Below are 57,671 nucleotides of genomic sequence, written 5' to 3'. Positions count from 1 at the left end.
CTTCCACCTCCTACGACGGAACACCAAAGGATAAGAAATCTAAAAACCAAGGACCCTAAATTTAAAGGGGATATGGTGATGGGAGTTCGTGCTCTTTCTAAAAAGTTAGGCATAGATGATCCTAAAGGTTCCCAAACCTTAGAATATCATTTTGAAGCCAGAACGACTAACGTCAGATATTACGTTCTAGATGATTTTTTAAAGAAGAAGGAAGAGATACCCACCGACCTGGCAGCATTCACCAAAAATAGGGTTTCGGTAAAGGAGAAGGCAGGGAATTTTTTCTTAGATAAAATTTTCGACGCCAGATTATTCCGCTCCGATTGGGACAGTCTGAAAAAGTCTCTACTGGATTCAGGTCTGCCTGTTCGTCCTGTGAGAAGTTTGGTGTTTTCCGGAAATTCAAATCCTTCTTTCAAAGATACCTTGGATATTTATATTCCAAGTTTTGGCTGGGTACCTCTGGCGAGTGTAAAACCGGAGAAGATAGAATCTTCTCGTGCTTACCAAAAGGGAGAAGATATGGTGGATCTGTTTCGCAGCGAAGCTTGGGCGGCTTTACCTTCTCCTATTTTATTTAAGGCAAAGGATTCCGAAATCTGGAAACCGCTTCCTGCAGAGATAGAAGTTACTCTTCTTCCTAAAGGTACGGATCTTTCTTCTAACTGAAGGATCCTTGTCGGCTTACAAAATATCTTTTATAAGCGACTATCCCGAGTGTGATCGCTCTTCCTAACATATAGGAAGAGAGTGAAAGCCAAAGTATATGATTATTATTTTGGATCTTTCCCCAATAAGCGATGGGAAAGAAAAACAGTATGGAACTTACGATCATTGAATTTCGCAGGATTTTACCTTCTGAAATTCCTAAGAAAAAACCATCGAATATGAATGCAAAAGATCCGAAGAGTAGGACCGGTGCGATCCAATAACCGTATTCTTTCGCAATAGTTACGACCGGTTTGGATTTGCTGAATAATTCGAATAAGGATCCGGCAGGAAGAAGGATCAAGATACAAAAAAGTAAGGAAATCCCGAAGCCGGAAACAATCGCCATTTTTAGGATCTTTCTAAGGCCTTCCGAGTTATTATTTCCTTTTAGATTTCCTGCAACTGTTTCCATTGCGATTGCTGCACCATCTATCCAAAAAGCTCCGATCAATATCAATTGATGAAGGATCGCGTTTGCAGCCAAGGTTTCCGATCCTAAACCGGAGCTGTAATTCCTAAACAAACTGAATGTTGTGATGAGTAACAGAGTCCGGATCATTATATCCGAATTTAAAGAAAGTAAGAAGGTATATCCTTTCAGAGAAAAGATCCTGATTTCATGATAAACTTGTAAGAAACGGTCCTTCTCCTTGAATAATAAAACCAGGAAGAATGCGCACATCAAATATTGGCTGATAGAAGTTGCGATCCCTGCTCCGTAAGCTTTCCAATCTAAAAATAGAATGAACCAAATATTCAATCCTATATTGACGACGTTCGCAATGACGGTTGCCACTAAGACAGTTGCACTTTTGGACCTTCCTAAAAACCAACCGGTGAGCACAAAATTACAAAGTGTTGCAGGCGCGCTGATGATCCTGGATTTGAAATATTCTCCTCCGGCGGATTTTACTTCCTTCTCCCCTTCTAATATTGAAAATCCGAATTCTTCCAAATAAGAATTTGAGAGTAAGATAAGAACTCCGATCACGAGACCGAGCAGTAAAGATCTTAATAATATCTGAAAGGATCCTTTATTGTCTTCATTTCCTTCTGCCTGCGCAGTAAGACCTGTTGTGCTCATTCTTAAAAATGAAAATCCCCAAAACAAATAATCGAACAGGACATTGGATAGAGCGACTCCCGCAACGTACGTATGGGATTCCAACTGACCAAGGACAGCAACATCTGCAAAGCTTGTAAGTGGAACAGTTAAGTTCGCGATTATATTGAAGAATGTAAGAGTGAGAAATTTTTTTTCCAAGAGAAGACTCAGGTGCTCAGTCGTTTCTTATCTTCTATACTTTGGAAAACATTACAAGCAACCAAGTCTCCAGTGATATTCACAGTGGTCCTGCACATATCCAAAATACGGTCTACTCCTAAGATGATCCCGATCCCTTCTGTGGGAACTCCTACGCCGGCTAGAATAGATGCAAGTATCACGATCCCAAGTCCTGGAGTACTTGGAGTTCCGATAGAAGCTACCACAGTTGCAATCAGCACAAATGCAAGATTGGCGGCAGTTAATTCTATTCCATATACTTGAGCCAAGAATACTGTGGCAACCGCTTGGTAAAGTGCGGTCCCGTCCATATTCACCGTGGCTCCTAAAGGAAGAATGAACTCTGCAATTTTTCGGGAGATTCCCATCTTCTCTATTCCTGTTTTTAAAGAAAAAGGAAGAACTGCGGCCGAACTGGAAGTGGAGAATGCGAGAAGCTGCACTTCTCCCGCTTGTTTAAAAAACCAAATAGGGCTCTTTTTTGTGACAAGTATGAATATGATCGAATACATGACCAGCACTAGGACCAAGCCGCCTAGTACTGTGAGAAAATAAACTCCAAGACTTAATAAAACCTTGAGTCCTATCTTTGCGGTGATCTGCGCGATAAGCCCGAAGACTGCAAAAGGTGCGATCTTCATTGCCCATTGTACAAATATCATACTTGTCTTGAAGATTGCCTGGAATACGGGAAGAACATAGGCCGCACTTTGTTGTTCTATAGAAAGAATAGCGATCCCGACCAATAGGGCGAGTAAAACTACTCCTAACATATCCCCGTTCGCAAAAGTTTGGAATGGGTTTCTAGGAAGAACTGAAAGTATTAATTCAGGGACCTTTTCCACGGAGACAGTACCCGAGGATTCGGATACTTTGTTCGGAACCTGCACTCTTGGGATCCCGGCAGGATCTACAAAACTTCCCGGCTTAATAGTACTTGCTAAGATCATTCCGATAGATACGGCTAATATTGTGGTAAATACGAAGTATAAGAATGCTTTTAATCCGAAACTTTTCAGATTTTCTAGAGTTTCCCCGGCATGTATTCCTAGGACGATGGAACAAAACACCAAAGGGATCATGATGATCTGCAATAAGATCAGGAAAAAATGACCTGGAAGCCCTAACCAAGAAATGACGGGTTTGGAAATTTCTTGGGGCAACAACGAATTTTCAGGACTTAGATATAGACCTGCTAAAAGTCCGGATACCAAACCTAACAAAACTTTGAACCAGAGTTTCTCTAAAGGAAGAAATCTAATAACATTCGGAAGGTTTCGGTTCGAGTCGGCGGACATACTCGACAGAATAGGAGTCGCATTCTTATTTTTCTATTGATTTTTCCCTTTTCAAAATGATAGTGAAGGCTTTAGCCGATTTTTTACCAGTTCTGAAGATGTATTCCGGAACCGGTAAACTAAAAATAAAAGATTCGGTTTGAAGTCAGTTTCGATTGTCCGGCATCCGGAATTGCTTGCAGGAGTTTATGGGGTTAAATCCGATTTCTTGGGACCTGGTCCTTTTTAATTATTATTCGTTTGGAAGTTTATTGGTCACTTTGACCACCATATTCCTCGGGATTTTCTTTCTTACCTTAAAGAATAGGACCATAGCTACCACTCATCTTGGGATTGGCTTTATGCTATTAGGAATATTCGAGACAGGATATTTCTTAGCCGCCTTCTTATATCATCCGATTGCTGCTTATCACCGTTGGATGACCGGTGGGTTTATTCTTTTTGCTCTTACTCATTTCACTCAGTTCTTACTTAGGTTTCCTGGGAATAGCAACCAACGAATTGCTAAATGGGTTTTGATCACAGAACATTCAGTTGCTGCAATCACCGTAACCTTTTTCGTATATTTTACATATATATCGGAGAAGATCTATCACTTCACCGCTCATCACTGGGACTTCAATGCGTTTGATGCCAGCCGTTATCTTGCGTTAGTGATCGGAATATTCTCCATCGTAGGTTTTATCGTTGTCCCTGCATGGAGAGTGATGATTACCAAAGACAAGAGAAGGATCGCTCTTCTCATGTTCAATATCGGATTTTTGATCGCGGCAATTTATCCGAATATCTCAAACATTCTCAGCCGAGACGGGGTGATGGAACGTTCTACCTACATGACCTCGAACGTAATTTTATTCTTAACTGCGTTCTCATTCTTAGTCATCGCGTTTATCAATAATAGTGCGGAACGTACTACCTTCATGGTTAAGATCGTGGGGATCACACTTTTCACGATCTGTTTGATCATGCAGGCTCTTGTTTATATCTCCAGCCAGGAAAAAGACGCAGAATACGATAGCTTACGTATGGTGAATATCGAAAGGGCTTTGGAGAATGGTGTCAAATCGGGAGATATAGAGTATGCCTTCCATTGGGATGATTCCAAGGAAAGTTTGAATTCTTCGGAGTATGATCCTAACAAAGAATTAAATCTCAAAGAGATAGAGGCAGACTTACAGAACGTCACCACTTACGAAGAGATCCGCAATCTAAAAGAAGAAGGATTTAGAAAATCCTTAAGTTCTCTCCTGGATCGAACTCACACCTACTTCGGCGGTTATAAACGTTTTATTCAAAAATTATTGGATGATAAAAAAGATCTCTCCGATGCGGAACTTAAGAAACTGATCTTAGAAAGTGCGGAACAATGGAACAAACGTGCTTTCGTTGCTACGAACAGACTCGAAGCGATCGTAGGAGGATCTTTCTGTAAGAAGGGAAGAGACTTCGTAAATGCTTTAGGAGATTCCGAGTTCGGCTTTAAGGAAGAAATTTTCTCCCATTGGTCGGAAGACTGTCTTTGGGATGGAAAGGACTTAAGCCAATCTCAACTTCGTTCCGAAGTTCTAAGATATTTCAGATATTTTAAACCGAGCGAGACCCGCCACTACAGAAGAAGTCAGGATGGAACGGGGCATTACGTTGCCTTTATGAAATTCCAACCTGAAAAACAGCAGATGAGCGAGGTCGGATTCTCTTATAGATTGTATAGAGAATTCATGCACCCGACTGCAGTGAAACAGACCGGGATCCTGCTCGCGGTGATCTTTATCGTTCTAGCTTTATTTCCACTCTTCTTCAAAAACAGCTTAGTGGATCCCTTGAATAGCCTTCTTTCCGGTGTGGAAAAGGTAAATAAGGGAGATCTAGACGTAGTGGTTCCAGTCAAGGTCCGAGATGAGATCGGATTCTTAGCGGACTCATTCAACGCGATGGTGGCTTCTATCAAACAAGCCAGAAGAGAACTGCAAGATTACGCGGAAAACCTGGAAGAAAAAGTTCGTGAAAGAACTAGAGAGGTCCAGGAGAAGATGGAAGAAGTCCAACGCCTTAAAGTACAGCAGGATGGTGACTACTTCTTAACTTCCTTATTAGCGAAGCCGCTTTTTTATAACGCGAACAAATCCAAATTAGTTTCTACCGATTTTATCATTCGCCAAAAGAAACAGTTCGAGTTCAGAGGGAAACATTCCGATCTGGGCGGGGACATTTGTGTAACCGGAAATCTAAGACTAGGACGTCCTGATTCATTCAAACGTTATACGGTTTCCATGAACGGTGACGCAATGGGTAAATCCATGCAGGGTGCCGGTGGAGCGTTGGTAATGGGAGTTGTTATGAACTCGATTCTTGCTCGTTCTGCTGCAAATAACAGGATCTTGGATGCAACTCCTGAGCAGTGGTTAACTGAAATTTACGACGAGATCCATGCGGTTTTCAAATCATTCAACGGCTCGATGGTTATCTCTGCTTCCCTTTATCTGATTGAAGACGAAACCGGAAAATGTTGGTATTTCAACGCGGAACACCCTTATTCAGTTCTGTATAGGGATGGAAAGGCAAGTTTTATAGAAGACGGACTGACTCTTAGAAAATTAGGTCTGGATTCGGAATTCGAATTTAAGGTCCGAAGTTTCCAACTCAAAAAAGGTGATATTATCATCCTTGGTTCTGACGGTAGAGACGATGTAGATTTAACCCCTGAGGAAACCATCCGCACTATCAACGAAGACGAGATGTTGTTTCTCCGACATGTAGAGACGGCAAAGGCAAATCTGGAAGATATAGAGACCGAGATCCGTAAAACCGGAGAACTCACGGATGACCTTTCTCTTCTCAAGATAGAGTTCCAAGGAGAACCTAAAAGCGATGAGATCGAAGAAATTTTCGAATCTTCCGATCATATCGACAAAGCATTAAATACGGATTCCGTTTATGAAGACGCTAAGAAGATGTACAAAACCGGACGTTTGGACGAAGCATTAGAACTTCTGAAAACAGGTTATATGCATGATAGCGCTAACCAAAGGTTGAACAAACTTTTGGGACTTCTAAGCTTTAAGGGCAAAGATTATAATACTGCAGTAGAAGTCCTGAACAACTATCTTGGAACGGATCCGGATCTTCATGAGTATTGGTTCTATCTTTCCATCGCGAACAAGAAGATGGGCAAGTATGACCAGGCTTTGACTGCGAGTTTGAAACTTTTAGAGATCGATCCAAACAATATTTCCAATATGATCAATCTATCCGATATCTATCGTTTGATGGAAATGTACGATAGAGCGGAAGAATATGCTCGTAAAGTATTACAAAAAGAACCGGGGAACGAAAACGCTCATAAACTGATCCGTTTGATAGAGAGAGATCGTTGATAAACGATTCTTTCTCTAAGTTCTCTTTATGGATGCGGATAGGAATACTTTCCGCATTCTTACTTTCTGTTTTTCCCATTCTTTCTCAAAATAAGAAGTCCCCTAAAACAAACGAGTCCAACTTCTCCTTTAGATTAAAAGGAGGAGAAGTGAAATTAACAGTTCGAAACGAAACCGAACTGAAAGAATGGGACAAGTACGCTTTCGAGAAAACGAAAAAGATCCTAGATGCCTATGAGTCTTATTTGGGGATCCCATTTCATCAGGCTTCTTCTCCCATATTTAAAACTCTTCCTTCTTCTGAAAAAGATAAGATACGATTGGTCTTAAAAGATACAGTCTTCCTGAATGGGACAAGGGTGGGAGGATACAATAATGTATCCGGCGAATTGGGTAAGGAACTAGGTATTTTTATGGAACTGGGCCTTGTTCCTCCAGGTTATCCTGCCTTGTTATTACATGAACTGGGGCATTATTATTTCACGGAACCTTCTTGGTTAAGCGAAGGGATTGTTTCTTATCTGCCTTACCTTTTGTCCAAAAGAGGTTATCTAAAACTGGATTCGGATGAGCTCCAATCGGTAACTGAAGAATGGAGCCTGAACGAGGCAATCCCTAAAAACGATCCTCCTCTTTCCAAGGATTTTCATCTTTCTAATCCTAATTTGGGGCCTTGGTTCTATTCTAAGTCGATTCGCACTCAATTTATTATCCACAAAGAACTGGGTTACGAAGGTTATAAAACCTTTTTGAAACAGGTGGCTTCTTCCGAAGTACTGAACACCGAATTAGTTTTTAAGATCTTGAATAAGATCCAGAGAAAAGATTGGAATAAGATCTTAGAAGGTTGGGTGGAAGCCGGGCCGTACAGTGTTTATCCTCCCAACTCTTTTATGAAAATCCAAGACATAGAAAAGCTTTAAGCTTGATTTTTATATTGCATTCGTTATACAAAATAGTGAATTCTAAAAGATTCTTTTTTGATTTGATCTGATCGGTTCAGGCTTTAATATAATCCATTTATAAGAACCTGTCCCAGGGGCCAAGTTCTTGGAACCCGGCCGATAGCTGGGTTATAAGTATCGAATTCGATTCCCTTTTGTTTACATGGAAATTTCTTCAATCTTACAAAACGATGTTCTGCTGAACTATTATTCTTTCGGAAGTTTGCTATCGATCCTAGCGTTTCTATGCACTTCCTTATTCTTTCTTTTCTTAAAAGAAAAATCCTCCAGCACAATGCATCTTGCATTAGGTGCTCTGTTTTTCTCCTTCTTCTGTTCCGGATACTTTTTCGCAGCATTCTTGTACAATCCGATCGCCGCTTATCACAGATGGTTGACTGTCGGATTTATTTTGCCTGCGCTCATTCACTTGGGTCAGTTTTTAGCACGTTATCCTGGGCATGCGAACCCCAAAATGAACAGAAATCTCACGATCGGAATGTACTCGGTCGCCGCGATCGGTATTTCTTATTTTTATTATATTACTCTTAGCTCTCCTAGAAAATACCACTTCACCGCTCATCACTGGGACTTTAACGCGGAGAAGGCTTCTTCAATTATCGCGGTATTGATCGGACTATTCGTTCTGATCTCATTCTTGATCCTGCCTATCTATAGAATGACCAAAACCAAAGGAAGGGTTCGATTTGCGATCGGCGGTTTTATGGCGGCCCTTCTTGCGGGTGGTGTGGTTCCCGCGCTTACGAATATTCTAAGCCGAGACGGATGGATTGAGCGCTCTACTTATTTAACTTCTATCGTTCTTTTGATGACCTTAGGGATTTTTTTGATCCTTGTGATCTTCTTGAACTTCAGCGAAGAAAAAACCACATTTATGGTCAAGATTGTAGGGATCACTTTTGTGACATTGATGTTGATCATGCAGGCTTTGGTTTTTATCTCCAATCAAGATAAAGAAGCGGAATATGATACCAAAAGTATCGTGAACATGTCGAGAGCACTCGAGGGTGGAAAACAAATCCCTGAGATGTTATATATCGTTCAGTGGGAAGGCGGATCCAAGAATGTGGATTATTCCCGCTACGACAATCAATATGATCTGAGACTCCCTCAGTTAGAGATAGATTTTAAGAATACGATCATCTTCGAGCATATGAAACTTTTGGCCGAAGAGAATTTCAGGAATTCGGTTAAAAAGACCCTGAAAGATACTCATGAATATTTCAGCGGTTATCGAGCCTCTATTCTGAAGTTTTTGGATGATAATCCGAATCTGGAAGGAAAAGAATTAAAAACAAAATTATTCGATCATCTGATCACTTTAAACACGGCCGTTTTCGTAACTTCCAATAAACTGGACTATATCTTCCCGAAAGAATTCTGCGTAGACGGTAGAAATTATCTGAAAGGTGTCGGGAACAAAGGAGTAATTCCGTTCAAAGAACATCTTCTTCAAAAATGGAAGGAGAAGGACGGCACATGTACGTTTAATGAAAAGGATCTGTTGATCGGACATTTAAAGGCGGAAGTACTTTTATATTTCCGTCCATTCCAGCCCGCATTGTACCGCCATTACAGAAAAAGTTTGGATGAACACCAACATTTCGTAACTTATATTCATTATGATGTTAAGAAGGATGTGGTCAGCGAAGTAGGCTATTCTTACCGCAAGTATAGAGAATTTATGCACCCGACTGCCGCAAAACAGACCCTGATTTTGGGTTTGGTTTTGGTAGTTGTATTCTTCGTATTCCCATTATTTTTCCGGCAAAGTTTGGTCACTCCGTTAAACAGGCTATTGTCCGGAGTGGAAAAAGTAAACTTAGGCGCCTTAGATGTAGAAGTGAAAGTGGACTTAAAGGATGAGATCGGATTTTTATCGGACTCATTCAATAGCATGGTAACTTCTATCCGAAAAGCGAGGGGAGAACTCCAAGATTACGCGGAACATTTGGCAACTAAGGTAAGAGAAAGAACTAGAGAACTTTCCGAAAAGATAGAGGAACTCCAACGCCTTAAGGTGCAGCAAGACGGGGATTATTTCTTAACTTCTCTATTAGCTAAACCTCTTTTTTATAATGCGAATAAATCCCCAAAGGTAAGCACTGATTTTATTCTTCGCCAAAAGAAACAATTCGAGTTCAAAGGCAAACGTGCTGACTTGGGTGGAGACCTTTGTGTGACTGGAAACCTTCGTCTCGGAAAAGAGAACGATTATAAACGTTATACTTTTGCGATGAACGGAGATGCAATGGGTAAGTCCATGCAAGGAGCAGGAGGCTCTCTCGTGATGGGAGTTGTGGTTAACTCCATTCTTGCAAGGTCCGCAGCGAACGACAGGGTCTTGGATACGACTCCTTCCGAATTTTTAACCGAAATTTATAAAGAGATGCAGTCCGTTTTCAAATCATTCAACGGATCAATGGTGATCTCCGGAACTTTCATAGTTATCGAAGACGATACGGGTAAATTCTGGTATTTTAACGCGGAGCACCCTTTCTCAGTAATGTATAGAGATGGAAGAGCTGGATTCTTAGAAACAGGACTCACACTTAGAAAGATCGGATTGGATTCGGAATACGAGTTCAAAGTCCACTCCGGAAGATTAGAACCTGGTGACGTATTGATCGTTGGTTCCGACGGTAAGGACGACTTAGATCTCACTCCTGAAAAGGAAGTCCGCACCATCAATGAAGATGAAATGCTTTTCCTACAAATGGTGGAGAAGGGCCAAGGTGATCTGGAAAGGATCGAAGAAGAAGTACTGAAAGTTGGGGAGTTAACCGACGACCTTTCTCTTCTTAGAATTGAATATTCTCCTGTTGCTTCTCCGGAAACAAACGGAAAAGAAGATGAGATCTCCGATCCTTTTGATTGGAAGTTCATTTATAAAAAAGCGAAAGAAGATTATATGGGCGGCCGTTTGAGCGAGGCTCTCGGCGCACTCGAAGGCCTATACAAATCGGATCCTCAAAACACAAAAGTGACCAAGCTGCTAGGACTTCTTAGCTTTAAAGGTAAAAATTACGGCAAGGCAGTGGAAGTTCTGAACAAGTATCTAGGATCCGATCCTGACTTAGTAGAATACTGGTATTATCTTTCTTTGGCGAATCGCAGGATCGGAAGAATGGACGAAGCGATCTTGGCTGCAAAAAGAATGGAGGAACTCCAACCGGATAATTCCATGAACCTGATCAATCTTTCCGACTTATACCGTCAGACTGAACAATTTGAATTAGCATTGGAATATGCTCGTTTGGCTCTGGAGAAGGACCCGGAAGACGAGAACGCTCAGAAATTAGTAAGACTGATCGAAAGAGATAGAAGAACTTCTTAATAGAAGTTTAATATTTTCCGTTCTCGAAATCTTTGTAAAGCATAGAGGTTTGGATCCCTTTATTGCCTTGGTATTTGCCTGATTTGTATTCTGTAATCTCACCTTCGACAGTATGGTAGAAGATCTGGCAAATTTCCACATTCGGATAAATGACTAGGGGCTGGATGACTGAGATCTCAAGAGTCCAGAATCCTTTGAATCCTACGTCCCCGAATCCTGCAGTCACATGCACGTACATTCCCAATCTACCTATAGAAGAACGACCTTCTAACATCGGGACAAGGTTATGTGTTTCGGTATACTCTAAAGTTCTGCCCAGATAAAGAACTCCAGGCTGTAAGAGTAGTCCTGAATCCGGTATGATCAGATTTTCGGAAGGATTGGGTTTTTTCATATCCAACGGGCTTTCCGTATAACGAACCAATTCGTTATGAAGCCTTAGATTATAAGAGTTCGGATTTAATCTATTGTCGGAGTAAGGATCTATGATGATGTCCTTCTCTAATCTTTTTTTAATTTCCTTACCCGTTAGAATCATTCGTATTCCAGCTTCCTTGTTTTGCCTATTTTCGGGTCGGCCTTGTGTCTCGCCTCCCTTTTTCGGAGTCCTATTTTCCTTTAAATTCCGGTTTTCTTTTTTCTCGGAATGCTTTTAGGGCTTCTATCCTATCTTCCGTTTTTAAGGTTTTATTATAATGTTTCCTTTCTATCTTTAAGGCAGTTTGTATATCTTCTCCTTCTCCTTCTCTGATCGCTTCTTTAGCAAGTCTTAAGGAGATAGGTGCTTTTTCGGAAAGTAAGGAGGCCAATTTTTTTCCGGCCATAAATGCAGAGTCATGCCAAACAGAATTGGCAAGTTGGATATCCAATGCGGTTTGCGCATCTATTACAGAAGCAGTTAAAATAAGTTCTAATGCTTTTGTTTTTCCCACTCTGCGTGGAAGTCTCTGGGTTCCACCTGCTCCAGGAATAATACCAAGTCCTGTTTCAGTAAGACCCACTTTTGCTTCTGCACTCATAAGTATAAAATCACAACAGAGGGCCATTTCTAATCCACCGCCGTAAGCATCTCCATCCAAGGCAGCGATCGTTGGGAAGGGAAGATTTTCCAGAGCCAGAAAACATTGCCCTACTTGGTCCAGAAATTTATGTACTTCTTTCTCGGACATATCCGCTCTTTCTTTCAGGTCCGCTCCAGCACAGAATACGGATCCTTCTCCCCTGAGTACTAGAGCACGGATTTTTGGGTCCTTATTTGCTCTTTCTATATGAGACATAAGCTGATAAAGCAATTCTCTAGAAATCGCGTTTCGTTTTTCGGGTCGATTTAAACTGATTATGCACGTATAATCTTCGATGGAATAAAGAACAGTCTCGCTCATGTTTACCTTCTAAAAAATCTTTCCTGGATAGGCCGGATCTTTCCGATAATTGGGTAGATTCTGCGGTTTTTTAAAAACGGCAAGCAAAAGCGTTAGGTATGAACGGTTCTAGGTTAAAGAAAAAATGCGATTTCAGATTCGGATCTTAGCTATTATTTTATCTCTATTTATCTTTGGACTTGGTTGTTCTACCGGTAAGGACTCGGACCTTGCCAGCCAGTTAGGTTTGGGAAATCCAGTGATCACAGAAATTGATCCCCCTAGCGGATCTCCTCCAATCGGAACAACTGTAGGAACAACAGTCACTATTAAGGGCCGTTTATTCTCTGCGGATAAAAACTTAACAACGGTTAAATTTAACGGAGTGTCTGCAAGTGTTCTGAGCGCGACCAGCACAGAGATCGTAACCGTGGTCCCTGCCGGAGCTTCTACCGGGACATTGTTTGTGACCAAAGAAGGGCCGGTTATTTGTGATGAGAATAACGGAGATACGGCTACTAACTGTTACGGTAGGAAGTTTTATATAGATTGTTATAAGTCTTTCGACAATCTATACGGCGAAGAATTAGGAGTCACTTATCCCGATTCTAAAACTTTTGCAATTTCAGGCCAGACAGGAACAAAAGCACTTAGGATTGACCTGAATCCTGACGGACCCACCAACGTTAAGATCGCCTGTGATACGTATCTGATCTATTCCAAGTTTTCCAAGACCTGCGGCCGCACGGATGTAGGAACTTTTGGAGATACAAGCACTTGGATATTTGAACCTACTTTGACCTTCTCCAGTTATTATACAGTCCAGATGTTCGTTACAGCCGGAAAGGGAGATTGTACAGTATCTTTTCCTTAAGTTTTAGGGTAAAAAAATACTTGGTTTATTATTCGATTTGGATTAGGATCGGAATGGAGGGATTACTGAATGTCAACAATAACCTCTATATATCTCGGACTCGCTGAAAAGGCTTCTTCCGATCCACGTAAAATGCCCAAGGTGGAAGGAATTCCTAATAAGCCTTACGAAAACAAACAAGCCGAGGTCTTTGACCAAAAAGCAATGAATCCTAGTTATGCGGGCGATATTTATAAAACTAAGGGAGCATTTGTAGACAAGATCTCCTAACTTCTTTTGGCCCGATTGTCTAAACCCAATAAAAAAGCCCTCAAATTGAGGGCTTTTCTTTATAAGAGCCTATGACTTTAGGTCTTAATCTTCTTTGTAATTGATCTCTAAAATATTACCGGACGGATCTAAGAAATGAAGGAACTCTCCTCCGTCTCTCGCTTCCGGTCCTCTCACGATCTGAACCGACTTGGACTCGAGTTCTACGATCGCTTCGGTAAAGTCATCCACATCCAATACGAAACTGAGGACTGGGGATTTAACTTCGGTTAAAGAACTTTTAACTCCGTTGGTATTGAGGAGTTTAATGTTCACTGAATCCAAACCGATGATTGCGAATTCGTTTCCTTTTTCCTCGATCGTCTCGAAATCAAATAGTTCGGAATAGAATTTTACAGAGGCTTCTATATCCCCGGTAGGTATTACAATATAATCGATTCCTTCTACGATGATCATTGAGGTAGATCCTGTTTTCCTTTTTCGTCATTATGAGATGAAAACCGGGCTTGTCTATCGGAAAACCGTAAGATACTCGATTTTCAAGTCGGATAGGCTTTATGAGCCTAAATTTTTGAGGCCTATAAAGCCTTCCAGTTCCGAGTTGTTTTTTCCTCCCTTCCAAAGGAACCCATCCAAGATATAATGAGTGAATTGGGGAAGAAAGAAGATAGGCACTAAGATCCCTTCAAGGCCCTGCCCTAGTTCAGCTTTTATTACGGAAGAGTTTCCGAATAGATACGGATGTTCCCTCCATACAAAACTATCCCAAAGCCATTCTTCCGAAAAAGCAAATGCCAATAATACCAATGAGAAGCTTAAAATGGCCAATGCTCCGTTACGAAAGCTATTATAGAAGAAGGAAGAAAGCTGTTTCTTTCTGAAATTAGAATATGCGAATACCAAGGCCATATAAGGAATTCCATGGTTGATCACGTTAGTAAGAGTAAACGCAAGATCATCGTTTAATAATACGATTCCCACATACCAAACAGAAGCGGTGTTGAATAATAGTAAAAGTTTTCCAACACTGATCCTTCTTCCTTTAAGAAGAAGGTAGACTTGGCTCAATGAGTATACTATCACCCAGATCCAAAATAGTATATGAATGAAGTTTGAAAGAGAATGATTTGGATATTGATAAAAATCACCTTCCATAAACCATTCGAAATGCCTTCCACCTGGAACCAGATGCCAGTATAGAACAGGCAATCCGGTTATCATATAAAGACAGATCTTATCTAATAGAAACGGGATCTTGTTTTCGGTTTTGGGTTCTGTTCTTACATACAAACTTAAAAAACCGTATTGTTGTCTGATAAAATGAAATACTGCAATATAAGCCATTGCTCCCCAGAAGAATAATTTTCCGAAAGAGTAAAGTATCAATGCCGCTATAAAACATAAAAATGGAACCAAGCTTAGAAGAACTTTTTTTCGATTCCAAACTTCTTTATCGAAGTAGGCTCTAAACAAAGTAGAATATACATGAGAAACATCTACACCGGGAATCAAAAGTAACCAAAGCCAAGGAGGCAAAGCATTGCCGCTTGTTCTGGAAGAACCAAGGGGAGAAGGTTCAGGAGATCCGATATAATTCGCGGCCAGGACAATAACCACGGAAATCAATCCTGGCGCAATAAACCAAGTAAGATCGAAACTTTTGGAGATGATCCAAGGACTGAGTGTTCTTTTCTCTTCCATCAATATCTCTTGGCAAAGGCCTGCACTTTTTTAGAAGCTTCGAATCCTCTATACAATGCTTCTTCAAAAATAGAGATCCCGCTTAGGTCGCAATGAGCGAAATGAATTCCTAATTCGGATTTTGCCAGCTTCTCCCTTTCTCCTCCCCAAAGAAATCCAGGAACAGGACGTATCATTGCATGTGCATGAGTCATGATATCGATACGAGAAACTAAACTTTCTATATTCGGATGGGGTCTTTTTAGATCGGAAAGTATCTCTTCTTTCCAGCTATCCCAGGTTTTAGGAAGAATAGACCTTCTTGCTGCAAGAGTATCTTTTTCTCCGAAGGCAAGATAATAGGTGAGAACAGATTGAGGTCTGAGCGCTCTTAAGTCTTGGTGGGTAGAAACGACATAGCCGAGAGATTTACTCTTATAAATTACATTCTCCCAAGCTGGCGGATGGCCTTTTCCTTGGGGAAGTTCGTCTACGAATAGATTTGCAACCAACCAAGGAGAATATTCTAATTTTTGTAAGAAGGCTTCCTTCTCTCCCAAGATATATTTTCTGGTGAAAGAAGGTAGGGAGTAGATGACTTGCTCCGCTTGGATCAGAATATCTTTCTTTTCTTTTACATCGTAGGCGTTAATTTCCCAGGTTTGGGAGTTTTTACGAATTCTTTCTACAAGTGTAGAAGTTCTGATCTTATCCTTAGAAGGCTTTTGTAGGAGCTCCAACAGGAATCCGTTTCCTTCCGGCCAGGTTAGAACTGGAGGGGAATCCTCATCTTCTCTCAAACGTGAACAGAAATAATGAAGTCCTGCCCAGGCGGAAATATTGTCGGAATTCCCACCATAGTCGTCTCGAGTGCAATAGTCTGCATACCATAAGATCTCAGGTGATTGTATTCCTAATGATCTTAAATAATCAGCGAAAGTGATACGATCTAATTTTAAAATTTCAGGATCTCTGGAAGAACGATCTATCGGAATACAAAATGCCTTTTGTCCGTCTCTTCCGATCTTGTTCTGCCAAGAGTTTAGTATTTTACGAAATAATAATTCTTGTGAGTCAGGTTCCCCGTTTCTTCTAGGAACTAAACCTGCTTGCCATCTTCCTTGGTAAAAAAGTCTTTCTTCCGGATCGAAGCAGAGATATTTTTCAGGATAGATCGGATTTCCATTCGAGTCTTTGCCTTGGACCAGTCCGTTCTCTTCTAAAAATTTACGAACCAATACTGACTCAGGTCCCGGCTGTGGAAGATAATGTGCACCCCAAGGATATTTTAAGGAGTTTGTTTCGGAATATCTGGAATTGCCTCCCGCATCCTTCTCCAGATCCAGGATCAAATAATCCGAGATCCCGAATTGGGATAGGTAGTATCCGGAAGAAAGTCCTGAGATCCCTCCTCCTGCGATGAGCACCTTTGTTTGGATGGTACTTGTGGGAGAAAAATCCGTTCTGACTTGTCTAAGTCTATGACCTGTTTCTCTGTCCGGACCTAAGATACTTCCTTGGATCTTTCTTTTTCTAAATCTGAAATAAGAGCCGATCCCTAACAGGGCCGCGCAAAATGTTAAAGCGGAAAGGAATACTTTTCTGGAAAAACGATCTTCGGACATAAACGAACGGATTGCAGATTAGTTTTGAGGGAAGAAGAAGCAAGGAAAAAGAAATTTCCTAAACATTTTCCAAAACTCTCCTTGGCTTTCCGATCGGTCCGGGAATTTTAGAGTTATGGCAGTTCTTTTGGATTTGGATAATACGGTCTTCGATTCTATAGGGATCTATGAGTTTACGATCCGTGAAATGGAAAAAAAAGCAAAGACCTTGGGCCTCTCTTCTTCCAAAGAATTTAAAAAGGCCTATGATATCGTTCGTGCGGAAGTGAAAAAAGAACTTCCGAATAATCCAGTCAATCGACTGCGTATTCTTTATTTTAAGAAGATGTCTGAACTTCTTTTTGGAAAGTTGGATCCTGCTTTTGTTTTGAAATTAGACGCCGTTTATTTCGGTTTTTTTTTGCAAGGGATCAAAGATTGGAAAAAGAAGAATTCCACCGAGTTCAAAAAGATTTTGTCCTTATTAAGGGCCCTGCAAGAAGTCCAGGACCTGATCATTATCACAAATGAATCTCTCAGAACTCAATTATTGAAATTATCCGTTCTATTTCCAAAAGACATTCAATATAGATTAGTAACCTCAGAAGAAAGCGGAGCAGAAAAACCTTCCGCTTTGATCTTTAATAAGGCTTTAATGGGGGCAGATCCTAAAAAGTCTTATATCATAGGAGATTCTTTAAAGGATGATGTAGGTGGAGGACTTAGTTTCGGGTTAGAATCCTTTTATCTGAAAAGCCCTATCTCTTCCGCTAAGACCAAATCGGTTTTGGAAAAGAAAAGTTTAGAAGGAAAAGAATATTGGGAATCTCCCGATCTATCCTCCGCTTTAAACTATATCTTGAGTTTGGAGAAAGGGATCGTTCTTTAAACTTTTAAAACGATTACTTTTTCTTTAGCAAAGCAAACAAGGTCAGATTTAGATTCACTTGTTTGAATGTTAGATACCAAAGCATTAGGGTTCCGTAATAGAATGTCTTCTTCAAGAAGATCCCTAATTTTGCTTTAGGGCCGGAAACCCCGGACACGGAAGCGATCGGTTTTAAGATGGAAAATTCTACAGAGGAGAATCCGCATTGTTCTGCCAGAAGTCCCAAGGTCTTTTCCGTATAATCGTTGATATGATCTTTTGCTTCTAGGTAATGTCCGCCTTCTTGCATACCTTTTAAGGCAACTTTCAATTTTGCTTTGAATAGCTGGACCGGGAAATTGGGAGTTTGGACGAATAAGAATCCACCCGGTTTCAAAAGCCCGAACAGATATTGGATGAGGCTATGCGGTTTAGGGATATGTTCAATCACGTCCCAAAGAGTGATGATATCAAAACTTTCTTTTGGAAGTCCGCTGTCCTGAACGATCCCGGGAAATACTTGTTTGAGTCCGTTCTTTTCTCTCGCGAATTTGACCGCTTTTTCGGAGATCTCGTAACCAACCGCTTCCCAGCCTGGTCTTGAAGTTCCGATCGTTTTTACGAAGAAGCCAAGTCCGCAGCCCACGTCTAAAATTCTTCCCTTAGGAGCCGAAAGAAATTTGCCTATGAAGTCTTTATAGATGTCTCTATGAGCCACATCCCACCAGTCTAAATCATAACCGGTTTCGTCGTCCCAGTATCCTTCGTAATGTTCGTCTTGTTCGTAAGTGGAGAATGCGTGACTGCAATTCAAACAACGCACGATTGGGATTCCGTTTTCGACGAATAAGGTTTTGTTTTTCTGGCTTCCGCAAAGATAACAGGTCTGGTTCAAAGGGAGTTCCGTTTAGTTGATAGTTTTATCCTTCGGGGCGAGTCTTTAAATTCCAGTAAAAAACAAAGAGTATTAGGGGCTTTTTGGATTTTCTGCAGAAGGTCCCATTGGAAGCATGGAAACAACCTCTCAGGTTTGATTAGGAGATTCGTTTGGCTAAAGTACATTTTACCAAGATGGAAGGGATCGGAAACGATTACGTATATGTGGATGCGACTAAAGACGATTTACGTCTGAGCCCGGAGCAGATCCAAAAACTTTCCGACCGTAATTTCGGGATCGGAGGTGATGGAGTGATCTTTATTCGCGCATCCAATAAAGGCGATTTCCAAATGGATATGTACAATGCGGATGGTTCTTCCTCCGAGATGTGCGGGAATGGGATCCGTTGCGTCGGAAAATATGTTTTCGATCACGGTCTTACGAATAAAAAACAACCTAAGATAGAAACCGGGGCCGGAATTTTAGAATTAGACCTTAAAGTAAACGGAAGCGGCAAAGTGGAACAGGTTTCCGTGGATATGGGAAAACCGATCTTAGTTCCTTCTTTAATCCCTGTTAAATGGGAGAATGAAAATCCGATCTTAGAACAACCTCTTTCCTTCTTAAGCGGGTTGCCAGGTTATTCTTCTTATAATCTAAAATTCAGCGTTGTAAGTATGGGAAATCCACACTGCATTATTTATGTAGAAGATCCGGATCAATTCCCAGTCAGAGAGATCGGTCCATTGATCGAAAATCATACGGAACTATTTCCCCGCAGAGTGAATGTTGAATTCGTATCCTTAAGAGGAAAAGATCATTTATACCAAAGAACTTGGGAAAGAGGCGCTGGAGAAACATTGGCTTGTGGAACAGGCGCCTGCGCTGTGATGACAGCTTCTCACCTAAATGGTAAAACAGGAAAAGATGTTCGTATAGATCTAAGAGGCGGGACCTTAAGAGTTCAGTTGCTGGAATCAGGCCATGTGTTAATGACCGGTCCTGCTACGGAAGTATTTAGTGGAGTCGTGGAAGTTTAAGCTTCCGCGTACTGACCTTCTTGTAATGCGATCATTCTAGTTCTAACCACATCGGAGAGTTGTTTCATATTCTCCTCTAAGGTTCCTGAAAGAAATTCCCTATGATCTACTTTTTCTCCGTAGATCACTTTTACCTTTTTGTAGATCGCACGCTTTTTGATATCACATACTTCTTTAGGCATTCCCATAAAGCTTCGAACGATAGGCGGTATCGGGATATCCGAATAAGATTCCTCTACAGGTATGATTACGGAAGGAAGAATATCCACTTTGTTGCGAATGGAGAATGCTGCGAATCCTGAATGAAAGTCCACCATTCCGGATTTAAAATCGTTTTTGACCATATAGTCATGGCCTTCCGGGAAAATTCCTAGGGTCTCTCCCTTTTTAAAAACCTGTTGGATCATCTTAATAGAACCGATGGAAATATTTCCGTCTATAGACATCGGTATCCCGCCTGCGATCTTTGCAAGGTCTCGGAAGATAGGAATTCTGAAAGTGTATTCTGCAGCGATCCAAGAAATGAATCTAGGAAAAGTGTAGGAAAGAATGAACGGATCCATATCGGATCTATGATTGCAGGTAAGAATTACCTTACCGTTAGTGATTATATTTTCGGTTCCGTACGCGGTAATATCCACGGCCAAACCTATAAAGGGAGCCACGAAATTTTTGATCCGAAGATATGTTTTTGCTTCTTTCTCCACGGTCAACCTTCCTAAGCGACTATTCTCCTAAGAAAACGCTCCACCATTTTTTATCCTGTCCAGCAGGCTTATTAGAATTTGGATCCGCATCGGAGGACTTTACCTCTTGTCGGAGTCTTCCGAAATCTTTTTGTTTTCGTTTCGGCTGAACATTCGTGAGATTTTTTTTGATCTCCTCATATTCCTTCGAAGCGTTGGCATTTGAGCGAATATAATTACGTATATCGTCCCATTGAGGATCGTCTTCATTGCCGTAAGCGGCATAGTTGAACAGATCGATTTGATCGAATTCAGGCATACTTTTCCTTTCCGTTAAGGGGAAGTTCGAATAGGATATGATCGGAATCGCCTAAAAGCAAAATCCTTTCAAACCATTCGCATGTTTGCCTGGGAAAATACTATGGCAACAGTTTTCGTAAATTTCAAACCGGATTTTCTGATTTCGTTTTTAAAAAATCTAGCGAATGTCACTGAATTTAGGACTTCGATTTTCCGAAGGAATAAGTTATGGAGAGAGAAAATCTCCCCCCTTTAAACAGACATAATCATAAAGAATCGGAAGATATAAAAGAAACCGGTACGGCGAAAAATCTAGGCAGGATCATTCCATTTCCTTCCCCGCCGGGAAGAAATTTGAAAAAGATCCGGGAATTGTACGAGGATATTTTCGATCAGAAACCTTGATTCATAGTCCGCTCCGCGGGCTTCAGGAGCATCGCGACTATATCGTTTCTGATTTTAGAAAAGAGATCTGAGAAAATCCAGATATTGAATTTTGCCTTCACTGTTCTCCGGTGGAGCCCAAGAGGCGAATTCTTTGTCGGTGGTCGGATCGTACGGTCCTGATTTTCCTTCAAAGCAGATACAGGTTTCCGTAAGGCAGACCAATGTATGGTACACTCCCGGAAGAATATCTATCCCATAGACCGGTCCGTCCGAACTCAGGATATGTTTGTCTCTGACAGTACCATCTTCTTCGAAAAGGAGGAAGCCTAGTTTTCCTTTTAGCACTAAAAAGGTCTCAGGTTTAGGAGGATTTTTGTGACGATGCGCTTGGACGTAAGTGTCCTTGGTAAGTACGTTCAGAAATCTCTGATAAGGTTCTAGTAGTTCGTGGAAGTTATGATTGGTTCTTCCTCTAGCGGAAGAGGAAGCAAGTGGAAGGAGTTTATCGAATAACTCCTGATCGATGAGTAATTTATCCGGCCGAGACAAGTTGTAGATGCTGCTCGCAATACGCGATTAGGTAATCAGTGCAGGCTGTGCAAGTATCTGCAGCTCCGCAAGCTTTTACCACTTCACGATAGTCTTGCCCTTGTTGTTTAGCAGTCTCTACGATTTTTTCAAATGTGATTTGAGCACAGTGGCACTTTTCCATTCTGATTCCCGATCTCTCTATAACTATCGTTTTTGAGACTCAGTATTAAAGTCAAGTTTTCTGATAGAATTTACAGAATATTTTCTAAACTATATGGGACATAATGTCAGAATTTATGGGGAAAAGAAGAAGTTGGTGCGCCCAGAAGGATTCAAACCTCCGACCTTCTGATCCGTAGTCAGACGCTCTATTCAGCTGAGCTATGGGCGCGGGTGATTAAAAGAATTTCTTTTCCAAAAGCTCTAAATGCTCTTGGGGAAGTTTCGGGACCAGTTTTTTTCCCTTGGTGTAATTGTATAGCAGTAAACCGGATAGGCCAAGATAGATAATCACTCCTGCTAGATGAGCAAGATTCGCTAACCAAGGTCCAGCAACCGGGATCATAGAGAAGAACCAAGATAATACTAAGAATGCGATGAAGTATAAAACGTTTAAAAAAGAAAGTTTAGAATGTCTGTAAACTTCCGCTTCGTTTGAGTAGAAAGAAAATCCGATGAGCCAATTTCCGAATAAAGGAAGAGTCACCAAATAGATACGAAATCTTTCGGTGTTAATAAAAGTTTTGGCTTGGTTCCAGTAAGGAGTGAGAAAAGCGAAGGCCTTAGCCTTGAGTTCCTCTAATTTTGCTGAGTATTTTTCGAACTTCATTCTCTATTTCCGGGAATAATGGTAATACGAACAGTTTGCCTTGGTAAGCTTGCAAGGCTCCTAAAATTCCGTAACCTAGTAAAGCCAACCATGCGACATAGCTGATAAAGTCGGTCACGACAGGATTCGCATGTATCCATTTTAAGATGGTGCTTAAAATAGGGAACTCTCTTAAGAACCAAACCACCAAGTATAAAAATACGAATCCTAGATTTAACTTGATTGCTTGGAGTGCATGAAATCTGCAAATTTCCTGTTTTTTTCTAAAAAACCAAGGAATGACCCATCCTAAAAAAGGAATATAAGAAATGGCGGCGAATAAGTTGGGATAATTATCCCCCTCTAATAATCGCTTGGTCTCTTCCAGGAATTCCCGGGTGTTGAATCTCTGGTCAGACATCTTCTTATTTCTCGGGGTCAGCGTGAGAGTTTGGAACTTTCGGAGACGCAGGGATTCGAACCCTGGGTACAGGTTACCCCATACGACAGTTTAGCAAACTGCTCCTTTCAGCCACTCAGGCACATCTCCAGCAGTGTTCCAACGGAGAAGGTAGGATTCGAACCCACGGTGGGAGTTACCCACGACGGTTTTCAAGACCGCTGCCTTAAACCACTCGGCCACTTCTCCGGTTAAGGATTACTTTACTGACAAGATGGGGGACCCTGTCAAGGTGATTTACCTATGAGTACGGAAAAGAACCGTAGAGAAATTTCAGGATTGGTCGTGGAGAAATGGGCGAATCTTGGTACTTGTATTTCTCATGCGGAGAATAAAACCGTTTTTGTAAAAGCTGCCGTTCCTGGAGAAACAGTTCGGATCAGAACTGATAAAGAAAATTCTAAACTGATTTGGGGCACCGTCGTATCTGCTGAAAAAATTTCCGCTCTTCGGATCGAGTCAGATTGTTCCGCATTTCCGGAATGTGGAGGATGTTCTTACCGCCATATTCCGTATGAGGAAGAACTAAAGATCAAAAAATCTCTTTTGTCGGATTCTTTTTTATACGTTTCTAAATTGGATCCTTCCCAAATCCCTGAAATTGGAATTTTAAGCGGACCTTCTAACTCTTATCGTAATACTGCTCAGATCAAAATCGAATTCAAAAAAGGAAAAACAAATGCAGGATTTTATAAGGAGAATTCAAACTCCTTGGTCCATTTTCCTAAAGAAGGTTGTAAACATCTTCCTTCCGAGATGAACGAGTATGTCAGAAAGAATTTAGCAAATAAGAAAACGTTTTCTAGAAAGGGAGATTGGAGACTTCGATATTCTTCCGGAGAAATTTTAGAATATGATAAAAAAGAAGTGAAGATAGGTCCTTATCTTCCTGAAAAAATAGAATGGTCCATTCCGGCGGAAGGTTTTACCCAAGTGAATCGTTTTCTTTTGGAAGAATGGATGTTAAAGATCCGTTCTTGGATACCGAAGGACTGCGGACCTGTATTAGAATTTTATTCAGGAGCCGGGCTGATCAGTTTGGCGATCGGTCACTTAGTGAGTCGTCTTTCCGGTTACGAGTTGTCCAACTCTTCCGTCCAAGCAGCGGAAAAAAATGCAAAGAATATCGGTTATTCTCACTTAGAGTTCCATACATTGGATCTGAATTCTTCTCTGCCTAAAAAATTGGATTCTTTCGGCGCAGAACTATCTATTCTAAATCCACCGAGGGCCGGGGCTTCTTCTTCCCTATTAGATTTTTTGGATGGATTACGACCTTCTCGCGTTATCTATTCTAGCTGTAATCCAAGCACCTTGGCAAGAGATCTTGGGACCTTGAAGAACTCCGGATATAAGCCGAAGGAAATCGTACTTACGGATTTTTTTCCAAGAACCAAACATTTCGAGGTCCTGGTTCTTTTAGATCTTTGATTTTTTACTTTTAGAATTCCGATCTGAAATTGGAAAATGGTCATAAGGGGCAGGACTCCGGAGAAATGAAATGCCTATCATAGATGAATACGAACTTCCTTCTAAAAAGTCAGATCCTGGTTCCAAATTCGGCGAGGTACTGCAAGGGATTTGGTTAGAAGATGAGATCTGTTTTGCGATCGCAGGCGGTGGTTGTAAGGCATTCTACGGTTTGGGCTTTGGTCATGAATTAAAAACCTGGGGATTAAAACTCAGACAAGTGTCCGGAGTTTCTGCGGGAGCCGCAATGGTTCTTTCTCTTCTCTGCGAAACGGAAGAAGAATCAGTTTCCTTTTTTGAAAGAATAGTCCGCAAGAACCCTCGTAATTTTTATTTCACTCGTTTATTCAGCGGAGAGAAGGCGTTTCCTCATGAAGATATGTATCGCAGGACGATCCGATTCGGAATGGACTTCGATAAAATCATCCGTTCAGGAGCAAAAGTTTTTATTCATACGATCAAAGCATTTCCTAAAGATGATTCCAATAAGAACACATTCAGGCTCGCAAGGCTGATCGCAGAAACAGGAAAAGCATTTTTAGAAGATGAAAGGGACCGTAATAAGGGACTCTATACAGAAAGAACATTTCGTGTTTTAAGAAATTGGAATATGAAAGAAGTTCTTTTTACCGAAGCGGATTTCAGGGATCCGAGCGTGATAGAACAGATCATTATGAACTCTTCTTCTATTCCTCCTATTGTTTCTTTTCAGAACCATGGAAAGGAATATTATTTGGATGGAGGACTCACCAATAATTTACTTTTAGAAGCATTTCCTCCCAATGCAAAAATTATCGGAATACATTACGAATCGACTACCATAGTTGGAAAAGATCCTCATTTATTGGATCGTTGTTTTTTAGTAACTCCTTCTAAACAACTTCCGATCACTTCTTTCGATTACACAAATGCAAAAGGTGTAAGAGAAGCTTACGAGATGGGAAAATCGGACGCATTAAAGAAGAAGGATCAGATCCTAGAATATCTTAAAAAAGATTGGGTGAAAAAAGCGGAAAAGCTTCGTAAGAATTAAACCGATTTTAAATCATGATCTTCAGGTTGTACTGTGGATAAAATTCAAAACCCGATCATCTCGGTATCTAATGTAACTAAAAAATTCAAAGATGTAACCGCCGTCAGCGATCTTTCTCTGGAAATTAAAAAGGGAGAGTTCGTAGGTTTGCTTGGGCCGAACGGCGCCGGTAAAACAACTCTGATCGAAATGTTGGAAGGTATACAATTTCCTGATTCAGGAAAGATCCAAATTTTAGGAACAAGCTGGAAAGAGAGCGAAACATTTTTAAGAAGTAATATTGGTCTCGCTTTGCAAGAAACCAGATTTATGGATAGAGCCACTGTTTGGGAAACTCTGAAATTATTCGGAAGTTTTTATAAGGCGCCTGAATCCAGACTTCATGAAATTTTAGAACTCACCAGACTTACTGAAAAAAATAAATCATTCGTGAATAGTTTATCCGGAGGCCAAAGACAAAGATTGGCATTGGGTGTTTCTATCATGAATAAACCCGAAATTCTTTTTTTAGATGAGCCTACTACAGGTTTAGATCCGGGAGCGAGAAGAGATATCTGGAAAATCCTGGAAGATCTAAGAGCTTATGGAACTACAATGATCCTTACTACTCATTATATGGAAGAAGCGGAAGTTCTCTGCGAAAGGATCATAGTAATGGATAAGGGCCGTATTTTGGACCAAGGAACCTTATCAGATCTTTTAGGAAAACTAGGCGGTGGAGAAATTGTTCGTTTCTCTTTGGAGAATGGAACTGATCCGAGTTCCTATCTTCCTGAAAAAGGAAAATTCAAATTCAGTTGGAATTCCGACATGAAAGAAGGCCGCATCAATGTGGAAAGAATTACCGATTATCTTCCTTCCATGTTGGATTCTTTTTCTAAATCAGGTATCGTTTTAAAAGAGCTGGAATGTCATAAAAAGACATTGGACGACTTATTCCTTTCCATGACCGGAAGAGGGTTGGAAGAATGAAACAAATCTATCATTTAGTCACGATTCAATTAAAAGAATTTTATAGAGAACCAGGGATTCTTTTCTGGGCATTCATATTTCCTATCGCGATCGCAGGTGTATTAGGAATTGCATTCACTACTAAGGGAGTGCCTCAAACTAGAGTTGCGATCATCTCTTCTTCACATGATGCGAGCGGACTTTCTAACAAGATCGAAAAAGCATTTTCTAATTCTTCCGATGGTAACTCCGACGGATTAGGCGTGATCATTCCTCAGATTGTTTCAGAAGAAGATGCGATCAAGGCACTCAAAAGAGGAGAGATCAATCTTTTAGTAAAGGAAGATGAAAAAGGAAATTTAGAATTTTCTTTCGATCCGAGTAATGCAAACGCACAGAGAGATTATCTTCTTCTTTCCAATGCTCTTTTGACAATGCAGGGAAAAGAGCAGGCTAGTTCAAGTATCCGAAGATTAGATTCAAAAGGTACAAGATATATAGATTATCTGGTTCCGGGGATGCTCGCCATGGGAGTGATGAACTCCTGTCTTTGGGGAGTTGGTTGGAATCTGATCGAGATGAGGATGAAAAAACTTTTAAGAAGAATGTCTGCAACTCCAATGAATAAGTTGGCGTTTGTGATGTCTTTCTTCTTCACTCGAATATTTGTCACAACTGTAGAATCCATCATCTTCTTAACGTTTACGTTTACCGTTTTTGAAAATGCGTTTTTCGGTTCTATTCCTGCGGCACTTTTGATCTTTCTGACCGGAAATTTCGTATTCGCATGTATCGGGATCTTTGTAGGTTCCAGAGCACAAAGCGCTCAGGTAGGGAATGGACTAGTGAACGCATTCACATTCCCGATGATGGTTTTATCCGGGATCTTCTTCAGTTATAAAAACTTTCCGGATATAGTGCTTCCTTTTATAAAACATCTACCTTTGACCTTGGTGGCTGATTCATTGAGGGCCGTATTTATAGAAGGAGCAGGACTTGCAGAGATAGTTTACCCTTGCGTGTTTATGGTAGGGATCGGATTTTTTTTCTTGGGCGTTGGGCTTCGCATATTTCGCTGGTCTTAATAGTTCTATCTGCAAGGGGACCGGATGAATTCAGAATGGAAACAATGGGTTTATGAAAAAACCGCAAAACCTTTCTTCTTAAGTATTCATCCGGAGTCCGCTCACTACTTAGCCCAAAACCTACTTGGGCTTTCTAAAAAACTTCCATTCGTGTTTCCTGTTTTGGAATCACTCATGACTTATTCCAGCGATCGTTTGAAAACAAAGGTCGCAGGGATTGAATTTGCAAATCCGGTAGGTTTAGGCGCCGGTTTTGATAAAACAGGAGAGTTGTATCCATTTCTTTCCAGATTAGGTTTCGGTTCGATTGAGATCGGAACGATCACCGGTCAAGGCCAACCCGGAAATCCTAAACCGAGGATCTTCAGATATGCTGAAGATGAAGCGCTAATCAATCGAATGGGATTTAATAATCCAGGCGCGGATGTCGCAGAAGAAACGATCCGAAAGCAGAAAAAGAACTGCATTAGAGGGATCAATGTAGGTAAGACAAAAATTGTATCTGAAGAAGATGCAGTGAATGATTATGTATATTCTCTAAAAAAACTTACACCATATGCGGACTATGCAGTGATCAATATATCTTCTCCCAATACTCCCGGTCTTAGAAATTTCCAAAAGAAGGAAAATTTTACAAAGCTGATGGACGGGATTAAGAGCGGCTTAGGTGGAAAATTTCCTATCCCTACTTTTGTAAAATTCGCTCCAGACATGGAAAAAGAAGAACTGAAAGGCTTGTTGGAGCTCCTACCGGATACAAAATTATCAGGCGTAATTCTTACGAATACTACGATAGACAAATCGGTTCTAAAACGTTTTCCTAATGTAGAAAAAGAAGGCGGAGTTTCAGGCAAACCGCTTCGACAAAAGTCCACAGAGTTCGTAAGATACGCTTACTCCATCTTAAAAGGAAGCCTTCCTATCATTGGAGTCGGTGGGATTAATTCTGGAGAAGCTGCGTTAGAAAAAATTTTAGCGGGCGCAGACCTAGTCCAATTATATACAGGTTACGTATACAACGGACCTTTTTTACCGGTTAGAATATTAGAATATCTAGATGGAGTTCTGAAAAAAACAGGAGCGAGATCGATTGGCGAATTAGTAGGAAAGAATAAGATCTGATCTTATTCTTCCGATACTTTACATTTTCCTTTTTCGTCCCATTCTGCTTTCCAGACGGCGGAGTTTTGCTCCTTCACCAAACGAATTACTATATCCGAACAAAACGTTTTAGAACCGTTTTCAGAAACTTCAAAATCTCCCTCGTATCTAAACCAAAACTGTTCTTTGTTTGGAGTGAGATTCTGCCCGAATTCAGGCTCTGTTAAACGAATTAAATCTACGGATTTAGATTTTCCCTTCTCTTCTAAGATCGCTTCTTCTACTATTTGATAGACCTCGTCTTTAGATGGAGGTTCTTTTCCCGGTTCGGTGACAACAACTGATCTTGCCATTCCGATATCGGAGAAGATCCAACCTTTTTCTCTTACGAATTGGTAGATCACTCCAACCGGAGTTTTGGTTGTTTGACCTTCTTTTTTACGGGTAGTTACGAAGAAGGAAAACTTATATCTCAAATCTACCGGTGCATTTTCTTCAGGAGTTTCTTTCTCTATCAACTTAGGCTTTCCTGCTGCTTGGACGGAAAGTATTCTGTCTCCTGGGAATTTTTTGGACCATTGATTTTGTAATTCTTTTTTAGCCTTTTCCTCATCAGGAGTTCCTGCAATTTGTGAAGAAAGGTTTGTGGCAAAGGATATTAATAGGACAACCCCGATAATATACATCCTTAACATAGCTCATGAGTTTTATCGTCAGGAAAGATCCTTGTCAATGAAATTCCAGATTTGAAAATTTATCGCGGAGGAGAGAATTTTGAAAGAGATCCATCTCATAAGACATTCTAAATCCGATTGGAGCGATACTCATTTAAAGGATAAGGAACGTCCTTTATCTAAGAGAGGTCGTAAAAATGCGCGATTTTTAGGAAAATATGTGGAGAAGGTTTCCTTTGTTGCGGATGTCGCCCTTGTTTCGCCATCGATCAGAACTTCAGAAACTTGGAAGATATTACAAGGTTTTCAGAATATTACAAAGGACACTAAGATTATAAGTGAGATATATGAGGCGGAGTATTCTGACTTACTTAGGATCTTAAGAGGTCTATCTTCTAAAATTAATAATGTAGTTTTAATAGGTCATAATCCTGGAATGGAAGACTTGGCGAATTATTTATTAGTAGGAAATAATCCTGACTCTCTTTTCGAAAAATTCCCCACTTCTTCTTTTATAAGTTTGGTAACGGACCAAAAAGATTGGGCGGATCTGGGAAGACAAAGCTGCAGACTTAAAAGGTTTTGGATCCCATGAGGGATAATACTTCAAATTTTAATAATATACCTTTTGCGGCCTTATTTAGTGAAGAGATGATCTCTTTTCGGGTCAAAGAATTAGGCCTACAAATCGCAAATGATTATCAGGGTAAAAATCCGGTTTTTATATGTGTTCTTAGAGGCGGGATTTACTTCTTCTCGGATCTAACCAAGGCAGTTCCGATCCCCATCGAATTGGACTTTATCCAAGCAAAATCATATATTGGAACCGAATCTTCCGGAAATGTAGAATTGGTCAAAGATCTGGATTCGAATATTTCAGGAAGAGATGTTTTAATCGTAGAAGATATAGTGGATACAGGCCGCACACTGAAATTTTTGATCTCTCATATTCTTTCTAAAAAACCAAAATCTTTAGAGGTAGCTTCCCTATTATTTAAAGAAGGTGGAGAAGCCGCAGGGTATCCGATCAAGTACGTTGGCTGGAATATAGGAAAAGAATTCGTGATCGGATACGGTTTAGACTACGACGGTAAGTTTAGAAATTTACCCGGAGTATTCCTTTATTCGGAAGAATGAGGAGTATCCTCCGGCTTTTTGATCAAAGTTTTTAGTCCTGTAATCGAAGTTTCCAGATCTTGGATCTTAGGCAAAAACTTCCGCCCATCTACAAAACTTTTTCCTTCATTCTTTCCGAGTTCGGAATAGATCTCAGCGCTCAGATCATGATACGCCTTTTGCAAACTTATAAAAGAAGATTCTAAATGATCGGGGGAGAGCGCCTTCTTCTTTATTCTATACTTACGAAATAAAGAAAATCCGAACTTAAGCAACACCAAAATATAAGCGGGAAGAAGAAGGATCAGTGCAGTCTTTGTAACTGCAAAAATTTCCCAAGACTCGGAAATCGTATGACTCAAAAAGGATCTAAGTCCTGAGATAAAGACCACAGAGATAGTATAGTTTGTTCTTGGAGTCGAAGGAGATAAGGTATTGATAACGTATAATAAAGGCAGGGAAAGTAATAAAACCAAAACCAAATCGATCGGAAAGAGATTTGAAATCAAATCCAGAAAATGAACGATGGCCTTATAGGTTTTCACCAGGTCGTCCACGGATTGGTTTAACCTGTCAAAGTCAGCCTTTAGATTGGAGAAAAACTGGGTGATCTGGTTCATTAATTCGTTCCCTAAAATTCCAGGATGGGAAAAGAGAACAGCCCTGTCTCGAAAGCTGCAAGAACTTTCCTTAACTAAAAAGCTCTTCCTGGTATATTCCGTTTTTGCGTTATATTTTTTATTTTATCACGAAGCACATCTTCCATTGTTCTGGATGGTCGGTCTGGCTTTGATAGGCTACCTAGTATCCGGTATCCTTTTTTGGGGGATCGTATTCTCATTCCGAAAATTAGAAACTAAGATCGTTTTACCTGCGATTTTTGCGGAAGTGGGGATTGAAAGACCAACCATTAAATTAGTTCCTTGGGTAGAGGTTGGCTTCTTCGCTTTTTCAGTTCTTGCATGTTGGCTTACGGGATTTTTTGAGAACAGATCCGGTATACTTTTTCTTTTAGTGTATGCCGCCGGAGTTTTGAGTGCAAGGCTGATAGACAATAAAACATATTATAAAATCGGATTATTAGGATTAGTTATCTTAGCTTCCGGACTGATCAGTTTTAAAAGTCTGCAGAAAGCGGAGATATTCGTGGCCTACTCCATGTTCAAACCTGATTTTGAACAAAAAGACCTGTCTCGCTGGAATTATATCGAAGAGAATCGGACTTTACATAACGAAGATCTAAAACTTAGCATTCACCTTCCCGAAGATTTTTATTTTCACAATCCCCAAAATCTAAATATGGAAGAAAAAACCGGAATTGGACAAATTGCCGGGATTATTTCTTCCAGTGATTCGGATCCGAATCGTTATCCGGCGATTAAGATCTTTTTTGTTCCATTCAGATTCGATGACGAATCCGAATTACTCTCTGAATTCAAAAAGTTTTTGGATCTTCAAGTGCAAAGAGGAGATATCCAGGAATTGAACGAATTAGAAAGAGAAGTTTTCGAAGACAGATATTACGGAACCTTCTGGACATTCTACGACGTCCTCAGACCAAGATATGCAAAAACCGGAATGTTCTTTTTAGCGAAACATAAACAACCATATAGTTTGGTCTTTATCATAGACGAAAGTCTGATCAAAGGAAGAAGACACGAAGAATCCGTGGAAAAGATCCTGAGCAGTGTAAAGATAGAAGAGTAATATTTTCAGTTGATAGTTACGTAATCTAAATGATTCGCTATATGCATTGCATGAGCGAGTTCGTACTCTTGTTTAGTAAGTTTCCCGTAAGCAAAATGAGGAGCGAATTCTCCGGTATAATTGGAGAATGCCGAGATTGCTTTTTTCAATTCAAGAACACTGTCCGAAATGGAAACTCCCGATCGTAAAACATCCGCACCGGGGATAGGCGCATTCAGATCATGAGACATCTTTCCTTTTCTGGAAAAATTCCAAAATGCGATCTTACCTAAAGTGTTTTGAAAAACTTCGGATTTATTTTCGGGATAACCTTTAATAGAATAATAAATACTTTGAGCGCAGTGAAGAAGTATCTGGCTGGGACTCCATTCTCCGTAAGGAATAATTGTTTTAGAGAGAAGTATCTTTTCTAACTCGGAATTCACTTCTGAAAAATTAGAAAATTGAAGTCCTCTTTCTTTTACACCTGCAGGTGCGTTAGAACAGGATCCTAATACGGTTGCAGAGCTTGTTATAACTCCTACAGCAACGGCTTTTTGAATGAATTTTTTTCTGGAAAAATTAGGATCCGACATGGAGCACTCCGCAGTTCTTATATTTCTATTTTCCTATAACTAAGGTAAAGGATGGAAAGAGTCAAGAATTTGATTATTCTTGGGGAAGGTTTCCGATATACTTTGCTCTAGGCCGGATCAAATTCCCTGAATCGTATTGTTCCATTGCATGAGCTAACCAACCCGCAGTCCTGCCTATCGCAAAAATTCCAATGCCTGCCCCTTTAGGTAATTTGAGTGCTTTGGAAACAAGTGCAAGTCCAGCATCTATCGTTGCATAATCTTCTAGAAGTTCTTGGATCTGTTTTAAGAATTGTAGATATAGCTGCACATCAGTATCTTCTGGAAAAAATCTTTCGACCATTTGGATGAGTTTTCTGCCTCTTGGATCTCCTTTTTTATAGAGAGGATGACCGAAGCCTGGGATGTTCTCTCCATTCCTTAATTTTTCTTCTAAGAGTTGTTTATCTTTCTTTTTGTTCCCGCTTGCTTGGGAAAGAAGAAGGATCGCTTTCTCCGTGAGTAGTCCATGTTTGGGCCCGGACAAAGCAGCGAGTCCAGCGAGCACAACTTGATAAAGAGAGGCTTCACTGGAAGCAACACATCTTGCAGTAAAAGAAGAAACATTCAACTCATGATCCGCGGAAAGGATCAAAGCTGCCTCTAATAGTTTGAGTTTGGATGAGAAGTTAGGGTCTTCTTTTTTTCTAGAAGGATTCCAACTACTTAAAAGAGTTTCTGAAATTTTTCCGGAAGATTCCGTCTTACCGGAAGAGAATAGAGTAAGATATCTTAAGATAGAAGAAGAAGTTTTTTTATAAGTTTTAGGATCTTTTCTAAATGCCTTTGCATCTTCATATTCTAAAAAGGGAAGTAATATCCTGGAAATATCTAAGATGGGCCGACCTTCTAATAATTTTAGGATTTTATTAGATTCTTCGGATAATATAGGCCAATCTGATCCGAATGGATTTGTTTCTTCTGCTTCCCAGAGTAAGCAGGCTGTATCTTCGAAACTTCCGTTTTCAGAAAGTTCTAATACATCTTTTCCTCGGTAAAATAGGGAGTTTTCTCCGAGTAATGTGATCGAAGATTCTAAAACGGGTTGTCCTAAGGATAAAGCTGCTTTTGCAGTTTTGCCGGGCTGGCTTCTTTCTTCCCTTCTGAGCAATAATTGTTCTATATCTTCTCTTCTATATCGTTTACTTCTGTCTTTATTACCTCCGGATTCGGAATGTAATAAGCCGCGGCTAACGTATGCGTAGATGGTTTGGACCTCTACCCCTAAAGCAGAGGCGGCCTCGTCCGCATTTAAGAACGGTTTTTTTGAAGAAAAAGCCATATATTGACAATATAATCAACATTGACTATGCTCTGTCAACCCGCTAAACTCTAATAGAAACAAAGGAGAAACACCATGCTAATCTCTGAACAGGAAAAAGAGAAAATTTACAGCCCTGGTTTAGAAGGAATACCTGCGGCAAGAACCAAACTATCCCAGGTGGATGGAAAGGGAGGAAGATTGATCATTGCAGGTTATCCTGTGGAAGAATTCGCAGGCAAGGCTGTCTTTGAAGAGACCATATTCACTCTTTGGAATGATAGAAGGCCAAAACCTACCGAGACCAGTTTGTTCGCAGAGGAACTCAGATCTTCCAGAAGATTTTCTAAAGTGATACGGACCATCATTGAAGAAGCAGTGTATGCAAATCTTCCTTTGATCGATATTTTACGGATCGGATCTGCAGCTCTTTCTTTAGGTTCTCAAAAGGAAGATCCTAAAAAGGATGCGATGGCTGTTCTTTCTACGTTTCCTTTGATAGTTGCTTGGGCTTATCGTCTCTTGAAAGGACAGACTCCGGTTCTACCTAGACAGGACTTGGATATTGCAGCCAACTTTTTGTATATGCTGAATGGTACTGATCCAGATCCAAGAAGCGTTCGTGCATTGAATACTTATCTGAATACAGTTTGTGATCATGGATTGAATGCATCTACATTTGCCGCTAGAGTGATCATATCTACTCAATCTGATATGATCTCTGCCGTTACGGGAGGACTCGGAGCATTAAAAGGACCATTGCATGGAGGAGCGCCCGGGCCCGCATTGGACACAGTGTTTGAGATAGGAGCTAAGGAAAATGCGGAGAAGGTTCTAAGAGAAAAATTAAAACATAATGAAAGGCTAATGGGCTTTGGACATAGGATCTATAAAGTCAGAGATCCTCGTGCTGATGTTCTTGCAAAAGCGGCAAAAATCCTATATGACACCGATGAAAAAAGAGAGTTCTATGATCTTGCAATGTTCGTAGAAAAAACCGCTTTAGAATTATTGAAAGAATATAAACCGGATAGAATTCTGCAAACCAATGTGGAGTTTTATACCGCTTTACTTCTGCATGGATTAGGATTTCCGACTGAGATCTTTACTCCGGTATTTGCAATGGGAAGGGCGGCCGGCTGGACTGCACATTGTTTTGAACAAATGCAGGAAAGGATCGTCCGACCGGATGCGATCTATACGGGAGAGGATGGAAAACTTTGGAATTGAAAAGACCTATTGTCGGGAGAGAAATATTCCTTCTCTCCCGATCCGATCATTTCTTGGAGGTTTTCTTTCTAGCTTCGATTAGATCCGTTTGAACGACGGAGAGCGGGTCGATCATCGTTCCTAAAACTCTAAGTCCCAAATGTAAATGAGGCCCGGTTGACATTCCGGTAGTTCCGATCTTTCCGATCAAATCTCCCTTCTTCACTTTATCACCTGGCTTTACTAAAATTTCAGACTGGTGCATGTATAAGGAATATATTTCCAAACCGTGATCGATCACTGTGAAATTCCCTTCGTAATACATAGATCTTGCTAAGATCACAGTGCCGTCATTGATAGCATAGATTGGATCTCCTACACCACCTTTGAAATCGGAACCGCCATGCGGGCGGCCCTTCTCTTTATTATAGATCCTACGTTTATAAAAAGGACTGTTTAAGATAGGATTGTGGACCGGATATTCGAAATCCGTTTCTACTTGAAGATCGGACTTAGATTGAAATGCCTTTGCTTTCGCTTCGGAACATTCTTTGATGAATGCTTTTGTTTCTTCTGAAAGTTCGTCAGTTGTATACTGCTTATCCATCGTAAGATGAGAAACTTTAGAAGTTGCGAAGTAGGTTTTTTGGATAGGGATCTCGTACTTCTTGGAATCGTTTTTGGTAAAAAGATGTTTTTCGGTTAATTCCAAAACTCCGTACGGTTTAGAAAATTCAGGAGAGATAGGAAGAAAAGTAAGAATATAACCTTCTCTTTGATTGAATGGGATCTCTTGTCCATCCCAACTGATCGTAAAATTACCGAGTTTATCTAAAATTTTAGGTAAAGGTTTTATTTTTAAAAATAGAAGTTCCCCTTGCGCGAATTTTCTGCCTGCAAGAGAGAATGAAAACAGTTCTTCTTGTTTTTCTACGATTTCACCTTTGAGTCTTTTGGATGTTTTTTTCTCGGAGGAGACTACTTTAGGTTTTTTATCTTCCTTCTTCTTTTCCGGTTTAGAATTTAAAGCTACTTGGTTCAGCTTTGGAAGAACTGAGGCTTTTTTAGGTTCTTCTTTTTTCTTTTTATTTGGCTCTTTTGCAAAATGTAGAGAGCTGGAAAAAAGGACCAAGGAAACAAATAGAAAGATATTTTTAGAAAACTTACGCATTGGAAAAAGGGTCCGGGACACGGACATTCTTATAATCGGATAAGACGTATATTGGTACAGAAATATTTTTCCAAATTTGGAAAGAATCTATTCTTCCAATAAAAAGGACTCCAGTTCAGGGTTCAATATCTCAGGGATCTCATGATGGATCCAATGAGTGCCTTTGGAAAAGAAACGAACGGAAGCATCTGAGAATAGTTCCAGAGTTTCTTCCGCCATTTCTTTCGCTAAAAACCTGTCTTTTTCTCCCCAGAAAATCCGAGTAGGTATTTTGATCTTTCTAATTTTCTGAAATTCAATCTGGAAAGTAAGAAAGAATGAGCTGTTTCATTTTGTGTAAACGACCGTTTATCTTTATGCGAATATTTGAAAACTATTAAAAAAACATCGGCATTGGCATTGCAGAATGAAAGGTACCTGAACAATATGCAAATGTTGAAAATCTATATTGTTTCATTTCCTCGGGTTCAGATGTTGGGTCACCTCCCAATTCATCAATACAAGGATCGGCTGCTATAAGAGCTAAACAGAGATTTACTTTCTTCTTCTTCTTGTAATAATCACGTTCAGCACATCCTTTGATCAGATCTTGATCTAATTCACCGCATGGATCGGAAGCCGCCATGAAGAGATAACTAGTTTCATAACCGTACAAAGATTCGTGAAATCCCTTACATCTTGCGGATAAGCCAGTCACAGTTATAGATATTCTTCCAATTTTTTGCGCACATCCTGCGGCCAATCAGTAAGGCTTAAACTTGCAAGAGATGCGAATCCATGCAAAAAATCTCCAGAACATCTTTTTTCGTCGTTACACATAGCTTCCACATTGATCAAGATATTTTGGCGCCTCAAACGTTTTACTTTTACATGAAACTTTAGTATATCGCCTAACTTAGAAGGTTTGTAGAATTTAGCGATAATTTTCATTGCTGGGATGCCTTGATGATCGTTAGTTATCATTTGAGGAAATCCGAATCCGATCTCTTCTCTAAACCAGTCTTCTATCGCTTCTACGAATAAGTTGAAATATTGGGGAGTAAACACTACTCCTCCCGGATCTTTTGGAACATAGGAAATGAAATTGGCCGCTTGTTCTTTTCTTGAACGGCATAAGATAGAAAATTATGTCTCTTGTAGGAGTTTCTACATTCGGCAAATCAGCTTCTTCTCTTTAGAAAATTCTTCATACTTCTACTTCTCCGCTTTTGAGGCTCTGAATTTGTAAAAAAACCCCTCATAAAATTCCGGATTCCGCCGAAACAAAGAACAGGGACCGGACAATGATATTAAATAAAGAGGAATGGTTGGATCGGGTGTCTTCTCTTTTCGAGGAAGAAATCCGACTGTACTCCGAAATCCTGGAGTTAGAGAAAGAAAAGACTGAATCGATCACGAAAGCGGACGGAAGATCTTTGGAAACGATTTCTAAAAAGACCTACGAATTGATCGTTCATGCGAGCGAACTGGAAAGAGTTCGTATGTCCGCTATTCATGATGTTTATACATCAGGTAATTTAGGAATTCCTAAAGAAGGCGAACTTACTCTTACTGATTTTTTAAATAAAATAGACCGTGAATCCGAGCACAAATTGAAACAACTCGGAACAAGATTAAAGGATACGGTTCACAGGCTTAAAGATAAGATCAAAGCCAATGATAAATTGATCCGAACCAGACAGGAATTTTTGAAGGCCACCATCGACGCGATGCGAACTAACGCGAACAGTGGAGAAGTTGCAGTTTACGAGGATGAAAATCCAAGCGCAGTCAGGAACAAGAAAAAACGTTCCTCGGTGTTAGTAAACGCTTCCGCGTAAGATTGGATAGGAGGGAAGAAGTATGGGATCCACATTCTCCGGATTAGAAATTGGTAAAAGAGGTCTTGCAGCTCACCAGCAAGCCTTACAAACTACCGGCCATAATATTTCAAACGCGGATAATAAACATTATTCCCGCCAAAGAGTCGTTTTGCAAGCTACGGATCCTCTGTACGAACCTTCTTTGAATCGTGCTCATCTTCCCGGCCAGATCGGTCAAGGTGTTGAGATCGCTTCCATCGAACGTGTTAGGGATAATTTTATCGATGATAGGATTATCGAAACCTCAGGTGTGAAGGATTATTGGGCGGCAAAGAACGAATATCTTTACCAAGCAGAGAATATTTTCAACGAGCCTAACGGTACTACTCTTAGAACTTTAATGGATAAATTCTGGTCTTCTTGGGAAGAACTCGCGAATTATCCTGAAGATAACGCACATCGTTCCGTCGTTTTGGAAAAAGCACAAGGCCTCGGAAGTAGAATTGAAGATGTGTATCATAAGCTTTCTCAATTGAGAGACCAATCGAACCGTGAGATCGAAGCTCATGGACTTCATTTGAATACGATCGGTGAGAATATCCGTACTTTAAACGAAAGGATCGCTAAGTCGGAAGCATTAGGTGATAGACCGAATGATCTTTACGACAAAAGAGATGCTCTTCTCCAAGAGCTTTCCGGTTTGACTGACATCACAATCGGCAGAAGCGACGAAGACGAGCTGATGGTATTTATAGGCCAACAGATCTTGGTCCAAGGCGGAAAACTCAACAAAGTAGATATATTAGGAAATCCTGCTAAAGATGGTCTATTAGATCTTTATTGGAAGGTTACTGGAGATCCGGTCCTTCTTCGCAAAGGAAGACTACAGGGCCTGATCGAAGTTAGAGACAGGATCCTTGGTGAGAAGATCGACCAAGTGGATGCTCTTGCGATCAACGTTATGGACGTGATCAACGAGATCCATAAAGACGGTTTCGGTCTGAATGGAAATACGAATCAGAACTTCTTCGATATTCGTTCTTTGGCGCTGAATACTTTCGGTGAATATGATTCGGACGGAGACGGTCAGAATGATATCTCCGCTATCTTTAGAGTAACAGGTAAGAATACTCTGGATCCGGATCGTCCTGTAGGGATCAGCGGAACCATGACATTCTTAAAGCCTGATGAAAAAGAAACTCAGGTTTTAATTCCTTATTCTGCAAATGATACTCTGAACGGTATTATCAAGCGTATCAACGCTTCTAAGGTTGGTGTTGTGGCTTATATGAACCATGATAACCAATTGGCATTCAAAGCGACTGTTGCGGAAGATTCTCCTAAGAAAAATTTCATTCTTAGACATATTGAAGATTCCGGGGAATTATTGGTCGGTTTGACCGGCATGCTGATGGCTTCCGGACCTTCCGGTGCTTATGATTACAAACGTTTGGGTGAGATCACTAAACTTCAATCTAAGCCAGAAGACATTACTTTAACTCCACATTTTCATCCTTCTTCTCATTTTAAAGTGAATGAGCATATTGCGAATAACGTAGCAAATATCGCAGCTGCAAGAGGAAAAGACGTCGGTGGAACAGGAGATTATAACTCTCCCGGGGGTCATAAGGACGGTAGGAATGCTCTATTAGTAGCTTCTTCCCTTAGAAACAATCCTGTGATGGTGGATTATTCCAAAACCACGGATGATTTTTATAATAGTCTGATCTCTAAACTTGCTACTGAAGCAAGAGAATCAAAACAAGAATTTGGGATCCAATCTGATCTTATGACCGAGCTCGAGAACATGAGACAATCGGTGATGGGTGTAAGTTTGGACGAGGAAATGGCCAATATGGTCCAGTTCCAGCACTCGTACAATGCGTCTGCGAAGATGATCAACACTATGAATGAAATTCTAGATACGATCATCAATCGTTTGGGCGCGTAATTCCGCCGGAATAGCAAGGAGGCGAAGCCATGATGCGGATCACTAACATGATGCAAAATAACAGCCTGGTGAGGACTTTGAATCGTCACCAGTTGTCTTTGGACGAAACCCAAAACCAATTGGGTACTGGGCAAAGAATTAGGACTCCTTCCGATGATCCTGGAAGAGCGACCAACCAGATGTTCTTCCGTTCCAGGATGAACGAGTTGGATACTTTCCAAGCAAACATTGACGACGGTTTCGGAAGATTACAGCAGATCGACGGTGAGTTGGATAGAATAGGGAACTTATTCCAAAGAGCGAGAGTTCTTGCAGTCCAAGCTTCCAACGGTATTTACCAAGGTGATAAAGGTTTCGAATTAGAAGTCGCTGTAGGTAAAGAGATAGATGAATTATTAAGAGCGTTAGTCGATATTGCGAACACTAGAGATGCCACTGGAAGACCTCTTTTCGGCGGACATGTGATCGAAAGACCTCCTTTTGAACCGATTGAATCAAAGATCAAAGGACTCCAAGGTTTGGAATTAAAAAACCAATACATCGGAGTGGAATATAGAGGAGATATCGGAGAACAGATCAGAGAGATCGAAAAGGGAGAATATATCCCTGTTACTATTCCCGGAAACAAAGTGTTCTGGGGAACAAACATGAGTGTTACCAGTCGTGTGGATAACTCAGGTTACGTTGCAGTCTCCGATCAAAAGTTCAAGATAGATGGAGTAGAGATCCAGGTTTCTGCTGGTGATACCATCGATGATATCATAGATAAGATCAATAACTCTCCGATAGAAGCTAAGGCGAATAAACTCGCTCAGGATAATATCAGTCTTAGTTCCACTGCACCTCACCAGATCTGGTTAGAGGATGTGGACGGAGGAACTGTTCTGAGAGATATCGGTCTGATCGATTCCGGAAATTCCGAACCTCCTAATAATTACAGTAAGTCTGCAACTGTTACCGGACTTTCCGTATTCGATGTATTGATCCAATTCAGGAACGATTTGATCCAGAAAGACCAAGAAAGAATTTCAGGTCGTGATATCCAAGACTTGGATCTTGCATTGGAGAATGTTCTTCGTTATAGATCCATTGTAGGTGCAAGGATGAATCGTATGGAGGAACATTCTCAAAGAGTTTCCTTTGATAAATCCTATATGACCGAACTACTTGCTAAAAATGAAGGAATCGATTTCCCGGAAACTATCATGAACTTGAAGTGGCTAGAAACGATCCATCAATATGCACTTAACGTAGGATCCAAAGTAATCAAATCCACTTTGATGGACTTTTTAAGATAAGAATGAAATTGCCCGATATTAAGTCGGGGAATTTTTCTTGTAGTGATTTGAAAAAAGTATAAACTTAGAGCGAAGCTCTGAAAAATAGGCCGGTCGATGATTGAGATCCAAAGCAAACCTTTCGGAAAAATAAAAGTTTCGGAGCGACAACTTATCAAATTTCCGGAAGGACTTCTAGGTTTCGGGGGATACAAAAGTTTTGCCCTAATCGAAGAAGACGAAGAGTCGGTATTCAAATGGCTGCAGTCCATCGACGAAGTGGACCTTGCTTTCGTAGTAATTCCACCTTCTTTATTTAAAAAAGAATATAAACCTGTTTTGAGCCAGGAAGAACTTTCTCAAATCGGGTTGCAGGATGTTTCGGAAGCTTTGACCTTAGTCATTGTGACGATTCCGAACGACGATCCGGCTTCTATGACTGCAAATCTACAGGGCCCTATTTTGATCAATAAGACTGATTTGACCGGTCGCCAATTCGTATCACGTAACGAGATCCATTCCGTTCGTGAAAGAATTTTGGAAAGCGCCACTGTGGAGATGTCCTAAGTGCTCGTACTAGCTAGGCGTACTAATGAATCCATCATTATAGGTGACGATATTGAGATCGTTATCGTGGATATCAAAGGGGATCAAGTAAAGATCGGGGTCAAGGCTCCTAAAGAAGTTTCCGTTCACAGAGCGGAAGTATATCGTGAGATCCAGGCTGAGAACAAGAAGGCCGCCGGTGCGAAAATTAAGCCGGAGGAATTGGGAAAAATTGGCAGCATGCTTAAAAAAACCGATTCGGGCAAAAAAGAAAAATCTTAAACTTCTAAGTTTCTTTCTTACCCTTCTATTTACGATCTCCTGTTTGTCTTCCCAAAGAAAGGGAATGGCTTCCTCTTCGGATTCAATCGTATTATATTATCTTAAAAAAAGCTCCGAGACCCCGATCTTCTTACAAGCGGAGTCTTGGCTGCCTATCGCCTCAGGCGTTTTGACCGGCGCGGGGCCGGACCAATTGGATAAGACTGAGTTCATTTCCAGATGGGAAAAACTTTTTAAGTTCACCGGAGTTTCGGACACAGGAGTTTTTAACTCTGAACCGATCCGAGTATTTACGGAAGAAGAATCTTCCCGCCTCGGAGAATTATTATACAGAGCGGAAACGGAAATCCCGGACGGACTTCCGCAAGCTTACCAGGTAATTATAAAAAGAGAAGATCCTATCCGTCCAGGACTCAGGATCAGAAGGACCGTTTTTTATATTAGAAATAGTCCGGAAGGAATCGTATTAGAATTTTCTGAAGTAGGACAGGTGCTTGATTTTCAGACTTCGTATTCTTTTCAGGACTGGACATTGGTTCCTATCGTAAAGCCGGGACCTTCTGCCAATAATTCTATTTATCTTCCTGAGATCCGCCCTGAAGGTTTGGATTATCTTGTTTCGGCAACAGAAGGGGAAGAAGTCAAAAATCGTATTCTAATTAAGAACGGTTTTTGGACTGCGAATCCTTCTAAGAAGGTTATTGGAACTCCTGCCAAAAAAATCCCTAAAACTATAGAGGATCGTCTTAGAACTTTGCAGGAACTTTTGGATAAGGGATTGATCTCTAAACAGGAATACGAAAAGAAGAAGGCGGAAATCCTAAAAGAGCTGTAGTCGCAAGGCTCCTTAAGCCCGCATTGCGGACTATAATACAATAAAACCCGGAAACTTTTTCCGCCTCCGGGTTTTATCACGAAGAATATTATAGATTTTTAACTAATCCTATAGTTCCGCCGTAGTTTCCGAATTGTTCGTTGTCGGTAGTTGAGCTAAGGCTAGGTACTGCACCTGCTTCCACAATTTGACCTCCGGAGATGGAAGGTCCTTTTACTTCTCCTACGCTGAAATAGGTAAGCTGGTAGAATCCACCGAATCGGATACCGAATGTATCGAAAGGTTTAATTACGAAACCTGTTTCGAAAGTCATTGTGAATCCGGATGCTCCCGCAAAAAATCCGTCTTTAGATTTGAATGCGTTAAAGTCTAAACCGTTATACGCTCCCGCTGTAGATCCGGTGTCTATACCTAACTGAGCGGAGCTTAAAGATAAGGTTCCCCAGAAGAAGCTTGTATCTCCTCGGAAGTACCAGTTCATCCAGCTCGATATAGGAACCGCAACACCGTAATCCAAAGAGATAGTAGTTATATTATATCTAAGATCTCCGAATCCGACTGCGTATCCTGAAATTCCATCGGAACTTCCCGAACTAAAGCCTGGAAGTTTGATCCCGAAGTTGGAATAATCCCCACTCGTCTTTGCTTGTCCATAACCGATTGAAAATTCGTAGCTTACGTTATCTGAAGTATTTAAGTTCAGAGGTCCCCAACCGTACTTTATCTTCCACTCGTTAGTGGTTGTGGTAATTTTATCGGTGGTATATCGGTTGGAAGTACTGGTAGTAGTGGTTTCCGTTGTGGATTTTTCTCCTAAAGAAGCCACGATACCAATGAACATATTATCGGATAATTGGTGAGAATATCTGATCTTAGGAAATCCGCCGCTCGGAGTAGTCTTACTGTTTTCTTTGAAGAATTCCGGAGTTCCGCCTAATGCGCTTCCTGCAATCCTTACACTATTTAAGATCCCGTTAATAGACTGAGGTCCGCCTTGGTTCAGACTTCCTGCGACTCCATCTAATTCCAAAATATGTAATAAACCGTTTCCGAGACTGCTACTACCTGAGGAGGAAGAAGATGAACCGCTGTCTCCGATAGGAGTTTGGTTCGTAGGTTGATTTCTAGGCGGCCTTTGGTTATTCGGCGGTGTTTGTCCGAACAAAGAAAAGCAAACTAGATAGGTTGCCAATAAAGCTAGAATCTTTTTTTTCATGAGGTGCCAGAGTAATAATTTTTTTCCCAAAACACCAATTATTCAAGAAGAGAGCAAGGAAAAAAACAAAAGACCGGAGCGGCCCCCGAAAGGGCCGCTCACGTAGTGAGAATAGTGAAGAGAATTGGATATATGTTAACTATTTACCGGGTTATTGGTACTTAGGTAACAATCCATAAATACCATACCCATATAACCGATTGAAAAGACAGATTTTTTTCACTTATTTACCGTTTTTTTAATAAGAAACCTTCAATAAGATCTTCGCTTCACGAAATAAATTTCCAGCTTCGATTGGAGTCGCAGATTTTGCGCTCATAGTTTGAAAACCGTCCATTACAGGGAGTGGTTCGGAAATTTCTTGGAAGTCCGCTCTTATCTCTACAAAATCCTTAAATTTTAAACCGAGTGCGGAGAGAATTATATCAGCTTTTTTACGAGCATCCTTCGCTGCTAACTGCAAAGCTTCTTGAGAAGCCTTCTCTAAGTTTGCATCCGTTGCCTGCAATCGGATACCTATAATTTGATTCGCTCCATTTTGTATGGATTCATCTATAAGTTTGCCTGCATATTCTACTTTAGCTCTTATTAAAACTGTATTGGACGCTACATAACCTTTGATCTGTCTTCCTCCAGATTTAGGATATTCGTATATTGTTTGCAGACGAATTGCTTCCGTTTGTAGCGATAGTAAGGACTGCTTTTTGAGATATTTTACGAGAGAATCAGTTTTTGAAGAAGTTTTCTCATGAGCTTCTTCTGCCGTTTTAGATTCTGTTTCTACTCCGATCCGTATCTCTACTAATTCTGCTGGAACTGCAACTTTGGAGAATCCGCTTACGATCAGGACTTTTTCCTGTTCTGAAAATGCGGAAGTTACACTAGCGAATAATAATATGCACCCGAATAATATTTTTTTCATAAAAACTCCGAAGGTAAGACCTTTTTCCATTCGGGAAAATTCCCGAATGATTCGGATTTTTAGATTTTATTCCAAGTTATAAAAATTGAAATTTGTAAGAAGAAATTCTCAGTACTTTACGAATTCTTTATCAAGTTCGTCTTGGTAGCGGCTGACACGTTTCTTTAAGTTCTTCTTCCCTACATAATATTTTCCTTCTTCTTCTCGTTTCGCCTTCTCCGTAAATTTTTCGGAGCGATGAGAAAGATAAGGATGTGTCATAAAATATTCTTGGATGGGAGAAGAGGCATTTTCCTTTCCACCGCTTGCTTCTTGTAGTTTTAGGAATGTCCTTCCCATTGCGAACGGGTCGTAATATTCTCTGAGCAATAGATCGTAACCGTAGGAGTCCGCTTCATCTTCTTGGTTTTTTCCGAAAGAAGGTCTTAAAAGTAAGGAAGCGGTTAGATCCGCCAACTCTCCTAAAGTAGAGGCGCCGATCTTCTTCGCTAATAATTCGCCTCTTACCATATCCATGCAGTGGGAAAGTTCTACGTGTCCGATCTCATGTCCGATCACCGCGACTAATTCCGCCTCCGAGTTTACCATGGAGAGAAGTCCCTTAGTCACAAATAAGATCCCTCCGGGCATCGCATACGCGTTCGGAATGGAAGAATCCATTATAAAAATCCTATATTCGAATCTTTTCTCTTTTCCTAGAGTTAGATTGGAGACCAAACTTCTTAAATAGATCAGGTCCGGATCTTTTTCGTCCGCATAGGATTCGTAACGTAATGCAACTGAATCTCCCAACTTCTTCTCATCTAGGTCGCTGATAGGCATAAGTTTTGTGAGAGAACGATCCAATGTTTTGATCGGTTTTCCGAGCAGTTGAAAGGCAGGAGAAAGAGTGGCAGGCATTTCTACATTCGCCTTACTCTTTACCGCCAAAAACGAGATGGCTGCGCCTGACGCTAAAAGTATAACAAAGAATAATAATCGATTACGGAGCATCTGTTTTCTCCTTATTTCCAAATTTGCCGTAAAGAGTGTTCATCAGGATCAGTATCCCGCCCACTCCTAAAAATACCAAAGCACGCGTGATTGTAGAAGATTGAGAAAGATCCCAGAAGATCAATCTAAGCAGACATACGATCATTGCCACCAAGGACACATAACGGAAATGTTCTTTTTTCAGAATGAGTCCCATTGAGAAGACGATGAACACTTCTACCATCCATAATAGAGTTAATAAAGAAGAATCAAAACTCCAGAATAGGAAGAATGCTCCCGCTGCGAACAAAGGATAAAATATGGTATAGTCGGATCTTTGGTCCAGTTTTTCGGAAAGGTTTCTGATCTTACCCGGATAACCTTCCGCTTCTATTCCTTGGAATGGAGGAAGATATTGGATCCTTACTAAGTAAACGATCTGCAGAGCGATCCCGACTAGTCCCCCCAGCCATTCTTGGTTGGCCCAATATTCGGAAGGAGTTAGGGATGAGCTGGAAATAAATGCAACATGAATACAGGAATACCAATAAAAGCAGAGAGAATAAAATCTAAATCTGGAAATTTCCCAGGAAGTTTTTAAACTGATCTGACTTAGGAAGAATGCCCATATAACCCATGCAACAGGCAGCCATGTATTCGGGATTTCTAATGCAATGATCGCTGTGATGAATATCCCGGTCAGTTCCCAGAATAATGGCAGAAGAGAACTCCAATAATTTGGAGTTTCCTTTTTGGGATTCGGGCTATTTGCCCAATATAAAAATACTCCGATTGCCAAAGCTTGGATCAAAAATCTGATCTTGAAAATTCCCACATATAGTTCCGATTGTAGATGGACCAGAATATGAGCGCCTAAGAATAATCCCACGAATGTTAACGCAAAAAATTGCCAGACCGGTCCTGCGGAATTGACGGAGGACTTCCAAGTATTCTCCCATTCTTTCTTTCTTTCCGAGAAAAAGTTTTTGGTTTCCAAATACGCCAAAGAAAGGAGAAGCCAGAGTATTCCAGGCAAGAATGGGGAAATACTTTGAGTGGTCCAATAAGCTAAGAATACGATATGTAAAGAAAGAAGGATCGCTCCTGGTACGGAAAAATATCTGATCTTTTCAGGGCCCAATTTCACTTTAGAAAGAGGGATCATCAAGAAACAGAATAGGATTGTAGGAAGATCTCTTAACAGTACTTCCCAGCTTTCCAAAGAATAAATTCTATAGATCACTTCGAAATGTAACGCAGCAACAAAGAAGAAGATCCCGACTCCTAAACCGTTCCAATTTCTATTTTGTCGGATCGCTAATAAAATGACTCCGAATGCAGGAAGATACAGTTCTGAATGTTTCCAATCGAATAATTGGAAACAAATGGCGGATGCTAAAAGTCCGGAGAATAGGCCGGCAGGGGAAATTCTATCGTCTCCGCCTACTCCGTAAACATCATCGCTTGCAGTGGAACTTTCCTTATTTCTGATCTCATCATAGAATTGGATCAAGAATGTAAGAATGATCATTACGATCGTAGTGATGACGATCGGCCAAGCTCCCAGATTTACATCGTTAAAGTATTTTACGATTAAAAGAAGAATGTACCAAACCCAAGAAAGATGAAGAAGCACTGCCCCAACATTTTTCAGTAGATTTTCTTTTTCTTCTGCACTCACCACGAAGAAGATAGAGAATAGAAGTGAAACATATACATTAATCAGGAATAGATCCACTTCCCATCGAGTGAGTAATGTGATCCCTATAGAAGCAAGAGCCAGGGAAACTAGAGTATCCGTGAGATACAGCCAGCGAATGTTTAATTTTTCTCGAGCAGTCCTCGCCCAAAAAAACAATCCGACCGAGACAGAGATCAGAACGGGAGGATTCCATTTGGATCCTGTTGAATAGACCGATAAACCTAAGCCGATCCCCGCCCAAATGATCAGGTGAGTGATAAAAGGAAGTCGTTGGATATTTGCGGAAGAATATACTTTTCTATAATGAGCTAAGATGGATGGAATTCCAACAACAAGAGTTCCTAAAATTCCCCAGGTTCTGGAGTGAGGAGAATTCAACACATGCAGTTGTTCCGTGAAATGTCCTTTATAAAGAAAATTTAAAATTAAAAAGGAGATCGCAGTTTGTATTAAATAAAATTCCCATTTAGTTTTATAAGATAAAACCACGCTGAAAGCGGAAACTCCGACCGCTAAGAAGAAGATCAAAGTGCTCAATGGAAGAATTGCCAGAGAGACCAAACTTAATATAATATGAAGGCTCGCGAACTTTTGCTGGGAAGTTTGCCATGCAAGTCCTAGGTTCACTAAAATTCCGGCGATGACTAAGATGAGTGCGTAAAATTCTGACTCTATCCATTTCATTCCAGGAACGGAAACTGCTGCGATACAAGAGAATAATATAACTGCACCTGAACCGCTTCGGATCCAATATCCGATCTGCACCCAGAATTCTTTTTTAACTAAAAGAATAGAAATTACGAATAATCCGATCCCGATCCCTAATACCATTAAGAATCTGAAGAATGGAGACATGTTTAAGGCTGCGTAAATTCCTAAGAATCCGACACCCATCACAAGTATGATCGTTCCTAAGATCCCGGTCCAATTATTGGCGATCTGCTTCTCGAATTTTTCCCAAGCCTCTGATTTTTTAGCTAGTGGTTGAGGTTCTTGTTTTATAATGGTCGGAGGTACAACCTCCGCAGGTTTGGGAGTTTTTGCAGCAAGCTTGGAAGAAGGGACTTCCTTCTTGGATTCTGGGATTGTTTCCTTTACCAAGATAGGTTTTTCTTCTTTGATCGGGGGCCTTTTCTTTTCTGCCTGAGTTTCAGGAAGGGTAGAAGGTCCCTTCTCCTTTAATTGGTTCTCCAGATCTTGGATCCTTTCCAGAAGTCCGTTAATTTTGGACAGTAAGATGAAAGGAATGATAAGGTAGAATATACCGGCAAAGAATGCGAACAAACCGATCAAAAAATACATAATAGGTAGGCCTTTTCGAGTAACGTGTCCTTTAGGATTGCAACTTTCTTAATTTTTGGAAAAAAAATGAAAGTTTTAGAAAAGTAGTTTCTAGCGTTATTTAGTCCATTAGTATTTGAGGGTTTATTCCCTCGGTGATAAAAGTTTGGAATCTTCCCTTTCACAGCTCAATATCCTCAGGCAGTTTTTCGAAAGGATCGGGGACGGAGTTCTTGTATTTTCTTCTTCCGGAAATCTGATCGAAGCGAATCCGGCAGCATTACAGATCTTGGGCTATTCTTCCAAAGAGTTAAAAGAGATAGATTTTAATCTGATCTCGGATATTCGAAACGGGATTTTCGAATATCTCAAAAAAGAAGAAAAAACCAATTGGTATTTGGGTTATTTTTTACTTAAGACTAAAGAGATCAGAACATTCTATTGCCAAGGTTTTAAGATCCAGGGAGAAACAGATTCCGAAACTACAACATGGATCCATATTCGTTCCCCCAAACAACAAAGTGAACTTTCTAAAGAGGATATAACTCATCCGGAGATAGGATGGAGAGCTCTCGAAAAATTTTTCGATATGAATCCTTTGCCTATGGCGATCACAGAGATCGAAACAGGTAAATATCTAAAAGTAAACAGACAGTTTTGTATTCAGGTGAAATATTCTGAAGAAGAGATAGTCGGCAAAAATGCATTAGAACTAGGTTTCTGGAGCTCTGCAGAGACCAGAGCGGATATAGTAGAAGCCATCAAGAAAGAAGGTTTTGTCAGAGATATAGAATTACGTTTTACGAATAAACTAGGAGAAGAATTTTGGGGACTCTTCTCCGCTCACCCGATCGAATATGCAGGTTCTTTAAAACTACTCACGATCACAGTTCCCATCACGGACAGGGTAAAAGAAGAAGTAGAAAAACAAAAACTTTTAGACGAACTCAAAGAGAACCAAGAAATACTCAACCAGATCATTCGATTGAACCCGACTGCGATCACATTGTCTAAATCGGATGGGACTTATCTTGATGCAAACGATCTGTTCTTAAGCCTGATCGGAAAAACAAACGAAGAGATCATCGGTAAATCGCCGGCAGATCTAGGAGTTTATTACGATCTAAGCGACAGAGAAATTATCCGTGGACTTCTACTCCAAAAAGGTGCAGTAGATAATCTAGAAGTGAAGATGGGCACCGCAGACGGGAAGGTCCGGTCCATTCTATTCTCCGCTAGAGTGATAGAGGCAGGCGGTGAAAAAAAGATCCTAGCTGTAGGTCATGATATCACTCATATCAAAGAAGCCCAAGCGGATTTGGAAAATCTTGCTTCCGAGCTTGAAAAGAGTAAGGAACTTTTCCAAAGATTATTCCAATTGATCCCTTCCGCGGTGGTTCTTACCGATCTGACTTCCAGAAAGATCATAGATGTGAACGAAAGATTTTTGGAATTTATAAAACTCAAAAGATCCGAAGTAATCGGAAAACTTACGGTTGATATTAGGATCTGGGATTATGATCCGGATAGAAGGACGGAAATTTACAAACAGTTAGATGAGAAGGGAGAAGTCAGTAATATTGAGACTGTCTTCCGAGCTGCCGACGGAACTGCGATGCCTATCTTGTATTCGGGAAGGATCGTAAAATTAAACGGAAGACCTCATGTTATTTCTCTCGCAACGGATATTAGAGATCGTCTGGAAGCGGAAGAGCAGACGAGAAGACTGAATGCAGAGGTCCGGCATAATAAGGAGCTTTTTGAGAAAATTTTCCAAATGAATCCTGCCGCAGTTTCTCTTTCCGATCTGGAAACCGGAACTTACAGAGAGATTAACCAAGAATATTGTGAACTGATCGGATATACAAGAGAAGAGATCATAGGAAAAACTTCCTTCGAGCTGGGGATTTGGAAAGGCCCTTTAGATAGAGCAAAGATCCGCAAAGAACTAGAAGAATTCGGCTGGTCCAAAAATATAGAAGCTACAATCAACCGATCGGATAATACGGAAAGGCATGTAATTTCAGGAAACAGGGTGTTTAAGATAGGAGACAAGATGATGCTTCTTGCTCTTTTGATCGATGTCACCGACAAGAAAAAAGTAGAACAGGAAAGAGATCAGTATCTTTTACAATTAGAGGAGAGTAAGGATCTATTCGAGAAAGTATTCGATCTAAACCCGGATACGATCTGTATTTCCGATCTGGAAACAGGGAAATATATCAGTGTGAACTCGATGTTCTACGATCTATTCGGATACACGAAAGAAGAAGCAATCGGAAAGAACTCTATAGATCTGGGAATTTGGCCTGATCCTAATGTCAAACGTGAACTCATCAACCGGATGAAAGAAGAAGGTATATTAAGAGATCTTGATATACCTTTTATCAGAAAAGACGGGACTCGAGTGGATTCGATTTTTTCCGGCCGGATCGTAAACTTAGTCGGAAGACCTGCAATCGTTGCAATAACAAAGGACAATACTGCCGGAAAAGCAGCAGCGAGGGAAAAAGAGGAAGAGAACTTAAAAATTTCCGAACAGGCAAGAGTCCTTTTGAATATGGCGACAGATCCGGATTTTGCTTCCGGTAATATTTCCGCAGGTTTAAATAATATAGTCAAAATGTGCACGGAAACATTGGGATGTGACCGCGCATCCATTTGGCTTTTTTCAGATAGGGAAAAAACTATCTGGTCTTTGGTCTCAGGCTGGGATCAAAAGTTTCTGTCTTATATGGATCCATCCGTAATGGATCTCAAAGAATATCCTAAATATTTTTCTTCGATGAAGACTGAAAGATTAGTGGATGCATATGATGTGGTGAATGATCCAAGAACATCCGAGTTTGCGGAGTCTTACAGTATTCCTCTTGGGATCCAATCTTTGTTGAATGCTCCTATCTTCTTAAGAGGAGGGATTTACGGAGCCATCTGTTTAGAACATAGGGGTGTTCTTCGCAGATGGAAAGGTTTCGAGCAGCAGTTCGTAGTTACGGTTGCGGAACAAGTCACTCAGTTATTATTAAATTCCGAAAGAAGAGAAGCTAAAGAAGAACTAGAAAATGCAGTTCGTATCCGGACTTCGGAGTTGGCTTCCGCCTTAGACAATTTAAAGAAGACCCAGGACCAGCTTATCCTTTCCGAAAAAATGGCAGCGCTCGGACAGTTGGTCGCGGGTATCGCTCATGAGATCAATAATCCGTTAGGAGCCATCTCTGCTCTGAGCGGCGAATTGAGAGCTTATTTGGACTCTTCTCCGGAACGTTTGAAAAAATTGGGTCCGTTTTTTGCCGATGCAGAACCAAGTTATATAAAACGATTATCAGAGTTTATTCGTGCAGGAATTTCCAATAAAGAGATCCAAGTGTCTAGAGAAGAAAGAAGGAATGTTCTTAAAAAATTAAAAAATACTCTGAGCGAACTTGGTTTTGAAAATCCGTATGATCTAGCGGATAGATTGATGGATGTCGGATTATACCATTCTACGGAAGAATTCCCTGAAATTTTCCAGGCCAAGACGAATCTTGCACTTTTGGATTTTGCGATCGAAGAGATCCAAACATATAAGAATGCAGCATCCATTCGTCTGGCGGTAGACAGAACTTCTAAGATAGTGTATGCTCTTAAAAGTTTTGCTCATATCGATTCCGGGGAAGGCAAGATCGAAACTGATCTTGCGGAGAATATAGAAACTGTTCTTACAATCTATCATAACCAGATCAAAAACGGAGTAGAAGTAGAATTGGACTTCCAAGCGAGGCCGATCATCTACGCTTATCCGGATGACTTGATCCAGGTTTGGACAAACTTAATTTACAATTCTTTGCAAGCCATGCAGTTCAAAGGAAAGATCAAAATTTCGATTTTAGATTCCGACTCTGATGTTTCCGTTTTGATTTCGGATAACGGTCCCGGTATCTCGGCGGATATTAAATCTAAAATATTCGATCCTTTTTATACCACTAAGGCTCCCGGTGAAGGAAGCGGTCTAGGTCTGGATATTTCCAGAAGGATCGTTTTAAAACATGGAGGAAGAATAGAATTCAACTCGAAGCCTGGGAAGACGGTATTTAAGGTACTTCTTCCTAAGACTTGAATCAGGTTTTAAAAAACTCTACTTCTTTTTTCAAGGAACTCGCTTGATGAGCAAGCTTCTCTGCGAGAGAGTCGATATCATTTACTATTCCGTTCAAAAACTCGGTAGCTTCTGAAATACTTCCAATCGTTTTAGAGAATTCTAAAGAAGTCTGGGATTGTTCTTTTGTATGATTTCGGATCTCATCCGCGGATCGGATCAGTTCAGAAAACGCATTTTTTACCTGAGCGCTTGCCACCAATTGTGATTCGGACAAGGAAGAAACCTGCAAAATTCTTTCGGATGTATTTTGAGCAGTGTCGCCTATTCTTCTGAACGCGACTTCCGTATTTCCTAGAACTTCTCTTCCCGAGTTGGTTGCCTTTACCGCTTCTGCCAATGTTGCCCGGATCCTTTTTGCATTCTCTTGGGTCTGTTCTCCCAGTTTGGAAATCTCTTGGGCTACTACCGCAAAACCTTTTCCTGCTTCTCCTGCGCGGGCCGCTTCGATGGCGGCGTTTAAGGAAAGAAGTCCGATCCTATCCGTAATCTCATGGATCACATTTACACTCGCTTCCATTTTAGCGGTATTGGATTCTATTTCCGCCATTGCGTCTCGAGTGGATTGTAATGCGGATTCTCCATTAGAAGTTTCTAATCTCATTCTTTCCGCGTCATTTTTAGTATCCATTAGAGAAGTATGAACATTGCGGATCCTGTCCTCTAATTCGGCAAGCGATGCGGATGCTTGTTCTACGGTATCCGATTGGCTTTCAGCTCTGGAAGAAGTAGACTGAATGGATGCAGCAATTTCCTCCACACCTGAACTCATTTGTTCAGTGGATGCGGCCTGTTCCTGCATTTTTAAAGAAAGATCTTTAGTTCTTTCTTCCAAAACCTTGGAGCTTTGAGAGAGTTTTTCGGATTCTTTCATTACGGTTTTGACAACGATCCTAAGTCGTTTCACAAAATCATTCAGCATTTTGCTGCTTCTTCCCAACTCGTCCGTAGAAACCATAGGAAGAAGGATATCCAACTCACCTTGTGACATTTCCACAAACGCATTCATCATGTTTTTGGAATTCCTGCGAATACTAGCGGCCAATAAGTAGGAAGAAATGGTAAGAGTGATCACCATAAAAAGTATGGTAAGGGAAAGTGCTAAAGTGACATCTCCCAGTTTTAACCAACCGGAAGTCTCTTCTAGTAAGAGATAACCGAAGATCACAACAGGCAATAAAGTGATGGATGCGATCGTAGAAATGATCCTAGCAAAAATAGAAACTTTACGGATATCTTTTTCTTCTAATGGAAGCCCGTTCAATCTGTCGGACTCCAGCACTTCTGCAAGAACCGATTCGGTCAAAAAGAAATGGGAAATTCCTAAAGTAGGATAAATGATCAGAGGTAAGAGTAAAAATGGAGCTGATTCGAAAAATTGAGGAATGAAGAAAAAGTGCATTAATTTCCAAGCCGTAGGAATTCCATAACTCCATTGAATTAAATAGAATCCCGAGTTTAACAAAGGAAAATTCAGTAACTTTCTTTTTACTTCGACCTTTCCCTTTGTGTTCAGCTTTTCCCAATTAGCCGGTTCCAGGTTTGATAAGAGTTTTCCCAAATACAAGAATCGGACCGTAGGAAAAAAATAAGAACTGAGCAGTGCGATCGTGGAGGATCCGATCAATGCGATCGCCTTATTAAAGTCATACGCTCCAGCCGCTATAATGAATAGAACTGCCAAAGGGACGGCAAGAACTGAAGTTAGCAGCTCCAGGCCTAAGGTCAGTCTCCATCTGAGTTTTCTAGATTCTCCCCTCGTCATTTCCGTTCTTTCCCTTTTTTTTGATTTGAAAGAAGCTTAAGGCTTCAAGATATTTCATGACAATGAGACGCATATCGCTTTTATCATCCACCTCTTTGTTGATTTTACTGTTTGGATTCTTTTACATCGATTTCGCAATTTATGGAAAAAGTCAGTCAACCGACACAGCTTCGCCTTCGAGTATCCAATCGGGGCCGATGTTAGGTTACTCAACTCATAAAGAAGTGAAAATTTGGGTTCAGACTAAGAATCCTTCTAAAGTGTACGCGAAATATTTTATTTCCGGAAACCCGGAACAAAGTCATATAACTCGTGAAGTAAATACGGAACATTATAAGGGAAATGTCGCCCATTTGATTGCCGACGTATTGGAACCCGGGAAAATATATGAATATATAATTTATGTAAACGGAAAATACCAAGAACCTAAGTCGGAACAAAAATTTAGAGCACAACCTATTTGGATAGGAAAACAAAGCGGACCACCCGATATCAAATTTGCTTTGGGAAGTTGTGCATTCGTAAATGATCCTAAGTATGATACTCAAGTAAAACCTTACGGAGGAGAATACTTTATCTACGGATCCATCTCCGCTCAAAAGCCCGACTTCATGCTTTGGATGGGAGATAATATTTATCTAAGAGAACCTGATTGGGAATCCAGGACCGGATTTATTTACCGTTATACTGAACAAAGATCCTTGAAGGAACTACAACCGCTTCTTGCAAATGTCCATCATTATGCTGTTTGGGATGATCATGATTGGGGACCGAATGACGGAGATGCCTCCTTTTGGATGGGCGCCACTGCAGAAGAAATTTTCAAACTGTTCTGGGCGAATCCGAACTATTCAAAAAAAGGAATATATGGTTCTTTCACCTGGGGAGATGCACAATTCTTTTTGATGGACGATCGCAGTTTTAGGACTGCGAACGATAATAAAACCGGATCCAGATCGTTTTTCGGAGAAGAGCAATTAGACTGGCTGGTGAATGGATTAGCATTCTCCAAAGCGACTTTTAAGTTTGTGGTAGTAGGAGGTCAGGTCTTAAATCCGTTATCCGTTTTTGAAAATTATTCCACATATGCGGAAGAAAGGGAAAAACTTCTTTCCAAAATCTCCAAATTGAAGATAAAAAACCTGGTATTTTTGACCGGAGACAGGCACTTTACGGAATTATCATATATTCAGGAAGGATTCGAATATCCAATATATGATTTTACAGTTTCACCTTTGACTTCTTCCACTCATGCGCCGATTACCGAAAAAAATCCGTTAAGGATAGAAGGCACAATGGTGGATGATAAAAGGAATTTCGGAACGATAGAAATTACCGGCCCTTTAAAACAAAGGAACTTGGTATTTAGGGTTTTTGATTCTGCCGGAAAAGAACTTTGGACCAGAGAAATTAAGGCCAAATGAAAATCCAAAAGTTTATGTTATATCTTCTCTCGGTCATATTTATACTTTTTCTAGGGCTTTTCGGCTTGTTGTATTCAAATCAGGACAAGCTGATCTTCTTCCCGGAAATTTTGCCCGAAGACTTTCAGTTTTCTTTTCCTTATACTTTCCAAGAAGTTTCTTTGGAATTGGAAAATGGAGAGAAGATATACGCATTATTCTTTCCTGCTCAAGGGCCTTCTAAGGGAACGGTTCTTTATTTTCACGGAAACGCGGGCAGTTTGAGAAGCTGGGGAGGAGTCGCAGAGGACTTTGTTCCTAGAGGCTGGGACCTTCTCATGACGGATTATAGAGGTTACGGTAAAAGCAGGGCCAAACTAAGTGAGAAGGGAATGTACCAGGATGCGGAACGCTGGTATGAATACCTAAAAACGGATAAATTAAAAAAAGAGAATGAGATCATTCTTTATGGAAGATCTATCGGGACTGGAGTTGTGGTGGATTTAGGGACCAAAACAAATCCCGGTTATATTATATTAGAAACTCCTTATACTTCTTTGGCGGATCTGGCAAAAGAATATTATCCTTTCGTGCCTGAATGGTTTTTGGCGTATTCTCTCAAATCCGAAAATAAGATCAGAAAAATACATTCTACTGCAACGATCATACATGGGAACGAAGACGAGATCGTTCCTTTTCGACAAGGAAGGAAATTATTCAAAACAGCTTTGGAATCAGGAGTAAAAATAGAATTTCTGGAAATAGAAGGAGGGAATCATAATAATCTCTCCTTCTTTCCCGAATACCAAAAGGGATTGGCTAAAATTTTAGAATCGGTCCATCTAAACCGAAGAAAATCAAATTCTCAGAAATAATCCGGGAATAACACTTTCAGTTTTGCGACTGTATCCGGGTTTCTACGTTCCGGAGCAGTGATGATAGAATACTTAGTGCTATTTTTCAGACTTAGATCATCTCCGTTTCCAAGTGCAGGGATCAAAGCGCTTAAAAGTTTTTTGGCATTTTCCGCGTTCTTTCCTAAGTTTGCCATCACCATTTCCGCAGTGACTGCTTCCTCATTCTCTCTCCAACAATCGTAGTCGGTGGACATACAAACCATTTGATAAGCGATCTCGGCTTCTCTTGCAAGTTTTGCTTCCGGAAGAACGCTCATATTGATGATGTCTCCACCCCAAGAACGATACATATGAGATTCTGCTCTTGTGGAGAATAGAGGACCTTCCATACAAACCAAAGTTTTGTTTTGGTGGATCTGAAGATTTACTTTTGCAGCAGCTTTGCTGATCCTATCGGTTAAGTTTTTGGAAAAAGGATCTGCGAAAGGAGCGTGAGCCACCACACCTTTTCCGAAGAAAGTGGACTCTCTTCCTCTAGTTCTGTCTATGATCTGACTTGGAAGAACGAAATCCAAAGGTTTGATCTCTTCTCTCAAACTTCCGACGGAGCTGAATGC

Annotated in this window: 55 protein-coding genes and 3 tRNA genes (2 of these 58 cut by a window edge); 27 read left to right on the top strand and 31 right to left on the bottom strand. The window is 40.6% G+C overall.

The annotated features are described in order from the left end of the window. Positions 1 to 669, top strand: partial view of a Vgb family protein gene (locus tag EHR06_RS15775; protein ID WP_135757870.1) — the 3' end only. Its footprint begins 777 nt before the window's first position; only the last 669 of its 1,446 coding nucleotides appear in the window; its start codon lies off the left edge, out of view; it ends in the stop codon at positions 667 to 669. Here EHR06_RS15775 and EHR06_RS15770 read toward each other — a convergent pair. After that, entirely contained in the window at positions 662 to 1,987 is a 1,326-nt protein-coding gene (locus EHR06_RS15770) for an MATE family efflux transporter (protein ID WP_135757869.1), read from the bottom strand. The two genes, EHR06_RS15775 and EHR06_RS15770, sit on opposite strands and share 8 nt — an antisense overlap. Continuing rightward, complete coding sequence (locus EHR06_RS15765; RefSeq protein ID WP_135757868.1) at positions 1,984 to 3,294, bottom strand: dicarboxylate/amino acid:cation symporter; 1,311 nt, start codon at positions 3,292 to 3,294, stop codon at positions 1,984 to 1,986. Before EHR06_RS15765 ends, EHR06_RS15770 begins: the two co-directional genes overlap by 4 nt. A 188-nt stretch (positions 3,295 to 3,482) precedes the next feature. Here EHR06_RS15765 and EHR06_RS15760 point away from each other — a divergent pair, with 188 nt between their 5' ends. The 3 genes from EHR06_RS15760 (at position 3,483) to EHR06_RS15750 (ending at position 10,970) form a co-directional block, all read left to right on the top strand. Next, positions 3,483 to 6,668, top strand: coding sequence for a SpoIIE family protein phosphatase (locus EHR06_RS15760; protein WP_135757867.1), 3,186 nt, complete (start codon positions 3,483 to 3,485; stop codon positions 6,666 to 6,668). Beyond that, entirely contained in the window at positions 6,665 to 7,591 is a 927-nt protein-coding gene (locus EHR06_RS15755; protein ID WP_135757866.1) for a hypothetical protein, read from the top strand. The genes EHR06_RS15760 and EHR06_RS15755 overlap by 4 nt, the downstream gene beginning before the upstream one ends. Positions 7,592 to 7,775: 184 nt before the next feature. Continuing rightward, positions 7,776 to 10,970: a SpoIIE family protein phosphatase gene (locus tag EHR06_RS15750; RefSeq protein WP_135757865.1), complete on the top strand. Its 3,195-nt coding sequence runs from the start codon at positions 7,776 to 7,778 to the stop codon at positions 10,968 to 10,970. A 7-nt stretch (positions 10,971 to 10,977) separates the two neighbouring features. On the opposite strand, the gene dcd is transcribed toward EHR06_RS15750, so the two are convergent. Next, a complete protein-coding gene (gene dcd, locus EHR06_RS15745; protein ID WP_135757864.1) occupies positions 10,978 to 11,508 on the bottom strand; it encodes a dCTP deaminase in 531 nt (176 codons plus the stop codon). Positions 11,509 to 11,578: 70 nt separating this feature from the next. Then, complete coding sequence (locus EHR06_RS15740) at positions 11,579 to 12,352, bottom strand: enoyl-CoA hydratase/isomerase family protein (protein ID WP_135757863.1); 774 nt, start codon at positions 12,350 to 12,352, stop codon at positions 11,579 to 11,581. Between the two features lie 124 nt (positions 12,353 to 12,476). On the opposite strand from EHR06_RS15740, the gene EHR06_RS15735 reads away from it, so the two are divergent. Then, on the top strand, positions 12,477 to 13,205 hold the full coding sequence (locus tag EHR06_RS15735) for an LIC10067 family putative lipoprotein (RefSeq protein ID WP_135757862.1): 729 nt from the start codon (positions 12,477 to 12,479) through the stop codon (positions 13,203 to 13,205). A gap of 69 nt (positions 13,206 to 13,274) precedes the next feature. Next, positions 13,275 to 13,475, top strand: a complete 201-nt coding sequence (locus EHR06_RS15730; RefSeq protein ID WP_100708607.1) for a hypothetical protein — start codon at positions 13,275 to 13,277, stop codon at positions 13,473 to 13,475. Positions 13,476 to 13,559: 84 nt separating this feature from the next. On the opposite strand, the gene EHR06_RS15725 is transcribed toward EHR06_RS15730, so the two are convergent. The 3 genes from EHR06_RS15725 to EHR06_RS15715 form a co-directional block, all read right to left on the bottom strand. After that, the gene (locus EHR06_RS15725) at positions 13,560 to 13,931 is read right to left on the bottom strand and encodes a VOC family protein (RefSeq protein WP_008589759.1); all 372 of its coding nucleotides are present in this window, start codon (positions 13,929 to 13,931) and stop codon (positions 13,560 to 13,562) included. Between the two features lie 99 nt (positions 13,932 to 14,030). Then, entirely contained in the window at positions 14,031 to 15,176 is a 1,146-nt protein-coding gene (locus EHR06_RS15720; RefSeq protein WP_135757861.1) for a hypothetical protein, read from the bottom strand. After that, the gene (locus EHR06_RS15715) at positions 15,176 to 16,780 is read right to left on the bottom strand and encodes an NAD(P)-binding protein (RefSeq protein WP_135757860.1); all 1,605 of its coding nucleotides are present in this window, start codon (positions 16,778 to 16,780) and stop codon (positions 15,176 to 15,178) included. The genes EHR06_RS15720 and EHR06_RS15715 overlap by 1 nt, the downstream gene beginning before the upstream one ends. Positions 16,781 to 16,895: 115 nt before the next feature. Here EHR06_RS15715 and EHR06_RS15710 point away from each other — a divergent pair, with 115 nt between their 5' ends. Next, positions 16,896 to 17,648, top strand: coding sequence for an HAD family hydrolase (locus tag EHR06_RS15710; RefSeq protein ID WP_135757859.1), 753 nt, complete (start codon positions 16,896 to 16,898; stop codon positions 17,646 to 17,648). A 13-nt stretch (positions 17,649 to 17,661) separates the two neighbouring features. Here EHR06_RS15710 and EHR06_RS15705 read toward each other — a convergent pair whose 3' ends face one another. Beyond that, entirely contained in the window at positions 17,662 to 18,522 is an 861-nt protein-coding gene (locus tag EHR06_RS15705; protein ID WP_135757858.1) for a class I SAM-dependent methyltransferase, read from the bottom strand. Between the two features lie 152 nt (positions 18,523 to 18,674). Between EHR06_RS15705 and dapF the strand changes: the two genes are divergently transcribed. Continuing rightward, on the top strand, positions 18,675 to 19,544 hold the full coding sequence (gene dapF, locus EHR06_RS15700; RefSeq protein ID WP_135757857.1) for a diaminopimelate epimerase: 870 nt from the start codon (positions 18,675 to 18,677) through the stop codon (positions 19,542 to 19,544). Here dapF and EHR06_RS15695 read toward each other — a convergent pair. Next, complete coding sequence (locus EHR06_RS15695; RefSeq protein WP_135757856.1) at positions 19,541 to 20,251, bottom strand: lysophospholipid acyltransferase family protein; 711 nt, start codon at positions 20,249 to 20,251, stop codon at positions 19,541 to 19,543. The genes dapF and EHR06_RS15695 overlap by 4 nt on opposite strands. 19 nt (positions 20,252 to 20,270) lie before the next feature. Next, complete coding sequence (locus EHR06_RS15690) at positions 20,271 to 20,549, bottom strand: hypothetical protein (protein WP_135757855.1); 279 nt, start codon at positions 20,547 to 20,549, stop codon at positions 20,271 to 20,273. A 209-nt stretch (positions 20,550 to 20,758) separates the two neighbouring features. Here EHR06_RS15690 and EHR06_RS19185 point away from each other — a divergent pair, with 209 nt between their 5' ends. After that, positions 20,759 to 20,935, top strand: coding sequence for a hypothetical protein (locus EHR06_RS19185; protein WP_008591083.1), 177 nt, complete (start codon positions 20,759 to 20,761; stop codon positions 20,933 to 20,935). Between the two features lie 54 nt (positions 20,936 to 20,989). Here the strand turns inward: EHR06_RS19185 and EHR06_RS15685 are convergent, their stop codons facing one another. The 7 genes from EHR06_RS15685 to EHR06_RS15655 form a co-directional block, all read right to left on the bottom strand. Further along, positions 20,990 to 21,487: a WbuC family cupin fold metalloprotein gene (locus tag EHR06_RS15685; RefSeq protein WP_341867513.1), complete on the bottom strand. Its 498-nt coding sequence runs from the start codon at positions 21,485 to 21,487 to the stop codon at positions 20,990 to 20,992. Beyond that, on the bottom strand, positions 21,450 to 21,629 hold the full coding sequence (locus EHR06_RS15680) for a hypothetical protein (RefSeq protein ID WP_010515017.1): 180 nt from the start codon (positions 21,627 to 21,629) through the stop codon (positions 21,450 to 21,452). Before EHR06_RS15680 ends, EHR06_RS15685 begins: the two co-directional genes overlap by 38 nt. A gap of 133 nt (positions 21,630 to 21,762) precedes the next feature. After that, positions 21,763 to 21,839: transfer RNA gene (locus EHR06_RS15675), tRNA-Arg, on the bottom strand. A 6-nt stretch (positions 21,840 to 21,845) separates the two neighbouring features. After that, entirely contained in the window at positions 21,846 to 22,277 is a 432-nt protein-coding gene (locus EHR06_RS15670) for a hypothetical protein (protein ID WP_135757853.1), read from the bottom strand. Continuing rightward, on the bottom strand, positions 22,231 to 22,677 hold the full coding sequence (locus tag EHR06_RS15665; RefSeq protein ID WP_135757852.1) for a magnetosome magnetite crystal formation protein family: 447 nt from the start codon (positions 22,675 to 22,677) through the stop codon (positions 22,231 to 22,233). The genes EHR06_RS15670 and EHR06_RS15665 overlap by 47 nt, the downstream gene beginning before the upstream one ends. A gap of 40 nt (positions 22,678 to 22,717) precedes the next feature. Next, positions 22,718 to 22,806, bottom strand: a tRNA-Ser gene (locus tag EHR06_RS15660). Positions 22,807 to 22,819: 13 nt separating this feature from the next. Continuing rightward, positions 22,820 to 22,905: transfer RNA gene (locus EHR06_RS15655), tRNA-Ser, on the bottom strand. A 54-nt stretch (positions 22,906 to 22,959) separates the two neighbouring features. Here EHR06_RS15655 and EHR06_RS15650 point away from each other — a divergent pair. The 5 genes from EHR06_RS15650 (at position 22,960) to EHR06_RS15630 (ending at position 28,377) form a co-directional block, all read left to right on the top strand. Continuing rightward, positions 22,960 to 24,147 (top strand): class I SAM-dependent RNA methyltransferase, encoded by a 1,188-nt coding sequence (locus EHR06_RS15650; protein ID WP_135757851.1) that lies wholly within the window; start codon positions 22,960 to 22,962, stop codon positions 24,145 to 24,147. A gap of 70 nt (positions 24,148 to 24,217) precedes the next feature. Further along, positions 24,218 to 25,219, top strand: a complete 1,002-nt coding sequence (locus EHR06_RS15645; protein ID WP_135757850.1) for a patatin-like phospholipase family protein — start codon at positions 24,218 to 24,220, stop codon at positions 25,217 to 25,219. A gap of 33 nt (positions 25,220 to 25,252) precedes the next feature. Beyond that, complete coding sequence (locus EHR06_RS15640) at positions 25,253 to 26,191, top strand: ABC transporter ATP-binding protein (RefSeq protein WP_135757849.1); 939 nt, start codon at positions 25,253 to 25,255, stop codon at positions 26,189 to 26,191. Further along, positions 26,188 to 27,255, top strand: coding sequence for an ABC transporter permease (locus tag EHR06_RS15635; RefSeq protein ID WP_135757848.1), 1,068 nt, complete (start codon positions 26,188 to 26,190; stop codon positions 27,253 to 27,255). Before EHR06_RS15640 ends, EHR06_RS15635 begins: the two co-directional genes overlap by 4 nt. Before the next feature lie 24 nt (positions 27,256 to 27,279). After that, positions 27,280 to 28,377 carry a quinone-dependent dihydroorotate dehydrogenase gene (locus EHR06_RS15630; protein WP_135757847.1) on the top strand — a complete coding sequence of 366 codons (1,098 nt, stop codon included), beginning with the start codon at positions 27,280 to 27,282 and terminating at the stop codon, positions 28,375 to 28,377. A gap of 2 nt (positions 28,378 to 28,379) precedes the next feature. On the opposite strand, the gene EHR06_RS15625 is transcribed toward EHR06_RS15630, so the two are convergent. After that, the gene (locus EHR06_RS15625) at positions 28,380 to 29,042 is read right to left on the bottom strand and encodes a hypothetical protein (RefSeq protein WP_135758072.1); all 663 of its coding nucleotides are present in this window, start codon (positions 29,040 to 29,042) and stop codon (positions 28,380 to 28,382) included. An 88-nt stretch (positions 29,043 to 29,130) separates the two neighbouring features. On the opposite strand from EHR06_RS15625, the gene EHR06_RS15620 reads away from it, so the two are divergent. Together EHR06_RS15620 and hpt are read left to right on the top strand one after the other, a co-directional pair. After that, entirely contained in the window at positions 29,131 to 29,625 is a 495-nt protein-coding gene (locus tag EHR06_RS15620; protein WP_135757846.1) for a SixA phosphatase family protein, read from the top strand. Next, positions 29,622 to 30,167, top strand: coding sequence for a hypoxanthine phosphoribosyltransferase (hpt, locus tag EHR06_RS15615; RefSeq protein WP_135757845.1), 546 nt, complete (start codon positions 29,622 to 29,624; stop codon positions 30,165 to 30,167). Before EHR06_RS15620 ends, hpt begins: the two co-directional genes overlap by 4 nt. On the opposite strand, the gene EHR06_RS15610 is transcribed toward hpt, so the two are convergent. Next, complete coding sequence (locus tag EHR06_RS15610; protein ID WP_135757844.1) at positions 30,152 to 30,766, bottom strand: hypothetical protein; 615 nt, start codon at positions 30,764 to 30,766, stop codon at positions 30,152 to 30,154. The genes hpt and EHR06_RS15610 overlap by 16 nt on opposite strands. Here EHR06_RS15610 and EHR06_RS15605 point away from each other — a divergent pair. Next, entirely contained in the window at positions 30,753 to 31,853 is a 1,101-nt protein-coding gene (locus tag EHR06_RS15605) for a hypothetical protein (protein ID WP_135757843.1), read from the top strand. The two genes, EHR06_RS15610 and EHR06_RS15605, sit on opposite strands and share 14 nt — an antisense overlap. Positions 31,854 to 31,858: 5 nt before the next feature. Here EHR06_RS15605 and EHR06_RS15600 read toward each other — a convergent pair whose 3' ends face one another. Together EHR06_RS15600 and EHR06_RS15595 are read right to left on the bottom strand one after the other, a co-directional pair. Then, the gene (locus EHR06_RS15600; RefSeq protein ID WP_135757842.1) at positions 31,859 to 32,428 is read right to left on the bottom strand and encodes a DUF1569 domain-containing protein; all 570 of its coding nucleotides are present in this window, start codon (positions 32,426 to 32,428) and stop codon (positions 31,859 to 31,861) included. A gap of 73 nt (positions 32,429 to 32,501) precedes the next feature. Further along, on the bottom strand, positions 32,502 to 33,749 hold the full coding sequence (locus tag EHR06_RS15595) for a citrate synthase family protein (RefSeq protein WP_135757841.1): 1,248 nt from the start codon (positions 33,747 to 33,749) through the stop codon (positions 32,502 to 32,504). A gap of 75 nt (positions 33,750 to 33,824) precedes the next feature. Here EHR06_RS15595 and EHR06_RS15590 point away from each other — a divergent pair, with 75 nt between their 5' ends. Then, positions 33,825 to 34,958, top strand: a complete 1,134-nt coding sequence (locus EHR06_RS15590) for a citrate synthase/methylcitrate synthase (protein WP_135757840.1) — start codon at positions 33,825 to 33,827, stop codon at positions 34,956 to 34,958. Between the two features lie 46 nt (positions 34,959 to 35,004). On the opposite strand, the gene EHR06_RS15585 is transcribed toward EHR06_RS15590, so the two are convergent. The 4 genes from EHR06_RS15585 to EHR06_RS15570 all read right to left on the bottom strand — a co-directional run bounded on the left by EHR06_RS15585 (position 35,005) and on the right by EHR06_RS15570 (position 37,188). Then, positions 35,005 to 36,108: a M23 family metallopeptidase gene (locus EHR06_RS15585; protein WP_135757839.1), complete on the bottom strand. Its 1,104-nt coding sequence runs from the start codon at positions 36,106 to 36,108 to the stop codon at positions 35,005 to 35,007. Between the two features lie 87 nt (positions 36,109 to 36,195). Beyond that, positions 36,196 to 36,327 (bottom strand): alpha/beta fold hydrolase, encoded by a 132-nt coding sequence (locus EHR06_RS19345; protein ID WP_279633357.1) that lies wholly within the window; start codon positions 36,325 to 36,327, stop codon positions 36,196 to 36,198. A 157-nt stretch (positions 36,328 to 36,484) separates the two neighbouring features. Continuing rightward, entirely contained in the window at positions 36,485 to 36,733 is a 249-nt protein-coding gene (locus EHR06_RS15575; protein ID WP_244288624.1) for a hypothetical protein, read from the bottom strand. 74 nt (positions 36,734 to 36,807) lie between these two features. Continuing rightward, positions 36,808 to 37,188 (bottom strand): acyl-CoA thioesterase, encoded by a 381-nt coding sequence (locus tag EHR06_RS15570; RefSeq protein ID WP_341867512.1) that lies wholly within the window; start codon positions 37,186 to 37,188, stop codon positions 36,808 to 36,810. A 203-nt stretch (positions 37,189 to 37,391) separates the two neighbouring features. Here EHR06_RS15570 and EHR06_RS15565 point away from each other — a divergent pair, with 203 nt between their 5' ends. From EHR06_RS15565 to EHR06_RS15540, 6 genes are all read left to right on the top strand, one after another. Then, the gene (locus EHR06_RS15565; RefSeq protein ID WP_167482045.1) at positions 37,392 to 37,928 is read left to right on the top strand and encodes a flagellar protein FlgN; all 537 of its coding nucleotides are present in this window, start codon (positions 37,392 to 37,394) and stop codon (positions 37,926 to 37,928) included. A 22-nt stretch (positions 37,929 to 37,950) separates the two neighbouring features. Beyond that, positions 37,951 to 39,861: a flagellar hook-associated protein FlgK gene (flgK, locus tag EHR06_RS15560; protein ID WP_135757837.1), complete on the top strand. Its 1,911-nt coding sequence runs from the start codon at positions 37,951 to 37,953 to the stop codon at positions 39,859 to 39,861. Positions 39,862 to 39,893: 32 nt separating this feature from the next. After that, positions 39,894 to 41,159, top strand: coding sequence for a flagellar hook-associated protein 3 (locus EHR06_RS15555; protein WP_135758071.1), 1,266 nt, complete (start codon positions 39,894 to 39,896; stop codon positions 41,157 to 41,159). 96 nt (positions 41,160 to 41,255) lie between these two features. Next, positions 41,256 to 41,705, top strand: a complete 450-nt coding sequence (fliW, locus tag EHR06_RS15550) for a flagellar assembly protein FliW (RefSeq protein ID WP_008590294.1) — start codon at positions 41,256 to 41,258, stop codon at positions 41,703 to 41,705. Next, the gene (gene csrA / locus EHR06_RS15545) at positions 41,706 to 41,966 is read left to right on the top strand and encodes a carbon storage regulator CsrA (RefSeq protein WP_020769544.1); all 261 of its coding nucleotides are present in this window, start codon (positions 41,706 to 41,708) and stop codon (positions 41,964 to 41,966) included. Beyond that, positions 41,884 to 42,801, top strand: a complete 918-nt coding sequence (locus EHR06_RS15540) for an SHOCT domain-containing protein (protein ID WP_425269506.1) — start codon at positions 41,884 to 41,886, stop codon at positions 42,799 to 42,801. The genes csrA and EHR06_RS15540 overlap by 83 nt, the downstream gene beginning before the upstream one ends. Before the next feature lie 88 nt (positions 42,802 to 42,889). On the opposite strand, the gene EHR06_RS15535 is transcribed toward EHR06_RS15540, so the two are convergent. The 4 genes from EHR06_RS15535 to EHR06_RS15520 form a co-directional block, all read right to left on the bottom strand. Next, positions 42,890 to 44,017, bottom strand: a complete 1,128-nt coding sequence (locus EHR06_RS15535) for a hypothetical protein (protein WP_135757835.1) — start codon at positions 44,015 to 44,017, stop codon at positions 42,890 to 42,892. Between the two features lie 238 nt (positions 44,018 to 44,255). Next, positions 44,256 to 44,939: an SIMPL domain-containing protein gene (locus tag EHR06_RS15530; protein ID WP_135757834.1), complete on the bottom strand. Its 684-nt coding sequence runs from the start codon at positions 44,937 to 44,939 to the stop codon at positions 44,256 to 44,258. A gap of 108 nt (positions 44,940 to 45,047) precedes the next feature. Next, on the bottom strand, positions 45,048 to 45,932 hold the full coding sequence (locus EHR06_RS15525; RefSeq protein WP_135757833.1) for a M48 family metallopeptidase: 885 nt from the start codon (positions 45,930 to 45,932) through the stop codon (positions 45,048 to 45,050). Further along, positions 45,922 to 48,915, bottom strand: a complete 2,994-nt coding sequence (locus tag EHR06_RS15520) for a DUF2339 domain-containing protein (protein WP_135757832.1) — start codon at positions 48,913 to 48,915, stop codon at positions 45,922 to 45,924. The genes EHR06_RS15525 and EHR06_RS15520 overlap by 11 nt, the downstream gene beginning before the upstream one ends. 145 nt (positions 48,916 to 49,060) lie before the next feature. Between EHR06_RS15520 and EHR06_RS15515 the strand changes: the two genes are divergently transcribed. Further along, entirely contained in the window at positions 49,061 to 52,990 is a 3,930-nt protein-coding gene (locus tag EHR06_RS15515; RefSeq protein WP_135757831.1) for a PAS domain S-box protein, read from the top strand. 1 nt (position 52,991) lies between these two features. Here EHR06_RS15515 and EHR06_RS15510 read toward each other — a convergent pair whose 3' ends face one another. Continuing rightward, positions 52,992 to 54,794, bottom strand: coding sequence for a methyl-accepting chemotaxis protein (locus tag EHR06_RS15510; RefSeq protein ID WP_135757830.1), 1,803 nt, complete (start codon positions 54,792 to 54,794; stop codon positions 52,992 to 52,994). Between the two features lie 62 nt (positions 54,795 to 54,856). Between EHR06_RS15510 and EHR06_RS15505 the strand changes: the two genes are divergently transcribed. After that, on the top strand, positions 54,857 to 56,218 hold the full coding sequence (locus EHR06_RS15505; protein WP_425269505.1) for an alkaline phosphatase D family protein: 1,362 nt from the start codon (positions 54,857 to 54,859) through the stop codon (positions 56,216 to 56,218). Next, a complete protein-coding gene (locus EHR06_RS15500; protein ID WP_135757828.1) occupies positions 56,215 to 57,072 on the top strand; it encodes an alpha/beta hydrolase in 858 nt (285 codons plus the stop codon). The genes EHR06_RS15505 and EHR06_RS15500 overlap by 4 nt, the downstream gene beginning before the upstream one ends. Here EHR06_RS15500 and mtnP read toward each other — a convergent pair. Further along, positions 57,063 to 57,671: the 3' portion of an S-methyl-5'-thioadenosine phosphorylase gene (gene mtnP, locus EHR06_RS15495; RefSeq protein ID WP_135757827.1), read on the bottom strand. Its footprint extends 255 nt past the window's final position; 609 of the gene's 864 nt are visible here — the last part of the coding sequence; its start codon lies beyond the right edge, outside the window; its stop codon occupies positions 57,063 to 57,065. The genes EHR06_RS15500 and mtnP overlap by 10 nt on opposite strands.

It is taken from the genome of Leptospira dzoumogneensis, assembly GCF_004770895.1.
In the GTDB taxonomy this organism is placed as follows: Bacteria; Spirochaetota; Leptospiria; order Leptospirales; family Leptospiraceae; genus Leptospira_B; species Leptospira_B dzoumogneensis.
Note: the sequence above shows the minus strand (reverse complement) of the source record. Positions and strands in the feature narration are given on the sequence as shown.

Excerpts from the sequence above, each read along its gene's own strand:
- EHR06_RS15585 (WP_135757839.1), bottom strand. The coding sequence starts at position 36,108 with ATGCGTAAGTTTTCTAAAAATATCTTTCTATTTGTTTCCTTGGTCCTT.
- EHR06_RS15670 (WP_135757853.1), bottom strand. The coding sequence starts at position 22,277 with ATGAAGTTCGAAAAATACTCAGCAAAATTAGAGGAACTCAAGGCTAAG.
- EHR06_RS15720 (WP_135757861.1), bottom strand. The coding sequence starts at position 15,176 with ATGGAAGAGAAAAGAACACTCAGTCCTTGGATCATCTCCAAAAGTTTC.
- flgK (WP_135757837.1), top strand. The coding sequence starts at position 37,951 with ATGGGATCCACATTCTCCGGATTAGAAATTGGTAAAAGAGGTCTTGCA.
- EHR06_RS15535 (WP_135757835.1), bottom strand. The coding sequence starts at position 44,017 with ATGAAAAAAAAGATTCTAGCTTTATTGGCAACCTATCTAGTTTGCTTT.
- EHR06_RS15505 (WP_425269505.1), top strand. The coding sequence starts at position 54,857 with ATGAGACGCATATCGCTTTTATCATCCACCTCTTTGTTGATTTTACTG.
- EHR06_RS15690 (WP_135757855.1), bottom strand. The coding sequence starts at position 20,549 with ATGCCTGAATTCGATCAAATCGATCTGTTCAACTATGCCGCTTACGGC.
- EHR06_RS15600 (WP_135757842.1), bottom strand. The coding sequence starts at position 32,428 with ATGTCGGATCCTAATTTTTCCAGAAAAAAATTCATTCAAAAAGCCGTT.
- EHR06_RS15595 (WP_135757841.1), bottom strand. The coding sequence starts at position 33,749 with ATGGCTTTTTCTTCAAAAAAACCGTTCTTAAATGCGGACGAGGCCGCC.
- EHR06_RS15555 (WP_135758071.1), top strand. The coding sequence starts at position 39,894 with ATGCGGATCACTAACATGATGCAAAATAACAGCCTGGTGAGGACTTTG.
- EHR06_RS15680 (WP_010515017.1), bottom strand. The coding sequence starts at position 21,629 with ATGGAAAAGTGCCACTGTGCTCAAATCACATTTGAAAAAATCGTAGAG.
- EHR06_RS15760 (WP_135757867.1), top strand. The coding sequence starts at position 3,483 with ATGGGGTTAAATCCGATTTCTTGGGACCTGGTCCTTTTTAATTATTAT.
- EHR06_RS15525 (WP_135757833.1), bottom strand. The coding sequence starts at position 45,932 with ATGCTCCGTAATCGATTATTATTCTTTGTTATACTTTTAGCGTCAGGC.
- hpt (WP_135757845.1), top strand. The coding sequence starts at position 29,622 with ATGAGGGATAATACTTCAAATTTTAATAATATACCTTTTGCGGCCTTA.
- EHR06_RS15635 (WP_135757848.1), top strand. The coding sequence starts at position 26,188 with ATGAAACAAATCTATCATTTAGTCACGATTCAATTAAAAGAATTTTAT.
- EHR06_RS15665 (WP_135757852.1), bottom strand. The coding sequence starts at position 22,677 with ATGTCTGACCAGAGATTCAACACCCGGGAATTCCTGGAAGAGACCAAG.
- EHR06_RS15500 (WP_135757828.1), top strand. The coding sequence starts at position 56,215 with ATGAAAATCCAAAAGTTTATGTTATATCTTCTCTCGGTCATATTTATA.
- EHR06_RS15610 (WP_135757844.1), bottom strand. The coding sequence starts at position 30,766 with ATGAACCAGATCACCCAGTTTTTCTCCAATCTAAAGGCTGACTTTGAC.
- EHR06_RS15625 (WP_135758072.1), bottom strand. The coding sequence starts at position 29,042 with ATGTATATTATCGGGGTTGTCCTATTAATATCCTTTGCCACAAACCTT.
- EHR06_RS15740 (WP_135757863.1), bottom strand. The coding sequence starts at position 12,352 with ATGAGCGAGACTGTTCTTTATTCCATCGAAGATTATACGTGCATAATC.
- EHR06_RS15530 (WP_135757834.1), bottom strand. The coding sequence starts at position 44,939 with ATGAAAAAAATATTATTCGGGTGCATATTATTATTCGCTAGTGTAACT.
- EHR06_RS15520 (WP_135757832.1), bottom strand. The coding sequence starts at position 48,915 with ATGTATTTTTTGATCGGTTTGTTCGCATTCTTTGCCGGTATATTCTAC.
- EHR06_RS15765 (WP_135757868.1), bottom strand. The coding sequence starts at position 3,294 with ATGTCCGCCGACTCGAACCGAAACCTTCCGAATGTTATTAGATTTCTT.
- EHR06_RS15575 (WP_244288624.1), bottom strand. The coding sequence starts at position 36,733 with ATGGCGGCTTCCGATCCATGCGGTGAATTAGATCAAGATCTGATCAAA.
- EHR06_RS19345 (WP_279633357.1), bottom strand. The coding sequence starts at position 36,327 with ATGGCGGAAGAAACTCTGGAACTATTCTCAGATGCTTCCGTTCGTTTC.
- EHR06_RS15750 (WP_135757865.1), top strand. The coding sequence starts at position 7,776 with ATGGAAATTTCTTCAATCTTACAAAACGATGTTCTGCTGAACTATTAT.
- EHR06_RS15565 (WP_167482045.1), top strand. The coding sequence starts at position 37,392 with ATGATATTAAATAAAGAGGAATGGTTGGATCGGGTGTCTTCTCTTTTC.
- fliW (WP_008590294.1), top strand. The coding sequence starts at position 41,256 with ATGATTGAGATCCAAAGCAAACCTTTCGGAAAAATAAAAGTTTCGGAG.
- EHR06_RS15715 (WP_135757860.1), bottom strand. The coding sequence starts at position 16,780 with ATGTCCGAAGATCGTTTTTCCAGAAAAGTATTCCTTTCCGCTTTAACA.
- EHR06_RS19185 (WP_008591083.1), top strand. The coding sequence starts at position 20,759 with ATGGAGAGAGAAAATCTCCCCCCTTTAAACAGACATAATCATAAAGAA.
- dcd (WP_135757864.1), bottom strand. The coding sequence starts at position 11,508 with ATGATTCTAACGGGTAAGGAAATTAAAAAAAGATTAGAGAAGGACATC.
- EHR06_RS15645 (WP_135757850.1), top strand. The coding sequence starts at position 24,218 with ATGCCTATCATAGATGAATACGAACTTCCTTCTAAAAAGTCAGATCCT.
- EHR06_RS15710 (WP_135757859.1), top strand. The coding sequence starts at position 16,896 with ATGGCAGTTCTTTTGGATTTGGATAATACGGTCTTCGATTCTATAGGG.
- EHR06_RS15630 (WP_135757847.1), top strand. The coding sequence starts at position 27,280 with ATGAATTCAGAATGGAAACAATGGGTTTATGAAAAAACCGCAAAACCT.
- EHR06_RS15650 (WP_135757851.1), top strand. The coding sequence starts at position 22,960 with ATGAGTACGGAAAAGAACCGTAGAGAAATTTCAGGATTGGTCGTGGAG.
- EHR06_RS15730 (WP_100708607.1), top strand. The coding sequence starts at position 13,275 with ATGTCAACAATAACCTCTATATATCTCGGACTCGCTGAAAAGGCTTCT.
- EHR06_RS15735 (WP_135757862.1), top strand. The coding sequence starts at position 12,477 with ATGCGATTTCAGATTCGGATCTTAGCTATTATTTTATCTCTATTTATC.
- EHR06_RS15590 (WP_135757840.1), top strand. The coding sequence starts at position 33,825 with ATGCTAATCTCTGAACAGGAAAAAGAGAAAATTTACAGCCCTGGTTTA.
- EHR06_RS15725 (WP_008589759.1), bottom strand. The coding sequence starts at position 13,931 with ATGATCATCGTAGAAGGAATCGATTATATTGTAATACCTACCGGGGAT.
- EHR06_RS15510 (WP_135757830.1), bottom strand. The coding sequence starts at position 54,794 with ATGACGAGGGGAGAATCTAGAAAACTCAGATGGAGACTGACCTTAGGC.